Raw genomic sequence first — 54,457 nt, forward strand, 5'->3', positions numbered from 1 at the left:
GTGCTGCTGTCGCTGTGGGTGTTCAACCGCATGTTCGGTCTGGACAAACTCATCAGCGGCTCGACCGGCAAGGGCAGCAGCGCGCCCACGGCAGGGCGCACGCCGGGGGGCCGCGTCGCCGTCGTTGCCGGACTCGCCTGTGCCGCGTTCCTGATCCTGCCGATCCTCGTGGTGATTCCCATGAGCTTCGGCACGACCGACTTTCCGGTGTTTCCACCGCCTCAATACGGACTGCGCTGGTACGCGAATTTCTTCGAGGATTCGAAGTGGATCGGCGCGTTGTGGTCGAGCGTGCGGGTGGGGTTGACGGTGACGGTGCTGGCCACCGTGCTCGGCACTGCGGCGGCGCTGGGTGTCCACAAGATGACCTCCGCCCGCAAAGGCTGGCTCGACGCGCTGTTCGTCATCCCGATGTCGGTGCCCGCCATCATCACGGCCGTCGCCCTGTTTTATTTGACAGCGCCTCTGGGCTGGGTCGCCAACTCGGTCGCGGTCATCATCGGCCACACGGTGCTGGCGTCCCCCTATGTCTACATCACCGTGCGCGCTGCATTGCGCAGCTTCGATTCCAGCCTCGAGTTGGCCGCACTCAGCCTCGGCGCGTCGTGGCCCGCGATGTTCCGGCTGGTCATGATGCCCGCCCTCTTGCCCAGCCTCATCGGCGGTGCCGTCTTCGCTTTCGTCACCTCGTTCGACGACGTGGTGATGGCGCTCTTCCTCACCACCATCCGCAACAGGACCCTGCCCAAGCTGATGTACGAGGGCCTGGCCCACGACTTCGACCCGACCGTGATTTCCGCCTCCTGCGTGTTGATCGCAGCCACCGCCCTCATCCTGATTGCCAACCTGCTTCTCGGCAGGAAGAAAGGAGATTGACATGCCATCCAACCACCAGACATCGGGGCACTCGCCTCTCGGACTCTCCATCCGCCCCGAACGCCAGGGCAAGGACGTCGCGCTCAGCGGCATCCGCAAGGTCTACAAGGATGTCGCCGCCCTGCCGGAGGTCAGCCTGGCCGTGGAGCGCGGCGAGTTCTGCACGCTGCTCGGTGCTTCCGGCTCGGGCAAGACGACCCTGCTGAAGATCATCGCCGGCTTCGAGGCGCCGGACGCCGGCAGCGTGCGCATTGCCGGCCGTGACGTGACCCGTATGCCCATCGCCGAGCGCAACATCGGCATGGTGTTCCAGAACTATGCGTTGTTTCCGCACATGTCTGTGTTCGACAACGTCTCCTTCGCGCTGCGCATGCGCCGCCTGAACCCGCACGACATCCGCCGCCGCGTCGCAGAGGCACTGGAGCTGGTCAGCATGGGCCCGCTCAGCGACCGCCTGCCTCGCGAACTCTCGGGCGGCCAGCAGCAGCGCGCGGCCCTGGCTCGCGCCCTGGTCTTCACGCCTGACATCCTGCTGATGGACGAGCCCCTCGGCGCGCTCGACAAGAACCTGCGCCAGGCGATTCAGTTGCAACTGAAGAAGCTCCACCACGACCTGGGGCTGACCGTCGTCTTCGTGACACACGACCAGGACGAGGCGATGAACCTGTCCGACCGGATCGTGATCATGGACCAGGGGCGCATCGTTCAGACCGGCGCGCCCGAAACGCTCTACCGCGCCCCGGACTCGGCTTTCGTTGCGGGTTTCCTTGGCGAGTGCAATTTCATCGACCAGACCAGCCGCACGCTCGCCGTGCGACCGGAAAACGTCCGCCTGGGCGCACAGCTCGGTGCCGATGACATCCGGCACGAAGGACGGGTCCTGACCTCGACTTTCTGCGGCCTTCACTGGAAGGTGTTCATCGAGTCCCTCGGCCGAACCGTGGTCGCCTATGCGCCCGCCGGCGTCACCGGCGCGGACCGTACGCCGGGCCAGTCCGTGGCGTGGGGATTTCGGGCCACGGATGCGATGGAGTTCGCCGCTGCGTGAGCGGCCGCAGCGCCTCCACCAGTTCCTCATTTCAACTCTTTCAGCTGAAACCAACATGATCTCGCTCACCAAGACAAGCCCGACGGTCGGTGCCTCCTCGGCGTCGGACGCAGAGTCGGATCTCGAAGCGCTTGAACCCAGCCTTACCGCCGCCGTCTCCGACACCGCCGACGGCGTCGATCTGGCGGGGGACGCCTACCGCATCTTGCTGGAGATGATTCAGCTCGGCCGTCTGCCGATGGACAAGCCGCTGCAGGAACGCACCCTGGCCGCGACCCTCGGCATCTCGCGGACACCGCTGCGCGAGGCGATGAGCCGGCTGATCGGCGGGGGCTTCGCCATCCGCACACCTCGAGGTCAATTGATGGTGCGCGAACCCACCCTGCGCCAATACCTCCAGATTCTCCAGATACGCGTGTTGCTCGAGGGTGAAACCGCGGCCGCCGCGGCCACACGGCTCGACGTTCAGCAAGCAAAGCAGATCCTGGCACAAGTCCAGGCGCTCCTGGTCGCGCGAAACACCTCCAAGGAAGAGAACCACCGCATCGACAACCTGGTGCACGACACGATCGCCATGGCGAGCGGCAACCCGCTGATGGCCCAGACGGTTCACGATCTGCGCATCAAGGCGCGGTGTTTCGACCAGAACGCCGCCCCCGAGCGTTTTGCCCCGAGTTGCCAGGAGCACATGGCCATCCTGCAGGCCATCATCGATCGCGACCCCGACCAGGCCCGTGCCGCGATGCAACAGCACCTGGAAAACGCCCGAACAGGCCACGTGGCCCGCCACACCAGCATCTAGCCCGTCCGCAGCCTTGGCAAGCGCCTCTTCGGCAAGCCTGATCCTTCATCGCATATTCATGACATCCGACTCCCGCATTCACGCACGCTCTTCCGGTGTGTTCATCATTTCCGCCACGCCTTTCAGCGACGACGGCGCGCTCGACCTCCAAAGCACCGACACCCTCGTCGATTTCTACCTGGGCCACGGCGTCTCCGGCATGACGATCCTCGGCATGATGGGCGAGGCCCCGAAGCTGACCGAGGAAGAGTCGCTGGCCTTCACCCGTCGCGTACTACAGCGCGTAGCGGGCCGGGTTCCGGTGGTCGTCGGCGTGAGCCACGCATCGAACCAGCACGTGGATCGCCTGGCCAAATCGGCCATGGACCTCGGCGCTGCCGGCGTGATGCTGGCCCCCGCACCCAACCTGAAGATCGATGACCAGGTTCATGGCTACTACGCCACCGTCGCGCGCATGCTTGGCGGCGACGTGCCGATCTGCCTGCAGGATTTCCCGCAGTCCACCGGCGTCTACACCTCGGTGGACGTCGTCAACCGGCTGGTCGACGAGTTTCCGCAAGTGGTGATGTTCAAGCACGAAGACCTGCCCGGCCTGCGCAAGCTGACGCAGATACGTTCGCAGGCAGAGTCCGCAGGCCGCCGCCGCATCAGTATCCTGGTCGGCAATGGCGGGCTGTTCTTGCCCCAGGAATTGCTGCGCGGCGCGGACGGTGCCATGACCGGATTCGCCTATCCCGAAATGCTCGTGCAGGTCTGCGCGCTGTTCGCGCAGGGCCGGCAGGAAGCGGCCGAGGATCTGTTCGACGCCTACCTTCCCTTGCTGCGGCACGAGTTTCAGTACGGCATCGGCCTCGCGCTGCGCAAGGAGACGCTGCGCCTGCGCGGCGCCATCCGCAGTGCGGCGGTCCGTAAACCCGGTCCGGTGCTCGATGCCACCGACCATGCCGAGCTGCGCAGACTGATCGGGCGCCTGCAGCGGCGGCTCGGCACATCCGCACCCCCGGTGCAAAGCGGCGTCGACACCGCGCTGGCAGCTTGAAAGGAAGACGCAGAATGGAACTCACACTCTGCGTTTCAGGCGCCACCGTGGTCGACGGCAGCGGCCAACCGGGCTTCGTGATGGACGTGGGCATTGCCGGCGGTCGCATCGTCGCGATGGGCGATCTGTCGGACACGCCGGCACGCGAGCGCCTTGCGGCCGCCGGGCGGGTACTGGCGCCCGGCTTCATCGATGTACACACCCACGATGACCGCGCGCTGCTGACACCCGGCGCGATGACGGCCAAGCTCTCGCAGGGCGTGACGACGGTGGTGACCGGCAACTGCGGCCTGAGCCTGGCGCCCAGCCGCATCCGCGGCGTCATTCCGCCGCCGCTCGATCTGATCGCAAACCACGAATGGCTCAGGTTTCCGGCATTCGCCAACTATCTGCGAGCGCTCGAGTCGGAAGGCACGGCCGTCAACGCGGTCTGCCTCGTGGGCCACCTGACGCTGCGAGCCAACGTGATGGACGACTTGGAGCGTGCCGCCACACCCGCCGAATGCACGGCGATGCAAACGCTGTTGGCCGATGCCTTGGACGCCGGAGCGTTCGGCCTGTCCACCGGCACCTTCTACCCACCAGCCCGACACGCCAGCACCGACGAGATCGTTGCTGTGGGCGAGCCACTGCGCGCCCACGGCGCGCTGTACGCGACCCACATGCGCAACGAGGCCGAGAAGGTCATCGATGCGCTGGACGAGACCTTCGAGATCGGCCGCCGCCTGGGCGTTCGGGTCCTGATCTCGCACCACAAGCTGGCGGGTGTCGCCAACCACGGTCGTTCCATCGAGACCTTGAAGCGCATCGGCGCCGCGATGGAGCATCAACCGGTGTCGCTGGACTGTTATCCATACAACGCTTCGTCCACCGTGCTGCGGCCGGAATTCGTGGCGCGCGCCTCGTCCGTGCTCGTCAGCTGGTCCGATCCCCATCCCGAGCATGCAGGACGCACGCTGGCCGACATCGCTCGCGATCTGGGTTGCAGTGACGAGGAGGCCGCCGCCCGACTGATGCCGGCCGGCGCAATCTACTTCATGATGGATGAGACCGATGTGCGTCGCATCCTGGCGTTCCCCAAGACGCTGATCGGCTCCGACGGCATGCCGCACGACGAGCACCCACACCCGCGCCTCTGGGGCACCTTTCCCCGGGTGCTCGGCCACTATGCGCGTGAAGAACATCTGTTCAGCCTGGAGACGGCCGTCGCCAAGATGAGCGGCCTGACCGCCGAGGAACTGGGCTTGCCGGGCCGCGGCCGCATTGCCGTCGGTCACGCAGCCGACCTGGTTCTGCTCGACCCGCTCACCGTCGGCGATCGCGCCACGTTCGAACAGCCGCGCGAGCTGTCGTCGGGCATCGATCGCGTCTGGGTCAACGGGCGACTCGCCTTTGCCGACGGGTCGGTGCAAGACGAAAAGGCCGGCCAGGTCGTCCGGCGCACACCGATCGCGATGACACAGGAGACATGTCTGCAGTAGGCGCACGATCGCCCTTGGCGGCTCATACGGTTCTGGTGCAAAGATTGGTTCTGGTGCAAATCAAGCGTCTCCGTACGCCGTCACGCCGACCGAAGGCGGCTTTGCAGTGCGAGAGCAGTCAATCACCTCTGGTCTGCGAATCACCGACCCGGCCAGGAAAGAGTCCTTCAGGACCGGCTCCTTCCCGGCGAACCCCGCCCGAGGGAGGACTGCGCGGCGAATCGCGTGTGCGCCGGTACGTGCATGCTCGGATCACCGGGCAAGATTTGCGGACGCGTGGCCCGACTTGATTCACGTCGCGCTTCGATCATTGACGCTCCTTCAACGAACATTGAAAGAGGCAATCATGCAAAGCGCCCCCTCCGCGACCCAGTACTCGAAGGTCATCGCGAATTCCAAACGCGTCCGCTGGGACATCGACAACGACGTCATCCGTCGCCGGCGATTCGATCTCGAGAAGACGTTCCTGCCGGCCGGCCTGTCACTGGTGAACGAGCTGGATTTCATGACGTCCGATGACCGGCGCCTGCTGAGCCAGGTGCAGGGTCGAAGCTACGCCTACATCTTCGGCCTGGTGGAGCGTTTCATCGGCGCCAAGGTGCTCGAGATCAGCCGGCAGCACGCGCTCGGCGACCAGGTGGCCCTGGAGGCCCTGGTCCGCATGGCCGACGAGGAGCTGAAGCACCAGGAGCTGTTCCGGCGCATGGAAACGATGATGGCCGCCGACATGCCTGCAGGATACGTGGCAACGGCCGAACCCAACGCCGTCGCGACAGCCGTGCTGAGCAAGAGCACCTGGTCGGTCCTTGCGCTGACACTGGACATCGAGCTCTTCACGTTGGCCCACTATCGCGCCAGCATCGAGCCGCAGGACGACCTGTGCGAGTTGTGGAAGGACGTCTTCCTGGCCCACTGGAAAGAGGAGTCGCAGCACGCGGTGCTGGACGAGCTCGAGTTCCTTCGCGAGGACGCGCGCCTGAACGCCGCCGACCGCGACGCGGCCGTCGGCGACCTGATCGACTTGGTCGTGGCGGTCGACGGCATTCTCCTGGCTCAGGCGCGCGCCGATGCGACCTACTTCGAGTCGATCGCGGGCAAGCGCTACGCCGATGCGCAACGCACCGCCATCGGCGAGGGGATCCTGAAGGCGTATCGCTGGCAGTACATCGTGTCGGGCGTGACGGAGCCGCGCTTCCAGAAGGTCCTCTTCCGCGTTCTCGATGACAGGCAGGCTGCCCGGGTGACGGATGCGCTGCAGCCGCTGCTCTATGCGGTGCCCGCCCGATCGCCCGCGGTGCCCCGCCAGTAGGGCATCGCCATGCCCACCAGGACATGCAAGTGGAGGCCGAGAACATGCTGCCCGAGCCGATGCTGCTGGGTTTCGCCGCCTGGACCCTGGTCCTCCTGCTCGCCACCGTGGGCGCCTACCGATTGAGCCGGGTCCTTCGTGGTCGGGCGGGAATGAGCGAATTCAGGGCCGACCATGTCGAGGGGCAGGACTGGTACCTGCGCTCGATGCGCGCACATGCGAACTGCGTCGAGAACCTGCCGGTTTTCGCCGTGCTGGTCTATGCATTGCGCACCTTCGGCATCGCCGATCCGACGGTGGATCCCCTGTGCGTCGTCATCCTGGCGGCGCGGATCCCCCAGTCGCTGGTCCACGTCTGCTTCGCCCGGACGGATCGAGTCGTGTCGGTGCGCTTCGCGTTCTTTCTTGTTCAGTTCCTCAGCTTCTGCGTGCTGATCGCACTGATCGTTTTCCGTCGTTGACCTCAGTCGGACTCTGGAGGCTGTTCTCGCGGCGCCAGGATGCCGGGGGCATGCCGAACTCGCGCTTGAAGGCGCGGCTGAAAGCGGCATCGGTTTCGTAGCCGACTTCCAGCGCGATATGCATCATGCTCAAGGCGTTGCGCCGCAGCAGGTTCGACGCGAGCGCCATGCGCCACTTGCCGAGATATTGGATAGGGGGCTGTCCGACATAGTGGGTAAATTTCTCGGCGAGAACCGAGCGCGATGTTCCGGCCTCGCGCGCAAGGCTTTCGAGCGTCCATGGATACGCCGGCTTCTCGTGCATGAGGGCGAGGCATTTGCCGACGACGCGATCACGCAAGCCCGCGAACCAACCGGTCTGGCCCTCGGACATCTGGGAGATGTACCGGCGCAATGTCTCGACCACCAGCACCTCGGACAACTTGGCCAGCACGCCTTCGCCACCGGGTTGCGTGGAAGTGGCCTCCGCCACCGCATAAACGAAGGAACGCTCCACCCAGTCGGTCTTTTCGTCCCTCCTGAGGCTGACCGTCAGCACTCTGGGCAGCGTTGCCAGGACCGGCCGACACAGGATGGGATCGCATGACAGATAGCCACAGATGAAGCGGGTTGGCTCGCCGCCGCCGCCCAGCTGCAGTTCATCGGGCCTCTCGCGCAACAGCGCTCGCACATCGAGCAGCGGCCCGGGCTCGTCCATCCCGGACGAGGCCATCGTGTGGGCATCGCCATGCGGAAACAGGATGATGTCGCCGGCTTGCAGGTGAAGCGGCGGCATGCCGTCGAGTTTCACGGTGCACGAACCGTCCACGAAGAGATGGTAGAAGAGCAGACGCTGGGATCCCGCGTTGACCTGCTTGGCCACCGCCTCCGCTTCCGGGGAAGCAAAACACCATGGTGCGGTGAATCTGGCGTTGAAGAAGATCGCGCTGTTGAACTGCAGGATCTTCAAGACCTCGGACAAGGCATCCATATCGACTTCGCCTCCGCAGGAGCGTCGCCATTTGACCACTTTCACCCGCGCTTCGCGGAGTCCAATTTCAACGAGCTCGGCATCGCGGCCCCGAGGTAGTTGGCGCCGACCGGCATGAAGACCACCAGCGCCCACAGAAAAACCGCGGCCTTGACGAGCTGCGCCCTATGCATGGACCGGATCGGCGGCACGCGACAAGTGCGAAAGAGGACGCAGGAACACGACCCCGGCCGCGGTCATCATCGGAAAGGCGATCGCGCTCAGCACCGCGTATTCGTTGCGCCGCGCCGGGCCGGCGGGAACCCAAGGCGCATCGCCGAGCGAGGGATGGCACACCAGCACGTCGCCCGTGCGGCAACAGTCGATCCACTGCCGCAGCCGCCCGCGGTAGACGTCCGAAGTGCCCGTGAAATCGTAGATGCCGAGCAAGGCGCGGCTGGTCGGGATGCCTCGGCGCGCCGCGAGCTCGAGCAGCCTCGCGCCGCCGAGCGCGAAGACGATGTCGGCCTTGGTCTTCGCAAGCCGTCGCGGTGCGGGCGGCGCTGTGCTGCGGACCCATGGCGCCTCCGTGCCGTAGCGCCTCGCGATCTCCTCGGTCAGCACATCGCTCACCACCGGCAGTTGATGGACATGCCGATGCCCGTCCACGAAGGCAGGCCGTCGGCCGAGCCCGTCTTCGAAGCGCGCCAGCTGGTCCCTGATCTCGGCGCGCACGGCCGAAGGGCGAAGCAGGCGCAGATGGCTTCGCACAATCAATCCGCCCAGCCCAGGCTCGGACTGCCGGCCTTCTGGCGGGGGGCTCAGATCGAGATGGAGTCCGACCTCGGTGCAGGACGGCTCGATGCCGCGCAGGCCGCGCAGGCCCACGGCCCATGCATCGCGGCGAACCATGCAGGAGATGGCGGAAATCTTATGTCGCCCCGCCAGTTCAAGCACGGCCGAGTTGATGCCCTCGGTCATGCCGAAATCGTCGGCGCAGATGCAAAGGTATCGAGGCGCATGTTCGGTCATTGCGGCGCCGCGGCTCCGGGTTCGTCGAGACAACGGCGGTCGCGCGTTGCGCTTCCGGCGAATCGCCACACGGCCGCCTCCTTGCTCACGGCGACCAGGCGAGCCTGCGCCAGCCATGGGTGCGCCAGCGTGGCGTTGGATGGTCCGATCAGCCAGGTGGCGCGCGGCACGCACAGCGCATCGTGAAGACGGAAAGTGTCGACCAGCAGCGTCGATCCGCGTTCGGGCTCGAAGCGGGCGGCATCGTGGAGCTCCTTGTGCCAATCGTCGCGCCGCTCGACGACGGCCGGCGTCCAGTCGGTAGCGACCATGACGGGTTGTCGCAGTGCCCAATTGAAGGGCAGTTCGTAGTAGTAGGCATCGAGCATCAGCACCTGGTCGCCCGGCGCCACGGCAACACCTGCGGGAAGGCGCAGGCGATGGCCGGGCTGCACGACATACACACCCACGAAGGCGATGGATGCCAGGCAAAGAAGGCCGGACAGCGCGGCCGTCCAGCCCAAGGGCCGCGACAGCGGGCCCGGGCCCTTCATCGCGGCCGGCACGGCTCGCGCGATCAGGTACGCCAGCGGCGGCAAAGCGGGCAGCACGTACCCGATCAGCTTGGAACGCGGGATGGAAAAGAAGAGAACGATGCAGAGGCCCCAGATCAGCATGAGCCAGTCGACGTCGGACAGCGGCGCCCTGCCCTCCCGCGCACCGCGGCGCGCCAGCGCCAGCCAACCGATCCACGGCAGCGTCAGCCCTGCGATCACCGGCAGGTAGAACCAGAACGGGTGCTCGTTGTTGAAGCCCGAGGCGGCGAAGCGCCTGAAATGCTGCGTCACGACGAAGTAGTCGAAGAAGGCTGGATAGCGCATCTGCATCACCACGAACCAGGGGCCGGCGATCGCCAGCAACAGCACCCACCCGGGCGGCCAGGCCATCTGCCAGACGGCGCGGGTACGGCGCGTTGCCACGCACCAGGCGAGGAAGATTGCGCCGGGCAGCACCAGGCCGATCAGGCCCTTCGCGAGCACGCCAAGCGCCGCGAAGACGAAGGCGCCCGCCAGCGCCCCGCGCCATGCCTCGCCCTGCGCCTTGGACAAGCTCGCATGTGCCGCCAGCAGCACGGTCGCGCTGATGCAGCCGGCCACCAGCATGTCGAGGTTGGCGAACTGCGCTGCGACATAGAAGAAGGGCGTCGTGACCAGCACCAGCACGGAAAGCTTCGCGCTCGCCGCATCCGCCCAGCGGCGCAGGAACAGCAGCAGGCCGAGCGCCGCGACGGCCGCTCCGAGGATCGAAGGCAGCCGTGCCGGCCATTCGGAGGGGCCCAGCACCGCCATCGCCGCGGCGCTGATCCAGTAGAAGAGCGGCGGCTTGTGAAAGAAGGGTAAGCCGTCGAGCCGCGGCACCAGCCAGTCGCCGCTGCGCAGCATCTCGAAAGCCACGCCGGCGTAGCGCGCTTCGTCGGGCGCCATCAACGGCCGGAACCCGGCCGTGACCGCCAACCACAGGACGAAGGCCGCGAGGCCGGCAGCGGCGTGCAGAATGGCCTTGGAGTCACGGGACAGCCTCATGACTGCTGCCCGTCCAGGCCGTGGCCCAGATCCTTCTTCACCACGTAGAGCGGCCGTCCCTTCACTTCCTCGAAGATGCGCGCGACGTATTCGCCGACGATGCCGGTCGAGATCATCTGGATGCCGATGAAGAACATCAGGCTCACCACGATCGTCGTCCAGCCCGAGACGGCATTGCCTATCAGCAGGTGTTCGACGACCAGGTAGATGCCGTAGGCGAAAGCCGGTACGGCCAGCATGAGACCGACCACGCTGACCACCCGCAGGGGCCAGGTGGTGAACGAGGTCAACCCGTCGACGGCAAGATTGAACAGGCGCATCGCGTTGAAGCTGCTCTCTCCCTGCCCCCGCGGGCCGGGCGTGTAGGACAACGCGACCGCATTGAAACCGACCCAGGCATACAGGCCTTTCATGAAGCGGGTGCGCTCCGGCAGGCTCAGCAAGGCGTCCACCACCTTGCGGTCCATCAGGCGGAAGTCTCCGGCGTCCCTGGGCAGTTCGAAGCGATGGGACGAATTCACCAGCTTGTAGAACAGGCTTGCGCCCCAGCGCTTGAGCCTGTGCTCGTCGCTGCGCTCCTGCCGCACCGTGTAGACCACGTCGGCGCCGCCCTGCCACCGGGCCAGCATGTCTGCAATCAGCGACGGCGAATGCTGCAAGTCGCCATCGAGCACGACGACGGCGTCGCCGCAGGCCGCCTCCAGCCCGGCGGTGAGCGCGGCTTCCTTGCCGAAGTTGCGCGACAGGCTGATGCACCGGAAGCCCGAGAGCTGGCACCAACCCTCGGCCACCGCGACCGTGCCGTCGGTGCTGCCATCGTCGACCACGATGATTTCCCAGGCCAGATGCGTGGCCCACAAGGCCTCTTCGAGCCTCGCAAGCAGTTCGTTGAGATTGTCTGCCTCGTTGAAACAGGGGATTACGCAGGAGATGCTGCGACCCGTCGGCACACGCACCCGGCGCTCGCCGCGCGCGGTGCTCTCGTCTTGCTGGGGACGCTCGATGTCGAGAATGTCCCCCGTCGTCTGCACGGGACCGTTCATGGCGCGTCTCCTCTCAGGCGAGCGGCTGGTCGGCCTTGGAGGCCGGCGCCCGCGCGTGCAGATCGTCGCGCGCGATCCTCGGCGCGACATGGCGCCGCCAGAGCCGCTGGACCCCGACGAAGACGCCCGTCATCACGACGGCCAGCAAGAGCCCGGCCACGATGTCGGCCGGGAAATGAACCCCGACGTAGACACGCGCCCAGCCGGTGATCGCGGCCAGGGCCGCCATGCCGATGCCCAGGTCACGAAGCCGGGGACGCAGCAGAAACATCAGCGCGACCGTGAACATCACCGCAGCGTGGGCGCTCGGCAGCGACCCGCGTGCGCCATGGGGGATGTAGGCCGGGCTCAATCCCAGCATGAAAGGACGCGGCAGATTCAGCGACGCAGCGATGGCATGCGCGATCACCGCGGTGGCCGCCGCAAAGGCCAGCGTCGCCATCACGTAGCCGCGTTCCGACGGCCGCCGCCAGGCGGCCCATCCCATGAGGGCCATGCCGGCCCAGGCCGCGCCGAGCGCGATGGCCGACGCCACGGGCAGAAGCCACGGGCTGGGCTCGTAGCCCGCCGCAATCCATTGAAGCAGGGCAAGATTCAGCGCCTTCATACGAGCATGAAGCCGCGAAGGCGCGTGGTCGGCATGGCGCCACTCTAGGTGGCGCTTGTGAAGGCAAGCTGAACGCTATCTTCAGCTTTGTGTTCCCGCACCGCAGACCTGATGCGCGCGGGTGTTATTGAGAGCAAGCTCGCTGAGCTAGGGCGCGATGCGCAACGTGCTGAGCGCACTGGTAAGTGAGTGCGTCACGGGCGATCGCCCGTGCCCGGATCATTCGCACCTTGGCGGCGGACTGATCGCAAGGCGAGCAGGCGATCGGCTGGTAGCGAGGCGTGATCGCCCGTCACGCTCGTGTCATCTTCAGCAATTGCGATGAGGACAAGGCCTGCCAAAAAGATTGGCGCCGCGCCCAATCTCGCAGCTCGCGCAGCACTCGGGATGATGCGTGATCGTGGTTGAAAGTGCGGGCGATCTACAAATCAGATTGGCGCATGCCAGTGTGGCAATCAAAGAGACGCCCGCCAACCCGGAACGCTTGATGGCGTGCCGGTCAACTATGGCGAAGGGCCCTGGCACCTCAATACGCCGGAGAACCGATGGGCCCTTGAGCAGGTCATGGCGGCCGGCAACGAGACCTACGGCGACGGCACGCACTGGGTAGAGGAGCGCGAGACCTGACGCCCCCGCGCTCCCTCCCCCAGCCCGCCTGGAGCAGGCTTTTCGTTGCCCGCTCGCTGGAAATCCAGACGGTCACCGGCATCGAGGAACCGCCCAGCATGTGCGGGGCGCCGAAGCACCCTCTATGAATCGCCACGCTTGCTGATGCCTTTGAAGTGCGGGGCCGTCACGGCCTTCGTGCTCCAGCTGCGGCGGTGGTTCGAGCCGGGCTTCAAACCGTGATGTGGGTCGGCATCGCAAGAGGATCGGCGATCCCGTGCGATCACTCCGCGCGGATGTCGTTGGCCTTCACGATGTCGCCCCACAGTCTGTAGTAGTCGCGGGTCAGCGCCGCCAGCTGCTCCGGTGTGCCGCCGCCGGGTTCGTCGCCGCGCTCGACGATGCCCTTCTGGATGCTCGGGTCCTTCAGCGCGGCGTTCATCGCGCCGTTGGTCTTCTTCACGATGTCGGCGCTGAGACCGGGCGGGCCGTACAGGCCGATGAAGGAGATCACCTCGAAGTCCTTGAGCCCGCTTTCGATGGCCGTGGGCACTTCGGGAAAGGCCGGCACGCGCTTGGTGCCGGTCACCATCAGCGGCCGCAGTTGGCCTGACTTGATGAAAGGCGCGATCACCGAGGCGGCGTCGAACATCGCTCCCACGCGGCCGGCGATCAGGTCGGTCATGGCCGGGCCGCTGCCCTTGTAGGGCACGTGGTTCATCCTGGGCTTGCCGATGCGCTCGCGGAACAGTTCCATCGTCGCGTGCGTCAGGCTGCCGGGGCCGGCCGAGGCGTAGTCGATGCCGTTCTTTTCCTTGTCCTGCACCTTGGCCCACTCGACGAACTCCTTGAGGTTCTTCGCCGGCACGCTGTTGGGCACGGCCAGGATGAGCGAGGACTGCAGCAACAGGCCAATCGGCGTGAGCTTGAGAGGGTCTGCCATCGCCGTGTTGCGATAGGTGTGCGGGTTGAGCGTGATGTTGCCGTTGCCCACCAACAGGCGGTAACCATCGGGCGGCGCCTTCATCACGTTGTCGGTGCCGATGTTGCCGCCGGCGCCGGCCTTGTTGTCGATCACGACGCCCGGACCCAGCACGGCCTGCATGCCGGCCGTGACCATGCGGCCGGCGAAGTCGGTCTGGCCGCCGGGCGGGTAGCCCACGACCAGCGTGACCGGTTTGTGGGGCCAGGCGCTCTGGGCGAAGCTCAGCGGGCTGGCGATGGCCGCCGCGGCGGCCAGGCCGTGCTGCAGAACGGTGCGGCGCGTGGCGGCCGCATTGGATGTGTGACGCATGGGTTGTCTCCTCGTCGGGTGGATGGATGGAATCGGTAGGTTTCTTGTTGCTCAGTGCGGCGCCGCCAGATGGGCCGACAGGTCAGACAAACTGGCAATGCGCTGCACGGCGGGCGGCAGGTCTGGCGGCTGCTCGCCGAGCGCGAACACGCGCATGCCGGCGGCCAGGCCGGCGGCGATGCCGGAGGCGCTGTCTTCCACCACGGCGCAATCGGCCGGCGCGAAGCCCATCTGCTGCGCGGCATGCACGAACAGATCCGGCGCCGGCTTCCAGGCGCCGACCTCGTAGGCGCTGTAGACCGCGCCCTCGAACCAGGGCAGCAGGCCGGTGAGGCCCAACACCAGCTCGATCTTGTGGCGCGGGCCGTTGGAGGCCACGCAGAACGGCAGCATCAGACCGCGCACCAGTTCCATCGCACCGGCAATGGGCTGCAGGTGCGCGCGAAACAGATCGGCCATGCGCGCGCGCACGCGAGTCTCGAAGTCGGCGGGCAGCGGCGCGCTGCAGCGCTCGGCCACGACGGCGATCTGGCGCGACATCGGCGCGCCGCGTTGCGCGTCCAGCACAGCGCGTGTCGTAGACAGCAAGCCATACAACGCGCCCTCGGCCAGCATGGCCTCGACCAGCCAGGGCTCGCTGTCGACCAGCGTGCCGTCGCAGTCGAAGATCAGCGCGCGGATCGCGGAACTCATCGCTGTGGATTCTGGTTCAGGTCGTAGAGGATGGCGGCGCTTGTGAGACCGCCATCGACCACCAGGTCGTGCCCGTTCACGAAGCGCGCGTCGTCGCTGGCCAGGAACGCGATGGCATCGGCCACCTCGTCGGCCTGGCCGTAGCGGGCCATGGGCGTGGCCTGCACGATGGCCTGGCGGATCACCGGGCCGTGCAGCGTGGCGGTCTGCGCGGTCTCGATCGGGCCGGGCGAGACCGAGTTGACCGTGATGCCGTAGGGCGCCAGGTCGATCGCACAGGACTTGGCCAGCGCCAGCACGCCGCCCTTGGACGCGCAATAGGCCACGCGACCGGACCAGACCTGCTGGCCCGAGATCGAGGCGATCATGACGATGCGGCCCTGGCGCCGCTCGACCATGCGGCGCGCCACGGCCTGGGTGCACAGAAAGGTGCCGGTCAGGTTGATGGCCAGCACGCGGCTCCAGGCCTCGGGCGGGTTGTCCAGCACCGTGCCCTGGAAGCTCACGCCGGCGCTGTTGACCAGCACGTCGATGGCGCCATGCGCCTGCCAGGCCGCGGCCACGACCGCCTCGACCTGGGCGGCGTCGGTCACGTCCAGTTGGTGGTGGCTGACGCGGCCCGGCGGCTGCGCCAGTTCGTCGGCGACGCGGCGCAGCTCCTCGGCGTTGACGTCGGCCAGCGCCACGTTGGCGCCCTCGCGCAGCAGGCGGCGGGCGCTGGCCAGGCCCAGCCCGCTGGCGCCGCCGGTGATGAATGCGGTCTTGCCGCTGAACCGGCCCGCCGGGCCGGGAAGGGAATCGCTCATGTCTCGCTCCAGTGCACAGGGTCACAGGGTTCAGGCCGGCACGATGCCCAAGGCAACGCCGGCCAGGTCATTCAATCCATCAGCAGGCCGCCGTTCATGTCCAGGATCTCGCCCGTGATGAAGCCGGACAGCGGCGACGCCAGGAAGCGCACGGCATGCGCGAACTCCTCGGGCTCGCACCAGCGGCCCACGGGGATCTGGCGCAGCAGCTCGGCCTGCTGCTGCGCAGACAGCTGCTGCGTCACCATCGGCGTGCGCACATAGGCGGGCGCGATCGCGTTGCAGGTCACGCCGTGGCCGGCCAGCTCGCGCGCCAGCGAGAAGGTCAGCGCTCCCATGGCACCCTTGGAAACCGAATAGGCCGTGCCGGCCGTCAGCCCACCGGTCTTGGCGGCCAGCGAGCCGGTGTTGACGATGCGCCCCCAGCGGCGCGCCTTCATGGCGGGCACCACCGCCTGGGCCCAGAAGAACGCGCCGTCGAGGTTGACGGCCAGCACCTGGCGCCATTCCTCGACCGCCGTGGCCTCTATCTTCTGGTTGGTCAGCACGCCGGCGTTGTTGACGAGGATGTCGACTTCGCCGAAGCGCTCGCGCACGGCCGCATGCGTGGCGGAGACTGCAGCCGGGTCGGCGATGTCGCAGGCGAAGCCCGCCACGCGCGCGCCGAGTGCGGCTTCCAGTTCGCGCAGCGGCGCCTCGGCGCGGTCGATCATGGCCACCCGGCAGCCGTCGTCGAGCAGGGCCTGCACGGTCGCGCGGCCCATGGTGCCGGCCGCGCCGGTGACCACGGCGACCTTGTCCTGCAGCGGGGAAGAAGATGTCGATTGCATGAAGAATGGTTCCTGGGCTCAGATCTTGAGGTTGAGCTTATTGATCAGCGCGCGGTACATGGCGTTGTCCTGCGCCATCACGGCGCGGAACTCCGGCTGGTCCAGATAGCCTTCCCGGAGGTTGAGCTTGTGCATGGTTTCCTTCAGCGCCGGCTCCTGCATGGCCTTGGCGAACGCCTGGCGCAGCACGGCGATGACCTCCGGCGGCGTGTTCCTGGGCGCCGCCAGGCCGCGCCAGCCCGTGACCTGAACGTCGATGCCGCGCTCCTTCAGCGTCGGCACCTGCTCCCAGCCCGAGCCGATGCGCTGCATGCCCATCACAGCCAGCGGCCGCACCTTGCCGTCGGCCACGAAGGCCGCCATGTCCGGCGGCGTCAGCGACAGCGCCTCCACGTGGCCGCCCGTCAGGTCCAGCAGCGCCGGGCCGGCGCCGCGGTAGGGCACGTGGGTGAAGGGCACGCCGGTCTTGTCGGCCAGCATCACCGCAGCCAGGTGGCCGAGCGAACCGGGGCCGGCGTTGCCGACCTTCAAGCCTTCCGCGCCGGCCTTCTTGCTGGCCGCCAGCAGCTCCTCGATGCTGCGAATGGGCGAATCGTGGCGCACGGCGATGGTCGCCGGATCGGCGTTCAGCCGAGCGATCGGCGTCACGTCGTCGGAGGTGAAGCGCACCGCGCCCATGTGCGGAATGATGGTGATCTCCACCGTGATGATGCCGATCTTGTAGCCGTCGGGCCGCGCGTTCACGAGCTCCGCCCAGCCCACCCCGCCGCTGGCGCCGGCCTTGTTGATGATGACCAGGCTCTGCGGCAGGTACTTGCGCGAGGCCTCGGCCAGCGTGCGTGCCAGCGCATCGGTGCCGCCGCCCGGCGGGAAGGGCACGATGAATTCGATCGGCTTGTGCGGGTAGGTGCCCGGCTGTGCGGCGGCGGGCAGCAAGGCGCTGCCTCCGAGCGCCGCGAGGGCGCCCAGGGCGTGGCGGCGGGTGAATGGCGAAATGGTCATGAAAAGTCTCCTTGGAAAACGCGCGCCGTCAATCGAGCCGAATGTTGGCCGCCTTGATCACGCCGGACCACAGCTTCTGCTCGCTGCGTACGAAATCGGCGAACTGCTGCGGCACCATCGGCATCGGCTGGATGCCGATCTCTTCGAGCTTGGCCCGCGTCTCCGCGTGCTTCAGCGCAGCCACCAGTTCCTTGTTGAGCCGGTCGAGCACCGGCGCCGGCAGCCCGGCCGGGCCGACGAAGCCCTGCCATGCGTAGGCTTCGTAGCCCGGCACGCCGGCCTCGGCCATCGTGGGCACGTCCGGCAGGATGGCCAGGCGCTGCGGCGTGGCCACGGCCAGCACGCGGAGCTTGCCGGCCTTGATCATCGACAGGCTGGGCGGCAGGTCCACGAACATCGAATTCACCTGGCCCGCCATCAGGTCCTGCAACGCAGGGGCCGAGCCCTTGTAGGCCACGTGCAGGATGTCGGTCTTGGTCTGCTGCTTGAACAGCTCGAGCGCCACGTGCAACGGCGAGCCCGGCCCCGAAGAGGCCGAGGACACGGACCCCGGCGACTTGCGAACCAGCGCCAGGAACTCCTGCACATTCTTGGCCGGGAACGACGGGTGCACGGCCAGCACCAGCGGCATCCGCCCCAGGCCGCCGATGAAGCTGAAGTCCTTCTCGGCGTTGTAGCTGAGGCTGGCGTACATCGCCGGGTTGAAGGCCAGCGTGCCCGAGTCCACTGTGCCCACCGTGTAGCCGTCCGGCGCCGAGCGGGCGATGAAGGTGGCGCCGATGATGCTGGCCGCGCCCGGCTTGTTGTCGGCGATGACCGGCTGACCCAGTGTCTGCCCCATGCGCTGCGCGAGCTGGCGCGCGATCACGTCGGTGGTGCCGCCCGGCGCGTAGGGCACGACCCACTTCAGCGGTTGGTGCGGGTAGGCGGCCGGCTGCGCCTGCGCGGCGCCGAGGCCGGCCAGCAGCATGGCCGCCAGGAGGCGGAGGGTGGTTCGCTTGGTCATGGTGTCTCCAGGGTTGTGAATCTGTCTTCTTTTCTTGTCTGTCGCGCGCGGCAGTGACCACCGGCCGCGTTGGGCCGCGTCATTCGTCTCGCGTGAGTAGGTGGCTGGCGGCCGGCGCTAGCGCGGCGCCAGCATCCATTCGTGCGCCGGGTCGTTGCGGAAGGCCCAGTGCCGCTGCGGGCCGGCCATGGTGTTGAGGTAGTACAGGTCGTAGCCGTGCGGCGCCACGCAGGGGTGGTAGCCGCGCGGCACCAGCACGGTGTCGCGGTGTTCGACGGCCATCGTCTCGTCCAGGCTGCGATCGTCGGTGTAGACGCGCTGGAAGGCGAAGCCCTGCGCCGGGTTGAGCTGGTGGTAGTAGGTTTCTTCCAGCACCGTCTCGCCGTCGCCCGCGGTGTCGTGCTTGTGCGGCGGGTAGCTCGACGCGTGGCCGGCAGGCGTGATGACCTCCACCACCAGCAGGCCTTCGGCCGGCTCGGTCTGCGGCAGGATGTCGCACACGTGGCGGGTGTTGCTGCCCTGGCCGCGCACGCTGCGCGCCATGTGCGCGGGTTCAATCACCCGCTCCGGGTGCAGTCCCCGAGCCGGCGCGGAACTCAGCGCCACCTCGGCCGCGCCGCGCGCCGCGATGCGCACCTCGCGCCCCGGCGGCACGTAGACCGCCGTGGGCGAGCGGTCTTCGAACACCGAGTCCCGGCTGCCCAGCGCGCTGTAGCGCTGCGCGTTCACCGTCACGTCGACCTGGCCGGTGAGCACCGTGATGCACAGCTCGCGCGCGCCGGTGGCCAGCGCCTCTTCCTCGCTGGCCGCGAGGCGCAGCGCCTTGAAGCCGACATGCTTCCATCCCGCCGAAGCGGGCGTGACATCCGCAATCACGCGGCCGGTCGGTGCGGCCTTGACCAGCAAGCTCATAAGGCAACCTCTTGGTTTTTGAAGCGGCCCGAAGCGCTGCAGCGCAGGGTTGTCCACCGGGCTTGGTTGTGGACAACGCGCTGGCCCTTTGTCAGGCCACGAAGCGTGTTGTCCACAACTGCGAAGCACCCGGTGGGCAACCCGTGTTTGGTGCTGCTGTCTTGGGCAGGTGCGGCATTGACGCCGCCAAGGAGAACGATCGAAGGTATCGAGCGACTTCCGTGCCCCTGCGGTGACTGCCTGCGTCGCTTGCCTTTCAAAGGCCCCAATGAGACCAGCAGCCCGCAGGGTGCCGGAAGGCCACGACGGGCCACAGGATGTAGCGCCAGGCCTACCCAGCTGGAGCGCCAATTTATGAGCTTCCCGCCGCGCCTTCCGACACGGGCAGTCATACCGCAACTTTCTGGAGTCTGTCCATGAGTACCAATGCTTGCAGCAACGTGTTTGTCGGCCTGGACTGGGCCGTGCACACCCACGCGGTGTGTGTCATCGACATCACAGGCGGTGCGCTTGAGCGCTTCGAGATCGCCCACGACCGGGCTGGCCTTGGCGAACTGATGCAACGCCTGGCTCGCTTCGGCGCGCGTGTGCGCATCGCCATCGAGCGGCCTTCGGGCCTGATCGTGGACGCGCTGGTCGAGGCCGGCCATCACGTCTTTCCCATCCATCCCAACGCAGTCAAGGCCAGCCGTCCGCGCTACCGTAGCCACGGCGCCAAGAGTGATGCCTCCGATGCTTACCTGCTGGCCGACCTGCTGCGCACCGACGGACACCGCTGGAGGGAGTTGTCGCCGCAGTCCGATTCGATCCGCGCGCTGCGTGCGCTGGTGCGCTCGCGCGACGATCTGGTGGCCACCCGCGTGGCACTGGGCAACCAGCTGCACAGCACGCTCGAAGCCTTCTGGCCCGGCGCGGCTTGCATCTTCTGCGACATCACTTCGCCCATCGCGTTGGCGTTCCTCAAGCGCTATCCCTCGGCCGTGTCGGCCGCCCGGCTCAGCGAGGCCGCCTTGAATCGGTTCTGCCGCAGCCAGCACTACAGCGGACGCCGCAGTCCAGCCGAGTTGCTGGCACGCCTGAACGGCGCCGCAACGGGCCTGGCCGGCCCCCTCACCAATGAGGCTGCAGGGCAGCTCGTGCGCTCGATGGTGGCGGTGCTGCAGCCTCTGGTCGAGCAGATCGCCCAACTCACGCGCCGTATCGAGCGTTTCATCGAGTCGCTGCCCGACGGGCAGATCATCATGTCCTTCCCCCGCGCCGGCCGTGTCTGCGCTGCGCAGATCCTGGCCGAGTTGGGTGATGTGCGCGAGCGTTTCCCCACGCTCGATCAACTGGCCGCCGAAGCCGGCGCAGTGCCCGTGACCTACCAGTCCGGCAAGACCCGCAGCGTGGCCTTCCGATGGGCCTGCAACCACCGCCTGCGACAGGCCATCACTTGCCTGGCCGACAACTCCCGTCACGCCAACGACTGGGCCCGCACCATCTACGCCGCAGCGCGTGCCCGAGGCTGTGATCATCCGCACGCGATTCGCATCCTCGCGCGAGCTTGGCTGCGCATCATCTGGCGCGCCTGGACCGATCGCACACCCTATGACCCCGAGCGTCACCTCGGTGCCCTCAAGCTCGCTTCCAGCGGGGAAGGTTGACCCAGGATGTCTCATTGCAGTGCCTCCTCGCCCACCGGCGCGGCGACGCGGCTGGCGCGCCAGCCGTCCACCAGGCGGAGGAAGTTGGCGGCCACCAAGGCCTTGAAGCCGGTGTCGTCGATCTCGCCGCGCAGCCAGGCCTGGCTGGGGCCGCACCACACCGAGCGGCCGACCATGAAGCCCTTGACCAGCGGCACGCGCGCCTGCGCGAAGCCCGCCACCAGTTCTTCCAGCGGCTGCGACAGCCCGAGGATCACGGCGCCGCGGCAGTACGGGTCGCGCTCCCGCACCAGCGCGTCCAACTCCTCCCATTGGCGCGCCGACAGCGCGCCGACTTTCCACCACTCGGGCCGGATGCCCAGATCGTAGAAGTGGCGGATCGCGTGCACCACCGCCTCGCCCGTGTCGCCGGGCGCCAGCGTGTCGCGCGGCGGGATCACTTCCAGCAGCAGTTCATGGCCGCTGGCGCGCGTGGCCTCGGCCACCTGCAGCAGCCATTCGTCCTGCTCGGTGCACAGCGCGGCGGCATCGTCAGGGTGATAGAAGACCAAGCACTTCACCACCTGCTCGCGCGGCCAGTGCCTGAGCTGCGAGCCCAGCGAGCGCGTGCCGTCGAAACGCAGCGGGCGCGAACCCGGCTGCTCGATCGGCCGGCCCAGCCACCAGCCGCGGCCGGTGGCGGCATGCAGCGCGGCCTCGCCCAGGCCGGGGCGGCCATCGACCAGCACGCCCAGCCGGCCGCGGCAGCCGGGCTCGTCGTGCTCGATGCCGGCCACCACCTCGTTCAGCAGGTGCTTGAGGCGCGCGAGCCGCGCCGGGTCGGCGCCGGTCTCGCGCGCCATGTCTTCGAATTGCGAGCGGTGGTCGTAGGCCAGCACGTAGAGTTCCGGCCATTGCCTGCGCCGGACGCTCACGCGGTGCAGGTGGGCCAACTGCGGATCCTGGTCCGGGCGTGGGTGGCGGTGACCGGAGAACCAGTGCGCCAGTTCGGCCGGCGTCGGCATCGCCGGCGCGCAGCCGTGGCGCGAAACGACGATCGCGCCGCAAGCGTTGGCGATGGCGGCGGACTCGCGCCAGTCCTTGCCGCGCAGCAGCCCGCTCATCAGGCCGGAGGCGAAGGCGTCGCCCGCGCCCAGCACGTTCAGCACCTCGATGCGCTCGCCCAGCACGGTGAGTGCGTCGTCGATGCGCGCCGGCACCGGACCGTCGACGATGCTGCAGCCCATCGCGCCCCGCTTGACCACGAACGCGGCCTGCGTGCATTGGCGGGCGCGGCGCAGGCAGGCCATCAGGTCGCCCTCGACGCCGCCGGCGATCATCCATTCTTCCTCGGTGCCGATGATCAGTTCGAACTGGCCGAGCTGTGCCTGCAGGTGCTGGCTCACCGCCTGGCTGCCGACGTAGCGTGTCTCGCCGTCGCCCCGGCCCGTGAGGCCCCAGAGCACCGGGCGGTAGTCGATGTCCAGCACCCGCACCACGCCGTGCCGGCCGGCCAGTTCCAGCGCGCGCCGGCTGGCGGCCAGCACGGTGGGCGTGCTCAGGTGGGTGCCAGTGATCAGCAGGCTGCGGCAGCCGGCGATGAAATTCTCATTGATGGCGGCGGCGTCCAGCGCCATGTCGGCGCAGTTCTCGCGCGCGAACAGCAGCGGGAAGGTGTCCTGGTCCTTGATTCCCAGCAGCACCATGCCGGTCAGGCGCTGCGGGTCGACCTGTACCTGGCTCACGTCGCAGCCCTCGCGCCGCAGCGTGTCGAGCAGGAAGCGGCCGTTCTGCTCGTCGCCCACGCGTGAGACCATGGCCGAGGCGAGGCCCAGGCGCGCGGTGCCGAAAGCGATGTTGGCCGAGGAGCCGCCGAGGTACTTGGAGAAGCTGGTCGCGTCCTCCAGGCTGCAGCCGATCTGGTCGGCGTAAAGGTCGACCGCCAAGCGCCCGAGGCAGGCGATGTCGACCGGGCGGCCCGTGGGAAAGGAAAGGTTGCGCATGAAGCGTTGTCTCCGTGGTGGCCGGCGGCGGGCCCAGAATGCCCCGCGCGGCCGGTGTGCGTGTTTCGTTTCTCCGATGCTGGCGATCTTAGCGAAAATAGAAAAAAATTTCCATATCTATGAAAAATAGAATTTCTACTCCGCCTGCGGCGCAGCCGGTCACTGCCGCCGGCGCGCACGCCAGCGCCGAGGACTTCCTGCAGGCCGTGCGTGCCGGCTACGAAGGCCTGAGCCGCCAGCTCAAGCTGATCGCGCGCTACGTGGAGACCAGCCGCGACCGGCTGGCGCTGGACGGCGTGCAGGAAACGGCCCGCCAGTGCGGCGTGCAGCCCTCGGCTGTGGTGCGCTTTGCCAAGCACTTTGGCTTTTCTGGCTTCTCGGAGATGCAGGCGCTGTTCCGCGCCGGTGCAGCCCAGCGGCTGGCCCCCCATCGCGACTACCAGGAGCGTATCCGCTCCCTGGTGGGCGCCGGTGCCGCCCCGATCACCGCTGCGCGCATTGCGCATGAAGTGATCGGCGGCAGCATCGAGAGCATGCAGGCGCTGCAGGCCAGCCTGCCTGACGAGCGCTTCGATGCGGCGGTGGAACTGATGCTGGACGCGCCCGCCCTGTGGCTGGCGGCCTCGCGCCGCGCGTTTCCGGTCGGCGCCTATCTGGCCTACGCGCTGCAGCACACGGCCAAGCCGGTGCATTGGCTGCACGGACTCGGCCACATGCAGCAGGGCGAGTTGCGTGCGCTGACGCCGGGGGATGTGCTGATTGCCATCTCGTTCGACCCCTACGCGCAGGAGACGCTGGACGTGGTGGAGTCGGCGCTGGCGCGCGGCGCGCGGCTGCTGGCCATCACCGACAGCCAGCTCAGTCCGCTGGCCGGGCGCGCCAGCGCGGTGTTGCTGGCGCAGGACGGCGCCACCTTCGGCTTCCGTTCACTTACCAGCACGCTGTGCCTGGCGCAGTCGCTGTTCCTGGGGCTGGCCTACCGGATGGAACTGGCCTACGAGCGCAGAGGTACCTGATTGGCGACGAGCCGTTGATCTGCGTCGACGTGCGCTCGCCAATCACGACCGCGGCGCCCGACTTCGAATGGATCAACAAGGACGGTCAAACCTGGGCGTGATACTGCTGGGCGTCTCGCTCCCGAGCATTCACGGGTTCACGGTTTCCGTTGCGCCGGCAGCGTCACGGCGGAAGCCGGCGATGCCTGGGGTCGGACGAATCCGCCGCCATGGTGGGACTCACCGAGATCCTCACTCAGCTCAGGCGGCGTCACCCGAAGCTGATCGTCGAACTCAGCATCGAGGTTGAAACCGTGCTGACCGAAAGGCTGCGAAAACGGCAACTCGACATCGCGTTCCACACCAACTTCGGCGCCGGCTCCCACGTGATCGACGAGTTGATCGGGTGGGTGGGCGTACGCCGACATCCCGAAGCTATTGAAAAAGTCGCCGCGCGCTGATCAGCACCCTGATCGAAAACCACTACGGCCGCCGCATCGCCGAAGTGGAGCAGACCGTTCAGGCGATCGCGATGCCTCCGGAACTCGAGATTCCCCTCCACGCCCCGGCCGGATCACCCGCACTCAAAATCGTGCGCCGCTACCTCGACCACGCCAATGATCTGGTTGAGGCGACTATCACGGTGCATCCGGGTGATCGGCTGGTCAGCAAATCACGGCTAAAGCGGCAGCACAGTTAGATACCAGTTCGCCGCGAGGCTCCCTTCGCAGAAGCGCGGCGCATCCGATAGCCGCAATCTGACTGCAAGCCCGTCACTGCGTCAGAGACACGTCGAGCGTGCGGAATGGCCAGCGCGCCGACCGCTTCATGCCCAAGGAGATGCTGATCAATGAACGACGCCATCGCATCTGAGGACATCACGACGCGATGCGGTCGCGATTCCGGTCGACTTCGCGCCGTGAGGTCTACCCGCCGGGCGTTTCGTGCCTCTCTCCCGGTGAATGATTTCGCGCCGACTGGTGAGCAGGGGCGCAAGTTGCTGAGGGCCTACGCACCGAGCAGCCGGCGCGCAAGCACCGACTGCATGTCCCTCCGACCATCTGCGATCAGGTAGATGACGACCTGACCGCCGGTGACGCGGTAGATCACGCGGTAGATCACGCGGTAGGGCTTGAAAGAGGCTTGGCGGTACTCTTTGATGCCCAGCGCGATCAGTTCCTTAGGATAGCTGCCACGTTGTGGCAATCGCGACAAGCTCTCCACAACCTTCATCAACTGGTCCAACACGTAGTTCGCGTTGGCAACGCAATCGAACTCTGCGATGTAGTCGTATATCGATTCCAAGTCCTGCTCGGCGCCCTTGGTGAGCAGGACTTCGAGCTTCGACGGCGCACCTGCCATCAGTCGGGGGCTCGCTTAGCACGTAGACGGGCAACGACATCAACCACAGGCTTCAGCTTGCCGGCCGCCACTTCCTGATTGCCCAAGGCGAGGACTTTCAGCAACGCTAGCGTCTCTTGGGTCTCCTCAAACGAGGCCACGTCCAGCAGGACAGCCTTGGCTTCACCATTCTGGGTGATGACCAGCGGCTCACGTTGCTCGGCGAGATGTGTCAAAACCTCGGCAGCGTTGGCCTTGAGGTAGCTTATTGGTTTCACTTGAGATGAGTACCGCATGTCCTTACCTTGATCGGATAGGACCAAATATAGTCTTTATATGGACTCAAGGAAAGGTGCACGGATCGACCTCGCCGCTGCCGCCCTGGGACCGAGGATCAGAGATGGCGGGCCACAAGCACTTCACGTTGGGCATCAGGCCGCATGGCCTGATCGCGGGATGGCTATCGAACGTGATCGCCGAATTCATCAAGCGCTACCCCGACGTATACGTCATCACCAACAATACCGTCGATCAGATCGCGGAAGGTATCGATCTCCACCTGACCGGCGGACGCATCGATGACATGAACCTCATCGCTCGGCGGCTGGCGCAGTTCGACATGGTGGTCTGCGCCTCGCCCGCCTACTGGGCCAAGCGCGGCATTCCGCAGACGCCGAAAGACCTGAGCCGGTACGAGGTGCTGAGCTTCGCGGCCATGCCCACCACGCACCTGCCCCTTCGAGACCACGGGTCGGCAGTATGAGGTGGCGGTGCACAGCCGCATGGAAGCCAACGATCCGATCGCGCTGATCGAGCTGGCGCTGCGCGGTGCTGGCGTGACCTACGTGCCGGAGCCGCTGGCGCAGTCGCATCTGGAGCGCGGCGCGCTGGTTCCGGTGCTGCACGAGCACATGCGCAGCGACCACTGGGTCTACGCGGCCTATTCGCAGCCCCGCCACAATAGCGCCGCGATGCGCGCGATGCTCGATTTCCTCGAACAGTCGACGGGTTCGGCCGGCGGCCTGCCGCAGTAAACCCGCTCGGTTGCTTCAACGCCTGCAACAGCGTTTGTCGGAGACCTCCCCGAGCCGCTCGGCGCCCGTTCATCCGCAGAAACGCGTTGTCAGAGACCCGGGTTCCCGGGCGTCTTCGTCTGCGGCGACGCAGCGCACACGCTCGGCGACGTGGCCGTCGGAGACGGCGCAGCGACGTGCGGCTCTGCACACAGGTCACTGGTCCCCGGGCTCTCAGCACCTTCGCGAGACGCCCCTCATCCCGCGCTGCGCTGCATCTCCCGCGCAGTCTCCCCCACAACGCCCCTCAACGACTGCACCACCGGATGCCCCTCCAGCTCCTTCAGCGTGAAGAAGCTCACCGGCGGCAAGTTCCAGCTCAACCGATAGGGCAGCGCCGCCAAGTGTCCAGCGCGCTCCATCTCGGCCACGACGTCCCGGGCCAGGATGGCGATCGCGTTCGGCTCCGTCCTCAGCACCATCTCCATGCTGCGGATCGACGTCGTCTCCAGCATCGGCACCGGAGGCTGCACGCCGGCGCCCACGAAGATCGCGTTGTAGGTTCTGCGCATGGGCGTGTTCGGCGGCGGCAGGATCCAGTCGAGTTGCGCCAACCGCGCCCAGTCGAACGGCCCGCGCGACAGCCGCTTGACGCTCTTCGCGGCCACCACCAGGCAGGGCTCCTGCTGGTAGATCGCCTCCTGCACCAATCCCGTCGCATCCCCGTCGTACGAGCGGCCGATCGCGCAGTCGAGCTCGCGCGCGACGAGGCCGGCGACGAGTTCGTCCGTCGTGCCCTCGCGCGTCATCACCGCCATGCGTGGGGTGCGATCCAGTAAATGGGTGAGCGCGGCGGACAGCAGCTGTTGCGGCACCTGCTGCGTCAGGCCCAGACGCAGGCGGCCGCTGCGGCCGGCCTCCAGTGACGTGAGCACGCGCGTGGTGGCCTCCAGTTCCGCGAGCCAGCGCTGCGCGTAATGCAGCACGGCCTCTCCGGACGGCGTGGGCAGCAGACCCCGGCTGGTGCGTTCGAAGAGCCTGCTGCCGAAAATGTCTTCCACCTCGCGCAGCGCCTTGGTGATCGCCGGCTGGCTCAGTCGCATCTCGGCGGCCACGCGGCCGAGCGTGCGATGGCGGTTGATGGCCTGCAGCAGCGAAAGCTGCCGCAGCTTCAGGCGCGAGAGCAGCGCGTGCTGCAAGTCGGCGGCAGGGTCGCGGGCGGTCAGCAAGGCCATAACTCCAGGGTTATCGGGTGATCAGAATTTAATGCACTTTGGTGAATTTGGGCGCCTAGACTTTCTCCATGCCCGCAGCCACCGCATCGACGCTCACGGCCCTCACGGCCAACCTCCTGGACGTGCTCGCCGAGGCGCGCAGTGCCGAGGCCGCCCTGCGCCAGGTGGACCTTTGCCGACGCCTGATTGCCGGCGACAGCGTGTTCAGCATCCAGCAGAACGTGACGACCGCGCGCGACCCGGTTGACGAGATCCGGCTGCGCCGCTTCTATTCGTCCGAAGCGCAGCGCTACCCGGTGAACGGCGCCAAGCGCAAGACGCTCACGCCGTGGACCGAGTGCCTCTTCCTGCAGGGCCGCGTGTTCGTCGGCGAGGGCGAGGAGGCGCTGGCACGCCATTTCGACGACTTCGAGCAGATGCGCCCCCATGGCCTGCAAAGCGTGATCAACGTGCCGCTGCTCCAGGGCAACCTCTGCTACGCCACGTTCAACGTCTTCGGCACCCGCTCCCAGTGGCTGCCGCAGGAAGTCCTGGGTATCCGCCTGCTGGCCCTGGCCGCGGCGCGCTGGGTGCCGACCGCGCCCGGCCTGGCGTACCGCTTCAATGGCGTGTCCCTCACCGCTCCCATGGAGGCTTGACCATGCAAAGCAAAGTCCCTGTCGTGATCGTCGGCGGCGGCCCGGTGGGCCTGTCGATGGCGATCCTGCTGCAGCGCTTCCGCATCGATTTCGTGCTCCTCGAACGCAGCCCGACAACAACGGACCATCCCAAGGCGCGCGGTACCTACACGCGCACGATGGAGATCTTCCGCCAGTGGGGCATCGACGGCCTGATGAAGCGCCATGCGCTGCCGGACGGCGCCGACTTCTTCGCCTTCTGCGAATCCATGACCGGCCACGAATGGGGCCGTACCAACCCCGAGCCGAACGTGGGCCACTCGCCGTGCTGGAAGATCATCCAGTCGCAGGACACGGTGGAGATGGAACTGCTGGACCACGCGCGCAAGAGCGAGGTCGGCCGCTTCCTGTTCGGCCACGAGTTCCTGCACTACGACGAAGGCGCCAGCGGCATCGCGGTGACCGGCCGCAAACTCGACACGGGTGAGACCACTACCTGGCAGGCCCAGTACCTGATCGCCGCGGACGGGGCCGCGAGTTCGGTGCGCAGGCAGGCCGACATCGAGATGCGCGGGCCGGCCACGCTGGCCGTGATGGCCAACGAGTTCTGGCAGGCCGATCTCTCGCACGTTCGCGACGCCGCCACCTGCGCCGGCTGGCGCGTGTACGCGAAGGACTCGCCATACCCAATCACGACCGTGCTCAACACCAACGGAAAGGACCGGTGGCTGAGCCTCCTGCCGGTCGGGCGCGAGGTGGACGAGCGCATCGGCGAGCGCACCGACGACGAAGTGGTGCGGCTCGCCCGCACCGTCGCAGGTGCCCCCAACCTGGACGTGAAGGTGATCAACCGCTCTGTGTGGCGCATGAGCCGCCAGGTGGCCACGAGCTTCCGCAAGGGCCGCGTCCTGCTGGTGGGCGACTCGGCTCATCGCTTCCCGCCGAACGGCGGCTACGGCATGAACTCCGGCATCCAGGACGCGCACAACCTCGCGTGGAAGCTGGCCTTCGTGCTCACGGGGCGCGCCGGCGCGCGGCTGCTGGACAGCTACGAGCGCGAACGCCGCCCCGTCGCCGAGTCGAACGCCGACTTCAGCCTGCACAACGCGACGCGCTTCAGCCAGTGCGACGAGGCGCTGCGTTCCGGCAACCCGGACCGTATCGACTTCTGGATCCGCGACAGCGACAACCACATCCACAGCATCGGGCAATCGCTTGGCTTCTGCTACGAGGACGGGGCGGTCATCTCCGACGGCACGGGCAGGCACGTGATGCGGGCACGCTGGTACGAGCCCGGCGACCGACCGGGCGTGCGCTTTCCGCACCTGTGGCTGGACCTGGCACGGCGCCACACCACGCTCGACTGGTTCGACCGGGAGTTCGTGCTGGTCGCGGGGCCGAAGGCCGATGGATGGATGGAGGCGGCGCATGCCGTTTCGGGCAAGAACGGGCGCGTGTTGCAGGCACATCAGCTGGAGGACTCTCACGAGAAGGACGGACTGCTGCTCGGCCTGCGCGGCGCGGTGCTCGTGCGGCCGGACGGGCACGTGGCATTCCGCATGCCATGGACGCCGTCGGATCCGGCCGCCGAGCTCTCCGCCGTTCTCGCCAGGCTGCTGGATTGATGCCATGCCTGTCACCGCTCTTCACCACTACACGATCCGCTGTACCCCGGACGAGTTGCCGCCGCTGGTCGATTTCTACACGCGCGTGATGCGTCTGCAGCTCGGGGCGCGGCCGGAGATCCCCGCGCCCGGTGCATGGCTCTATGCGGAGGGTCAGCCGATCGTGCACCTGTATGCGCATCTCTCGAAGCCGGACGCGCCGATGCAGCCGGTCACCGGCCACGTGGACCACATTTCGTTCCGATCGCGCGGGCTGAAGGAGACGCGCGAACACCTCGGTGCGCTGGGTGTGCCGTTCACCGAGGCGCCGATTCCCGGGTGGGCCATCCACCAGCTGTTCCTCCACGACCCGCGCGGGCTGAAGATCGAGATGACGTTCTGGATGGACCAGGAAGAGGGAGGTGCGGCATGACGGACTTCGTGCAAGCCGGCGAGCTGCGCGTCGCCTTCGATCGCGAGGGCCAGGGCCCGGCACTGGTGCTGATGCACGGCGCGGAGGCTTCGCGCCAGATGTTCGCCGCGCTGGTGCCGCACCTGACGAAGCACTTCACCGTGATCTCGTACGACCAGCGAGACTGCGGCGACACGCAGGGACCCGAGCGCGCGGCGACGCTGACGGACCTGGCGAACGACGCGCACCAGTTCATCAGGGCGCAGGGGCTCAAGCGAACGCATGTGTTCGGGTCGTCGTTCGGCGGAAGGGTGGCGCAGGCCTTGGCGCTGCTGTATCCGCGGTCGATCGATCGACTCGTGCTGGCCAGCACCTGGCCACTGCCGCGGCCGTACGAGGAGCTGTGCCCGGACGCGCGCCGCCTGGCCGAGTTGCGGCACGGCCTGCCTGGGACGGCACAGGAGCTGGCGACGTGGTTCTTTCCTGAAGACTTCCTGCGCCAGCGCTCGGACCTGCGGCACGTGTTCGCGAATGCACGGCCGGAATCGGCGCGGTCGGCACGGCGGGCCGCGACCGCGGCGACGACGCTGGAAAACGGGGTGGCGGACATCGTGGCGCCGACGCTGGTGCTGGCCGGAGAGCTGGACCGCGTGGTGCCGCCGACGGTGACGCTGGCGATGGCGGGGCGCATCCGCGGGGCCGATGCCGTGCTGCTGCCGGCCATCGGGCATGTGGCGGCGATGCAGGCGCCGGAAGTTCTCGCCCACCACATCGTTCGCTTCCTGAATCCTGCAGGAGTCAAAGCATGAACACGACCTTCCCACAGGCTGCGCCCGCGAAATCCGCGGGAGCAAGAGCCGACTACATCCGCATCGAAGGGCTGTCCAAGACCTTCGGCGGCGGCGCTGACGGCGTGCTCGCGCTCCAGCAGATCGACTGCAGCATCCAGCAGGGCAGCTTCGTCACCATCGTCGGCCCCAGCGGCTGCGGCAAGAGCACGCTGCTGCGCATCCTGGCAGGGCTGCTCGACTACGAAGTCGGCCGCGTGGCGCTCGACGGCCAGCCGATCCATGGCACCCGGCGTGACGTGGGCGTCGTGTTCCAGAGCTCCATCCTGCTGCCCTGGCGAAGCGTGCTCGAGAACGTGATGCTTCCGGCCGAAGTGCTCGGGCTGGACAGGAAGCAGGCGCGCGAGCGCGCCATGCAGCTGCTGCACATGGTCCGCCTCGAAGGCTTCGAGCACAAGCTGCCGCGCCAGTTGAGCGGCGGCATGCAGCAGCGCGCCTCGATCGCGCGGGCGCTGCTGCACGACCCCAAGATCCTGTTGATGGACGAGCCGTTCGGCGCCTTGGACGCGATGACGCGCGAGCGCATGAACCTCGAGCTGCAACGCATTTGGATGGAAAGCGGCAAGACGGTGGTGCTGATCACGCACTCCATCCCCGAGGCCGTGTTCCTCGGCGACAAGGTGTTCGTGATGTCGCCTCGCCCGGGCACGCTGGAGCGCGTGCTGCCCATCGACCTGCCGCGGCCGCGAACGATGGAAGCGATGTCGCACCCGGCGTTCGCGTGCGCGGCCGCTTCGATCCGCGAGCGCTTCTCGCATGCCGCTTCGTTCGACTGAAAAGGTGCTTGCCATGACGACCGCCATGTTGACCTCCAGTTCCGCCGCGCAGCCCGACGACACCAACGCCAGACCGATGAAGGCGCAGCGCCACCGCCGCGCCAACCCGCTGGCGTCCACCCGCGTGCAATCCATCCTGCTGCTGATCACGCTGCTCGGTTCGTGGGAAGCGGCCGTGCGGCTGTTCAAGGTGCCCAGGCACCTGGTCCCGCCGGTCAGCGACATCGCGGCCGCGCTCTGGCGCGGCCTCGCCACCGGGCCGATGGCGAAGGACGGCTTCTGGTACCACGGCGGCGTCACCCTCTCCGAGATCCTGCTGGGCTTCTTCATCGGCGGCGGCGTCGGCCTGGCGATCGGCATCCTGGTCTCGCAGATGCCGAAGCTGGAGGCGCTGCTGGAACCCTATGTGGCCGCGCTGCAGAGCGTGCCCAAGGTGGCGGTGGCCCCGATCATCGTGGTCTGGCTCGGCTTCGGGATCAGCTCCAAGGTGATGATCATCTGCCTGCTCACCTTCTTCCCCGTGCTGGTGACCAGCATCGCGGGCTTCAAGGCGGTGGACCCGGACCGCATCGACCTGCTGCGCTCGTTGTCCGCCACGCGCTGGCAAATCTTTCGCAAGGCCAAGTTCCCGAGCGCCCTGCCCTACATCTTCGCCGGCTTGAACATGGCCGCCGCTTTCAGCGTGGTGGGCGCCGTGGTGGGGGAGTTCGTCGGCGCCCAGGCAGGCCTGGGCGTGCTGATCCTGCAGATGGAGGCGCAGGCCGACACCGGCGGCAGCTTCGCGGTGTGCGTCGTGCTCTCTGTGATCGGCATCCTGCTGACCGGACTGCTGCGCCGCGTGCAGCGGCGCGTGCTGCACTGGATGCCCGCCGACACCTCGCAACGCACCGTGAACGTCTGAATCCGCCCTTGTGCGGCGGGCGCTTCCAGCCGCACGACTGCTTTCTTCCAACGCGGCCGGCGCAGTGCCGGCAAGGAGTGGACCATGTTGACGCGACGTGATTTCGGGCTGGGCCTGGGTGCCCTCGGACTCGCCGGCGGGCTGCCGGCCCTGGCGCAGAAGCTGCGCGTGATGAAGGTGGCGAACACCGCGGCGGTCAACGACCCGCAGCAGTGCTTCGTGACCTCGGGCCAGCACCCGAAGCTGAACTTCTACAAGCCCAGCGGCGTGGACGTGGAGTACGTCAACATGTCGAGCATGACGCAGGCGCTGCAAAGCCTGCGCGCCGGCCACGTGGATTTCGGGCCTGCGGTGCCCGGGATCCTCCTGCCGGCGATGGCGAAGGACTCTTCGTTGGACCTGGTGAGCGTGTACAAATGGTTGCCGCGCAATGCCAACGTGATCGTGGTGAAGCCGGGCAGCCCGATCAAGTCGGCGGCTGACCTGGCGGGCAAGCGTATCGGCGTGCGCAGCCAGGGCGACAGCGGGATCGTCGTCACCAAGACCATGCTCGCCGAGCTGGGGCTGAAGGACGACAAGTGCGAATACATCGCCATCGGCGACGGCGCGCCCGCCGGCGCGGCGATCGACAACGATCGCGTCGATGCGATGGTGAGCTTCGACACCGCGGCAGCGCGCATCGAGCTGGTGGGCACCAAGCTGCGCTATGTGCCGATCACGCCGAAATTCGCCCAGGTGGGCTCCGGCTGGATCTGCGTGCCGCGCAAGCTGCTAAAGGAGGAGCGCAAGGGGCTGGTGGCGCTGTTCCGCGGCATCGCCAAGTCCACGGTCTTTGCGCACCATAACCTCGACGCCGGCATCGACCTGCATTGGGCCGTGTACCCCGAGAGCCGCCCCAAGGGCCGCAGCGAGGAAGAGGCGCGCAAGGAGCTGGCGTTCATTTTGAAGGACCGCAAGAACAGCTGGATGCGTCGCCCGGACGACCCGGACCAGCGCATCGGCGCGTCGTCGCTGGCCGAGTGGAAGGCCAATATCGAGATGGCCGCCGAGAGCAGCAAGAACCCCAAGCTGGCCGAGGAACTGGGCGATCCCAACCGCTTGTTCACCAACGAACTGATCGACGAGATCAATGCGTTCGACAAACAGGCGGTGGTGGAGATGGCGAAGGCCTTCAAGTCGTAGGCCGACACCACGCCGCTGCGTCATGCACTTCGACTTCCACAATCCCTACCCCAGCACGCGCCTGCCCGTCTTCGCGCGCAATGTTGTCTCGACCTCGCACCCGCTCGCCGCGCAGGCGGGCTGCGGATGCTGTGGAAGGGTGGCAACGCGGTCGACGCGGCGGTGGCTGCAACGTCTGGGTAGATTCTCTGCAGCATGTCGAGCTCGCGACCAGCCAGATGGGCATCCCTGATCTTCCTGTCAATGACTTCGAACGCCAAGAGAAACGGAAGAGCAAGAAGAGCGATCAGGGCATATAGCTGCCCTACCAGGATGGCCGCCATCGCCACGACCGGTCCGGACAGAAGGATCAAGACCACCTTTCCAACGAGCACGAGCTTCCTCAGGCAAGCCAGTTTGAGCGGACCACTATCCAGATGGGAATAGCGCGCGGCCAGACTCCAACGTAGGATGGCTCATCACACGGGCAAACCCTCAATACCCAATATTGGCGTGACATCCCTTCGCCGTCGCAATTCATGCGGAGAAGATCCACCACCCATTCAGCGAAACCAACGCTGATTCGGCCTACGGTTCCGCGGCTCCAGCGTCACCCCGCACGATCCCGGCCATCCACTCCCCAATGAACGCCCTCCCTTCTTCCTCAAGCACGACGATTGCTGCGGCCTGGTCGTGCTGCTGGCCCGCCAAGGCGATGCGGCACTGATGGGTTTGGCCTTGGTACAGGTCCGCATGGCCAGCGACGAAGCCGTCCGCCCCAAGCTTGGTCAAATAAACTCGGACGGACCATCCCTCGTGATCGAAGCGCTTCACTTCGAACTCACCATCGGCGTCCACAGCAACTCCCGGGGATTGCGAACGCCGCCGACCGGCCGCGAATGGTCAGATTAAGCCCTTTGACCTACAACGCCGTCAACAGGGGTAGCGGGTTCAGCCCCAACGGCAGCCCCTTGGCTTCGTGGCATTCAGGTGCGGTCGTCCCGCCAAGGGTTGAAGCCGCGTCGATGTGTTCATCCCGGGCAGCCGCAGATCGTCGCCGGCGGCGCTCTTCTGCACCGTTAGGATCGACGCATGACCGACTCTCAAGATCTATTCGCCCGCTCGCCGTCTCTGCTTCGCATGCCGTCCTGGCTCGGCCCGGGGGCGCATGAGGAACGTGAACTCCCGCTTGAGCCTGGCGAGTACGAGATCACGCCCGGGGAACGCTGGACCGTCAGCGCTCTGAAAACTGGAGAGACGGTGTATTCGGGCATCGGGCCGGTCGAGGTCCTCCGCGCCGTTCCTCAGTCCCGATAGCCCAATGCGCCGCTGAGTGTGGGCGGCGTGCCACACATAAGAGCTTTGAGCTGCAATGTGCGAAATTGCGCAGCGCGTTCTGCTGCGCAGATCCCACAATTTCTGCTCATGAACAGTCCTCGCTTGCCCCTCTGGTATCGCCACGCCTGGTGGTTGCCGGGCACAGTCACTGCGCTGGCGGTCGTCCTGGTGGCCGCTCTGGTGGCCGCGACGCAGAGGCCAGCCGAACATGGCGTCATGCTGTTCGTAGCGATCTTGTGTGCGCTCCCGTGGTCCCTGGCTCTTCTTCTCCTTGATTTCGGGCAAGGATTCGCGGATCGCGCCGCAGTGATCGTTTCCTTGGGCCTGACTGCGAACACGGCGCTGATCTGGGGCTCAACCGCCCTCCTCCTCGCTCGTTTCCGTTATCGGCAGGGCCTCGAGCTCATCAAAGCCTAGCCCCATCGACAGGACGAGGTCGACGCCTCAAGCACCCAGCCCACGCGGCTTTCGGCCTCGTTGCCCTTCTCGCCGACGGGCACGGTCATGTCCGCTTCATGCCGGGCGCTTCTCGACCCAGTGCGTCTCATGCCCAAAGAACATGTTTCCCGTTGGCGCGGCGTGATCGAGCTTGTCTCTGTTGTGCGGCATCTGCGGCATCTAAGTGGTCACGTTTCATCAGGAGATACCTTGTCGGACCAGCACAGCCTGATCTCGTACAACACGCGCAATGTCTTGTGCGACACGATGCTCCTCGGTGCAGAAGATGATGAAGAGGGGGAACGCCCAGTTACGAACTGGGGACAGTGACATCAGCCATCGTCTTACAAAAAGACGCACGTAAATATAGGAGAAGAGCGATGCGCTGCTCACCGCCTCGCTCGTGTTCGGCTTACCTGGACGCAGCGCCGACCATCCTGGTGCCGCCCGCCGCGTGACGCCAGTTCAACCCCATCCTTTTCGCAGAGAAAGATCTCCCACCATGTTCCGTACCCTGCTCAAGTCCAAGATCCACCGCGCCACCGTCACCGATTGCGAGCTTCACTACGAGGGCTCCTGCGCCATCGACGAAGACCTGCTGGAGGCGGCCAACCTGGCGGAGAACGAGCAGATCCATGTCTGGAACATCAACAACGGCGAGCGCTTCGTGACTTACGCGATCCGCGGCCAGCGCGGCAGCGGCATCATCTCGCTCAACGGCTCGGCCGCGCGCCGCGCCTCGCTGGGCGACCTGGTCATCATCGCCGCCTTCGGCCTGGTGCCCGAGGAGCAGGTGCGTGGCCACCGGCCCAAGCTGGTGTTCGTGGACGAAGCCAATTTCATCAAGGAAGAGCGCGCCCACATCCCGGTGCAGGCCGCCGACGGCGAAGCGTTCGCGGCCTGAGCGCGGATTCCGCGGCGTCCGGCCGCTCCCGCTTCCGCGACGCCATCCCCCTGCACGAGCTGTGTGGGCTAGAGGGCAAGGCTTCGAATACCGCGTTGCGGCTGGATACCGCTCGCCAATAAGGCTCAGGAGCCGGCAGCGGCGGTGTCGATGAACCTCAGCAGATCATGGAGCCCCGGCCCGAACTCCTGCGTGTCGACTCCCGCAAGGAGGACCAGATCACCAGGTGCCAGATCCATGTCGCCCCCACGAATCGTCCTCACAGGGAGCTTTCCATCCAGTGCGTCGGACTCCCCGGCACACAACACGACGATCGCGCATTCGTGGGGCGCGTTTCGGCCCATGGCCAGGTCGCCACGTCGAAATGGCCGCCGCTCACCCTCCCTGCGGAAACGAAGTCTGGGTAGCGCCATCTTGGTTGGGGAGGGATGGGTTGGGGTCATGTACGTTCTTTGGGGTCAAGTGCAGCCGAAGTCTCGGCTGCATTCAAGCGAATGGGAATGCGCCAAAGGTCGCGCTCCAGACGGTCCGCAAGTTCGGAGTCGCAGCTACCAGAACTTCCAGAACGGCCGCCTTTCGAGCTTGCGCTCAAGCGGCATCTGCGACGAGGTTTCACGCATGCGCCGTCGCACCTCCACTTCGAACTCGTGCGCGGGCCCATGAGCGTAGCGATCCCCTCGGAGGGCAAGTAGCCGTAGTCGGCGTGCTCGCTCAATCAGCGCGTCATCACTGAGGACACCAGGCTCGGTCATGGCTCAATTCTGCCGATGTTGAACCGGGGCGCCCGCCTCGAGGTGCTACTTCCCGAGGAGAACTTCACACCGACCGGGAGACTCAAGGTCGGACTATTCCGTTCTACAACACCCTTGACAGGCCCAGCCAGGATGCGCGACAGGTCCAGGATGCGCACGCCCGCGAGGGCCGCCGGCTCGAAGCCGTTCACGACAGCTTCCCGACGCCGGCGGACACGAAGTTGCTCGCCCCCCTGCCGCTAACCCCTCGCTGATGGTTGCATCCGGTCTGGCCTACCGATCCCATCTGGCTGAAATGTCAGGGACCCCAACCCCACCGCATCCGACGGCGTTCATGAAAAGTCCCAGCGTAGCGCTTGTTGACCAACTCCGCGGCTTCGTTCGAAGTCTGGACAGCGTCTTGCTGCTGATCGATTCGTTCGCGCAACCAGCGAATCGAGGAAAGTTGATCGGAGATGTCGCGCAGGGCATTGACCAATGTTTGGTTGTAGTCTTCCACCGCGATGTCGTAGGCGGCGTTCTGCGAAGCAAGGTTGGCGCGCAGTCGTCCACCTTCAAAGATGGGCAGACTGATGGCTGGTCCCACACCCAGGATGCGGCTGCCGCCCTCCGTGAACACATCGAATCCGAGACTTTGGAGGCCCACGAAGGCAGACAGGTTGACGTTCGGATAGAAGCGCGCTTTTGCACCTTCGATCTCGTGGCTTGCTGCCTCCACGCGCCAGCGCTGGGCGACGACGTCAGGGCGGCGGCCTAGAAGCTCTGCTGGCAGGACACTGGGAATGGTCACTGTGTCGGGGCGCTTGAGCTGGGGTTTGGCCGATCACGCGTCCTCGGTCCGGCCCTTTGCCGAGCAATGCCGCAAGCTTGTTCCGGCTCAGTTCCATGGATTCGCCCAATGCGGCGATCCTGGCGCGAGTGGCGGGAATGGATGCCTGTGCCTGCTTGATGTCGATCTTGGAGTCCAGCTCGGCCTCGAAGCGCCGGTGCGTGAGTGAGAGAATCTCCTCCTGTTGCTTGAGCATCTTTTGTTCAATCGCAAGCTGTTCGTAGCCTTGCTCCAGCTCGATGTAGGCTTGAACGATGGCCGAGGACAGCATGAGCTGAGTCGCGTAGCGATCGACTTCCATTGCCTTCAGACGACCCAATGCCGCTTCGACGGCAGATCGGTTCTTGCCCCAAAAGTCCAGCTCATAGCCAACGTTGAGCGTGCCCTGGTTGACCGTCTGCCACGTGCCGGCGACCGGCTGCGGCGTGGTGCCGTTTTCACTGAACCTCTGGCGCGTACTGCTCAGATTGGCGTCAAACATGGGGCATCAGTTGTGCCTGGGCCAGACCTTGCAGCGCTTCAGCCTGGTGAACACGTGCAGCGGCACCGCGCAGACCTGGGCTATCGGCCAGAGCTTCTTCAACCAGTAGGTTCAACTGGTCATCACCGAATGGTTTCCACCACTTTTCCTGTGGCCAGCGGGCGTCGGAGACCACGATGCCGCCCAACCCGTCCTTCGCCGCCAGGCCTGCGGGATCGCCAAGGGCGGACGACGGTTTTGATATTCCGGAATGAACATCCGGCCAGCACCAAGGCGCCGACCAGGGCAAGCACCGCCAGGTGCAGACCATGCGATGGGCGGTGCATGTCGCGCTTGGGCGACGATGTTGCTGTTCTCATGAATACCATTCGTGTCTGTTCGAGTAACAAGAGAGAGGCCGCTTGGACCTCTCGTTGCCGCGCAGCCGTCTCGCCAGCACATGAACGGCGGCTTCAGTGGTTCACCGGAATGTGAAGACCGCCGTGCTGGTTTGCACTGGCTCACGAAGGTCTGCTGACGATGCAAAACCGGGGGCGCCTCTCGCACGCACCAGGAAGCCGTATCGGCTGGCCGCAGGCGAAGGCCCGCAGCACCTGCACGATGCAGCTGCCTTCAGGCGTGGTTCAAGCGATGCCGGCACCCAGGGCCGGGAACACATCGCTGAACAACAAGCCGATCAGCTGTTGCCCGGCGGGCGTGGACCAGTCCTGTGCGATCTCTGCCATGAGCGTATTGGTGGCGGTGAGCACGACGCCCGCATCGTGCATACGTTGGCGGGAAAACTCTTCGGAAAGATCGCTGGGCGATCCCGACGCATCCATCACCGCCTGCACGGCAAAGCCTTCGAGCGCAGCGTCAATGGACGGGAAGATCAGGCAAACATCGGTGGTCACGCCCGCCATGATCAGGTTCTTGCGCTTCGTGGCGAGCACCGCGTCGCGGAACTCGGGATAGGCCCAGGCGTTGACCACGCCGGGGCGCTTGACCCGTGCCGCGTGCGCTTCGGGAAGGATCTCGGCGATCTTCGGGAGAATCGGGCCTTGGGCGTGATCTTCCTGACTGGACGTGATCACGACCGGCATGCCGAGGATCTTCGCCATCTTGGCCAGCGCAATCGACTGCTTGGCTGCAAGTTCGCGGTCGATGTTCTTGATCAGTTGCATGGTGCCGACCTGATGGTCGATCAGCAGCACGGCGGCGTTGTCGGCAGTGAATCGTTCAACCTTCATGATGGATCTCCTGGGAAGTAAATGGGGCACATGCCCCGGGGTGTGGCGGCCTGTTACAGCTGTCCCAAGTCGCCGCGGTGGTAAGCGGCGGTTGCCGCGGTCAGACTCTTCTGGCTCGCAAAGGCCATAGGGCCGTTCGAAAGTACGGGTTGGTGCAACGGTTCGCCGATGAACACGGCGACCTTGGCCCCGCCAGGCTTGGCGACGAGCTTGTGCGTCATCGCTTCGCGCACGACAGGAAGGATCGGGACAACGAGGTTGTCGAGGCTGAAGCTTTCGCCATTGAGCTCCGCGCTGCCGAAGATCGGCATGGCGAAGGCTCGCTGTCCCGCGGCCAATGGCAGCTCCAGTTCAGCGCCCGCCTCCAGCGAGATGTCCAGCAAGGTGACATCGGTCGGAGGCGTCAGCGGGGAGTGCGCGCCGCCAAAGTTGCCCAAGGGAACGCGGACCCGTGCGCCGGGGCGCTGGACCACCGGAACGTCCTGCGGCGCCAGGCTCAGCGCAAACGGCGCCGCGTCCTGCCGTTCCCGGGGGAGATTGACGAAGATCTGCAGCAAGTGCACGGTACTTCCAAACACCGCTGGGTTCTCTTCGTGAACCACACCGCGCCCGGCCGCAGTCCAATGCAGGCCGCCCGGCTGGATCAGCGTCCTGTTCCCTTGCGAGTCGCGATTGGCAATGCCAGTCTCAGAGTCGAGGAACAGATAGGTCACCGCGGAGAACCCGGCGTGCGGGTGCGGCGGGAACGTGGGCGCACTCATCCAGGCATGGTCGATGCCCATGAAGGGATCGAATTGCGCCGGATTGGAGCCATGCAGGCCATAGGCCCGGAAATGGCTTCCCCGGTTGGCGCGATGCATGCGGGCGGTCGTGGTCATGACAGCCTGCCTCAAGCGACTTCGGCCATGGCCAACGCCGGATAGTCGATGTATCCCTTGGCGGTAGGCGGCGCGAAGAAGGTGTTGCGGTCGGGCGCGTTGAGAGCGGCGCCCTGATGAAAGCGCTCCGGCAGGTCGGGGTTCGCGAGGAAAGCGCTTCCGAACACGGTCGCGTCGGCCTTGCCCTCGGACAGCACACTCTCGGCGCTGTCCTGGGTGAGACCACCACCGATCAGGTAGGCGCCTTCAAAGCGCGGACGAAGCAGAGCGTGGTAGTCGAACTTCGCACCGAATAGAGCGACATGCAGATAAGCCAGGCCCCAGCCACGCAATTGGTCGATCAGATAGGCGTAGGTCTCCTGGGGCGCAGCATCCGTGATGCTGTTGTAGTTCATCTCCGGCGAAATCTTGATGCCGACGCGGTCGGCACCAGCCTCTGCAGCCATCGCATCCAGCGCGTCGAGCACGAAGCGGGCGCGACCCTCGACCGAACCGCCGTACAGGTCTTGACGCTGGTTGCTGCCCGATGAGAGGAACTGTTCTGGCAAGTACCCGGAGGCCGCATGCAGTTCCACACCGTCGAAGCCCGCGGCGATGGCACGGCGGGTGGCTTGGGCGTAGTCGTCAATGACGCCGGCTATCTCGGTCAGGCTGAGCTCGCGGGGCGTGACGAAGTCGACCTGGCCGGCAGGGGTCCACGCCTGGCCCTCGGGCTTGATGGCCGAGGGTGCCACGGGCGTTTCGCCATCGAGCAACGACGGATGGGAGACCCGACCGCAATGCATCAGCTGCATGAAGATGCGGCCTCCGCGGGCGTGCACGGCCTCGGTCACCTTCTTCCAGGCGGCGACTTGGGCCTCGGTTTCGATTCCGGGTGTGTGCACATAGCCCTTGCCCATGGCCGACGGGAACACGCCTTCGGTGACGATGAGACCGGCGCTGGCGCGCTGCGCGTAGTACGTGACCGTCAAGTCACTGGGAACGCCATCGCCATCGGCGCGCGATCGGGTCATTGGCGCCATAACGAGACGGTTCGGCGCAATGTAGCGGCCGATGCGAACGGGGGTGAGCAGTTGGCTCATGGTGAATTCCTTCTGGGGTGTGTGGGACGCGATGGACGAATCTTCAATTAATCTACTGAAGAGATAAAGACGGTAGACTGGCAAACATTGATCCAACAATGGCGCAATCTGGATGGAACTGCTGAACGACATGGCCTTGTTTGTCGAGGTCGCCCACACGCTGAGCTTTCGTCGTGCGGCCGATGCAACGGGGGTGCCGAACTCGACCCTGTCCCGGCGAATCAGCGCCTTGGAGAAGGCCATTGGCCTGCGTCTTTTGCATCGCACGACACGCAAGGTCGAGCTGACCGAGGCCGGGCAGCTCTACTACGAGCGCTGCCGGCGCATCGTCGACGAGGCGCGGATCGCACACGAGCAGCTCGGCGAGATGCTGGCGCAGCCGAGCGGCCTGTTGCGCGCGTCGCTGCCGGTGGACTTCGCCACGATCTACATGGCGCCGCTGATCGCGGAGTTTGCTCGCCGCTACCCTGGCATCACCTTCGATTTCGACCTCACCCCCCGGCGAGTGGACCTGGTCACCGAACCCTTCGATGTGGCCATCCGCATGGGCGAATCAGCGAACTCGAACCTGATCGCCCGTCTGCTTGCGCGCCTGCCGGTGCAGGCCTATGCCTCGCCGCGCTACCTCGAACTCTCGGGCGAGCCAACGCAGCCCGCCGACCTGGCGCAGCACGAGTGCCTGGGCTTTCCCAAGGCAGGCAAGTGGACACTGCATCGTGAAGCAGAAACCGTCGAGGTCGAAGTCGGGGGGCGGTTTCATGTCAACAGCGTCGGCATGTTCCGGCGCTTGGCGACGCTGGATCTGGGCGTGATATTGCTGCCTCAGGAGATCGCCGCCGAGGACCTGGCAACTGGTCGGCTGCGCCGGATACTGCCTGACTGGGAGGGTAAATCGATACCGGTCTATGCCCTGACCGAAACTCGCTTGCTGCCGGCGAAGACGCAGCGCTTTATTGAGTTTTTTCAGGAGCGTTTGGGGCAGCAAGCTCGCCCGACCGAATCCAAGCAGAAGAAGAGCCAATAGTCGCGGGTCGTCGCCGCCTACGCCTCGGTCTCGAACGGCACCCTCAGGGAGTCGAACAGGGTGATGAACACGCTGCGCAGCCACTCGCTGCCGGGGTCGCGATGGAATCTTTGATGCCACGTCATCGAGACATCGAAAGCCGGGAACTGTACCGGCGGCTCCACGAGCTGCAGCTGCATATGGGGAGCGACCACCGCCCCCAGGTTGCTGGGCACCACGCCAATCATGTCGGTGCTCGCGACGATGGGCCCCACGCACAGGAAGCTGTGGACTCTCAGTGCCACCCTTGCCTTGACGCGGCTCCCTGACAGCACCTTCTCCACGGCGGCGGCGTGCTGCATTCCTTCGGGGCCCGCCACCACATGCGCCAGTTCCCGTAGCTGGTCGCGGCGCAGCTTGCCCCTGACGCCGGGGTGATCCTTGCGGGCCACGTACACGAACCGTTCGCGAAACAGGCGGCGCTGGTGCATCTGCTTGCCCAGGTCGCCGAGATAGCCCACCGCAAGATCGACCTGGCCCGACCCCAACCCGTCGAACAGCTCGCCCTGGCTCGGCGAAACGACCTCGATGATGACCTGCGGGGCCACCTCGGCCAGGTGCCGCATCAGGCGTGGAAGAAACAGTCGCTCGCCGATGTCGCTCATGGAGACCCTGAACGTGCGTGCCTCCTCGGCTTGACTGAAGGTAGGCCGGTGGACGGTGGAGCGGAGGATCTCGAGCGCCGAGCTCACGGGAGACACCAGCGAGTCGGCAAAGGGCGTCGGCACGACGCCGCGCTGTTGCCGGACGAACAACGCATCCCCATACATCTCCCGAAGCCGCCCAAGACCCCGGCTGACCGCCGGCTGGCTCAGGCCGAGCTGTGACCCGGCCGCGGTCAGGTTTCGCGTGCGATAGACCGTCTCGAAGAGTTCGAGCAGGTTGAGATCGACCTGCCGCGACAGGAGACGGGAGGGGTGGCCTGCCTTGATATGTGTCGATGACATATCACGAATTCTATTTTTTCATTTCCGGAATGTCATCGATTTTTCTAAAGTGCCGGCAGCCCCAGAAAAAGGAAACATGCCGTGATCAACCTGCTCGATATTCGTTACGTGCGCCTCGGAACCCGGCAGCGTGACCAGGCGGACCTCTTTGCGCGCGAGATGCTCGGCTTGGAGCGCGCAAGGCAGGAGGCGGGCGCCTCGTACTTCCGCAGCGACAGTCGCGACCACACGCTGGTGTACTTCGACGGCGACCCGGCGGACCACACGGTGGGCTTCGAGCTGCGCACTGCCGATGAACTGGACGCGGCCGCTGCGGAACTCAGCAACGCCGGCGTCGAGGTTCGCCGCGGTTGCGCGGACGAATGCGAACAACGCCACGTGCGCAGCTTCATCCACTTCAAAGATCCCACCGGCAACAAGATCGATCTCGTGCTCGGCCCCCACCATAGCGGGCGCCGATACTTTCCGTCGCGTGATGCCGGCATCACGGGCTTCAGCCATGTCGGGCTGTGCACGACCGACGCCCAGCGAGACGAGCGCTTCTGGACCCAGGTGCTCGGCGCGCGCGTGAGCGACCGCATCGGCGATGCGCCACTGCTGCGGATCGACGAGGTGCATCACAAGGTGGCCATGTTCCCGACGACCCGTTCGGGCGTGCAGCACGTCAACCACCAGGTCGAAAGCGTGGACGACATCATGCGCGCCTGGTACATGCTCCAGAAGAAGGGGGTCAAGATCGCCTTCGGACCGGGTCGCCACCCGACCTCCGGCGCGCGCTTCCTCTACTTCTTCGGGCCGGACGGAATGATCTTCGAGTACTCCACCGGCGTGCGCTTGATCACCGCGGAAGAGGAGCTGACCTACCAGCCGCGGCAGTTTCCTCGCGGAAACGAATCGTTCTGCATGTGGGGGGCCGTGCCCGACATCCCCGAGTTTCGCGAGCCCGCCTGAGGGGCACCACCTTGAACGCCGCTCCAGCCGTTCAGCGCGAACTGCGCATTGCTGCCCGCGCGTTGGCGCGTCATGGCCTGGCACACGCCTATGGCCACTGCAGCGTCCGCCTCGACGAGGGCAACTTCCTGGTCTGTGCCTCGCGGCCGATGGGCCTGATTGGCCCTGGCGAGCCGGGCACCGTCGTGCCTGTGACCGGGGCGTTGCCGGCAGGCGTGCTGGGCGAGGTTCGTTTGCACCAGCAGATCTATCAACGCCACGCCCACGTTCACGCCGTGACCCGCACGATGCCGCCCTTGCTCATGGCGCTTGGCACCGCGCGGCGCACGCCCCGGACTCGCCATGGGATGGGCGCCTACTTTGGTGCCGGTGCGGCCTTGTGGGACGACCCGCAACTCGTGCGGGACGACGAACGGGCCGCAGCGGTGATCGACGCGATGGGAAGCGCCAACGCGATCGTGATGCGCGGCAATGGCGTGCTGGTCGCGAGCGACTCGCTCGCCAAGGCGGTGGTGCTGACCTGGTATCTCGAGGATGCAGCGCGGATCGAGCTTGCCGTGTTGGCGGCCGGCTTGCAGGACGAATCGGTCGTGCTCGATGCGCCAGAGCGTGAACGGCGGGCCACCGATGCCGGCGGCATTTTCGAACGAATGTGGGAGTACCTGAGCGCAGGAGACCCAGAGATCAACTTCCAGGAGGCACAACCGTGATTCTCAATTTCATCAACGGCGAATACCGCGAGGGGCGCGGCGGCCGGACCTTCGACGACATCAACCCCGTCGACGGCTCGCTCATCGACAAGGTCAGCGAGGCCGGGCGCGAGGACGTGGACGACGCGGTGCGCGCAGCGCGCGAGGCGCTCCATGGCCCTTGGGGCTCCCTCAAGCTCGCACAACGCTGCGACCTGCTGTATGCGCTTGCCGCAGAGATCGATCGCCGTGCGGAGGACTTCCTTGCCGCTGAAGTGGCAGACACCGGCAAGCCGCGCTCGCTGGCATCGCATCTCGACATCCCGCGCGGCGCGGCGAACTTCCGCGTGTTTGCGGATGTGGTGCGCAATGTGCCGACGGAGAGCTTTGCCAGCCATGCGCCGGATGGCAAGCCCGCGTTGAACTATGCATCGAGGCGGCCAAAGGGCGTCGTGGCCGTGGTGTGCCCGTGGAACCTGCCGCTGCTGCTGATGACGTGGAAGGTCGGGCCCGCGCTGGCGTGTGGCAACACCGTCGTCGTCAAGCCCTCGGAGGAAACGCCGGCCACGGCGGCGCTGTTGGGTGAAGTCATGAACGCCGTGGGCATCCCCAGGGGGGTCTACAACGTGGTGCATGGGTTCGGCCCGGACTCTGCCGGCGAATATCTCACCACGCATCCGGACATCGATGCGGTCACGTTCACGGGCGAGACGCGCACGGGTGCCGCCATCATGCGGGCGGCTGCAGAAGGCATCAAGCCCGTGTCGATGGAACTCGGTGGCAAGAACGCCGCGGTGGTGTTCGAGGATGCGGACCTGGACGTGACCATCGCCGGGCTGACCCGCTCGGTCTTCGAGAACTCGGGCCAGGTCTGCCTCGGCACCGAGCGGGTGTACGTGCAGCGCCCGGTTTTCGACGCCGTCGTGCAGCGGCTGGCTGCCGCGGCGGCGCGCCTGAAGCCGGGCCGGCCCGACGATCCCGAAGCCAATTTCGGGCCCCTTGTCTCGGCCGAGCACCAGGCCAAGGTCCTCGGCTACTACGCCTTGGCGAGGGATGAGGGCGCTTCGGTCGTCCATGGCGGCGGGGTGCCGAAGGTGCCGCCTGCGTTCAAGGGTGGCGCCTGGATCGAGCCGACGGTGTGGACGGGCTTGCCGCACGGCTCGCGTGTGGCCAGCGAAGAGATCTTCGGCCCGTGCTGCTGCGTCATCCCGTTCGATCGTGAATCCGAGGCACTTCAGATGGCGAACGACACGCGGTACGGCCTGGCCGCTTCGGTCTACACGCAGGACGTCGACCGGGCACATCGCTTCGCCAACGCCTTGAAGGTGGGCGTCGTGTGGGTCAACACATGGTTCCTGCGCGACCTGCGCACGGCCTTCGGTGGCTCCGGTGCTTCCGGCATCGGCCGCGAGGGAGGCGTTCACTCGCTCGAGTTCTATACCGAGCTGAGCAATGTTTGCATCAAGTTCAACGGAGCGCCGCAATGACAACGCATGACATCGAAGTGGCAGCAGATTCGCTGTGGAGCGCCGCCTCCGGCGGCAAGGCGATCGCGCCTTTGCGGGAGACCTTCCCCGGGTTCGGCCCGCAAGAGGCCTACGCCGTCCAGGAGATCAACACGCAGCGCAAGCTGCAAGGTGGCGGACGGCTCGTCGGCCGGAAGATCGGCCTCACGGCGAAGGCGGTGCAGAAGCAGCTCGGCGTGGACCAGCCCGACTACGGCATGCTGTTCGCCGACATGGCGATCGCGGATGGCGAGCCGGTGCGCTGGTCCAGGTTGATGCAGCCCAAGGTCGAGGCAGAAGTTGCGCTGGTCATGGAGCACGACTTGCTCGAACCCGGTATCTCGATGGCGCAGATGCTGCGCGGCGTTGCGTTCGCGCTGCCCGCGATAGAGATCGTGGGGAGCCGCATTGCCGAATGGAACATCCGGTTCGTCGACACGGTGGCAGACAACGCCTCCAGTGGTTTGTTCGTGCTCGGCAATACCCCGGTTCCTCTGGACGACCTGGACCTGCGCCTGGCTGGCATGGTCATGGAGCGCAAAGGCGAGCAGGTCAGCCTGGGCGCGGGCGCTGCGTGCCTTGGGCATCCGCTCAATGCGGCCCTGTGGCTGGCCAACAAGATGGCCGAACTGGGCCGCGGCCTGAAGGCCGGCGACGTGGTGCTCACCGGCGCACTGGGGCCGATGGTTCCCGTCAACCCCGGGGATGTGTTCGAAGCCCGCATCCAGGGCCTCGGGTCGGTGCGCGCAGTGTTCGAGGAGCAACAGCAATGAGCCAGCAACGAATCGCAGCTTTGGCGCAGCGGGTAGACGATGCCGCACGCCATGCAAAACCCATCTCGCAGTTCGGGCAGGAGGAAGAGCTCAGCGTCGAGGACGCCTATGAGATTCAGCGCGCTTCAATTGCACAGCGGCTCGCACGCGGCGAGCGGCGCACCGGCATGAAGATGGGCTTCACCAGCCGCGCGAAGATGGTCCAGATGGGCGTGCACGACATGATCTGGGGACGCCTGACCGATGCAATGGCTGAAGAGGATGGTGGCCAGGTGGCACTGAGCCGGTTCGTCCATCCACGCGTCGAGCCCGAATTGGCCTTCCTGCTCGGCAAGCCGCTGCCTGCGGGCGCCAGCCTCGCGCAGGCGCTTGATGCCGTGGTCGCGATTGCACCGGCGCTCGAGATCATCGACTCCCGCTTCGAGAACTTCCGCTTCTCGCTGGAGGACGTCATTGCCGACAACGCGTCGTCGTCGGGATACGTGATCGGTCCCTGGTGCGACCCGCGACAGGACTTCAGCAACCTGGGCCTCATCCTGTCGATCGACGGTGCGCCGCGCCAGGTCGGGAGCACCGCGGGGATTCTTGGCAATCCACTGCGCTCCCTCGTTGCCGCCGCGCGTCTGAGCGCAGGAGCGGACGAGCCGCTGGAGCCGGGGTGGCTGGTGATGGCCGGCGGCGCCACCGCTGCCGAAGCCCTCAAGCCCGGCCAGCATATTGCGCTCGAGATGCAAGGTCTCGGCCGCGTCGAATTCAACACCACCGAATGAGGCGAACATGCCATTGATCCAGGTCACCCTGATAGAGGGCCGCAGTGTAGAGGCGAAGACCGCCCTCATCCGCGGGCTCACCGATGCTGCTGTCGAAGCCACCGCAGCCCCGCGCGAATCCATTCGCGTGATCCTGCAGGAAGTGCCGGCCGCGCATTGGGGCGTCGGCGGCGTTCCCAAGGGCGTTGCCGCCAAGGAGGCACACCGTGGCTGATCGCAAGCTGAAGGCTGCCATCATCGGCAGCGGCAACATCGGCACGGATCTGATGATCAAGATCCTGCGCCACGGCCGCCACATCGAAATGGGTGCCATGGTCGGCATCGACACCGCCTCCGATGGCCTGGCGCGTGCCGCGCGCCTGGGCGTGGCCACCACCCACGAGGGCGTGGAAGGCCTCTCGCGCCTGCCGGTGTTCGCGGACATCGACATCGTCTTCGACGCGACCTCGGCCGGTGCGCACGTCAGGAACGATGCCTTCCTGCGTGAACTCAAGTCGGAGATTCGCCTGGTGGACCTCACGCCCGCGGCGATCGGCCCGTACTGCGTTCCTGTGGTGAACGGCCAAGCGCACCTGGACGCGCCAAACGTCAACATGGTCACCTGCGGCGGCCAGGCCACCATTCCGATGGTGGCGGCCGTCTCGCGCGTGGCCAAGGTTCACTACGGCGAGATCGTCGCCAGCATTTCCAGCAAGAGCGCCGGCCCCGGCACACGAGCCAACATCGACGAGTTCACCGAGACCACGTCGAAGGCCATCGAGGTGGTAGGCGGCGCGGCCAGGGGCAAGGCCATCATCGTGATGAACCCGGCCGAGCCGCCGCTGATGATGCGCGACACGGTCTACACGCTCAGCGAGTTCGCCGACGAGGACCTGATCGCCGAGTCGGTCGAGCGCATGGCCGCCGACGTGCAGGCTTACGTGCCGGGGTACCGCCTCAAGCAGAAAGTGCAGTTCGACCGCATCGAGGCCGACCACCCGATCCGCATCCCCGGCGTTGGCGTGCGCATGCACGGCCTGAAGACCTCCATCTTCCTGGAGGTGGAAGGCGCTGCGCACTACCTGCCGGCCTACGCGGGCAACCTCGACATCATGACCAGCGCGGCCCTGCGCACCGCCGAATCGATGGCGGAGCGGATGCTCGCCGCGGTGGTCGCCTGAAGGAGACCGCAATGAGCCACGACGTTAGCAAGAAGATCTACATCTCCGACGTGACGCTGCGCGACGGCAGCCATGCCATTCGCCACCAGTACAGCGTGGAGCAAGCCAGGCAGATCGCCAAGGCGCTCGACGAGGCCAAGGTCGACTCCATCGAGGTTGCCCATGGCGACGGCCTGCAAGGCGGCAGTTTCAACTACGGCTTCGGCGCTTACACCGACCTCGAGTGGATCGAAGCGGTGGCCAGCGTGACCAAGCACGCCAAGATCGCAACGCTGCTGCTGCCAGGCATCGGCACCGTGCACGATCTCAAGGCGGCCTATGACGCGGGCGCGCGCATCGTTCGCGTGGCCACGCATTGCACCGAGGCCGACATCTCGAAGCAGCACATCGAGTACGCGCGCCACCTCGGCATGGAGGCCGTGGGTTTCCTGATGATGAGCCACATGACCACGCCGCAGGCGCTGGCGCAGCAGGCCAAGATGATGGAGAGCTACGGGGCGACCTGCTGCTACGTGGTGGACTCTGGCGGCGCGCTGAACATGAACGATGTGCGCGACCGGTTCCGCGCGTTCAAGGATGTGCTGAAACCCGAGACACAGACGGGCATGCACGCGCACCACAACCTGAGCCTGGGCGTGGCCAACAGCATCGTCGCGGTGGAAGAGGGCTGCGACCGCGTGGATGCCAGCCTGGCGGGCATGGGCGCCGGCGCGGGCAATGCGCCCCTGGAGGTGTTCATTGCCGCAGCCGCGCGCCTGGGGTGGAACCACGGCACGGACCTGTACAAGCTGATGGACGCGGCCGACGACATCGTGCGCCCGCTGCAGGACCGACCGGTGCGTGTGGACCGCGAGACCCTGGCGCTGGGCTATGCCGGCGTGTACTCGAGCTTCCTGCGGCATTCGGAAGTTGCCGCCAAGAAGTACGGCCTGAAGACCGTCGACATCCTGGTCGAACTGGGACGGCGTCGCATGGTGGGCGGTCAGGAAGACATGATCGTCGACGTGGCGCTCGACCTGCTGAAGGGTATGGAGCACGAGCGCATCCACCAGCAGCCCAGCATGAGTGAGGCTGGTTGAGGCTTCGACCGTTCGCGCATTGCCGCAGCTGCTGGCAATTTTTCAAAGAAATAACAAGGAGACTTCCATGGATCGAATGAACCTTCGCCGATCGCTTCTCGCACTCGCACTCGCAGTGTCGATGGTCGCAGTGATACCCGAGGCGCAGGCGCAGTCCGCTGCCGCGAAGTGGCCGAGTCAGCCGGTGCGCTTCGTGGTCCCATTCCCCGCCGGTTCTGCGCCCGACGTGCTGATCCGCTTCGTCGGCGCCAAGCTCACCCAGAAGTGGGGCCAATCGGTGGTGGTCGACAACAAGCCGGGCGGCAGCGGGGTGATCGGCATGAACACACTCCTGACCGGGCCGACCGATGGCACCACCTTCGGCTTCGTCCAGGGCTCGGCCATCTCTGTCGCGCCCAGCACCATCAAGGGCGTGAGCTACGACTTCAACCGCGACTTCGTGCCGGTCACCCTGGCGGCCGTGGCGCCCTTCGTGCTCGCCGTTCCGGGCGACTCGCCCTACAAGACGCTCGGCGAGTTCATTGCTGCCGCAAAGGCCAAGCCACAGGGCATCGAGGTGGCCGACAACGGCCGCGGCACCGCGCCGCACCTTGCTTCGGCGCTGCTGGGCCTGCAGTCGGGCGCGCAGTTCCTTGAAGTGCACTACCCGGGCGGCGCCCAGGCCATGCAGGCCACGCTCGGTGGCCAGACCAAGATGATGGTCGAGACCTACAACGTTGTCGCAGGCAACGTTCAGGCCGGCAAGTTGCGGATTCTGGCGTCGCTGAGCGACCGCGTCGAACCCGGCCTCGAGCAGCTGCCCTTGGCCACTTCGACGGTGCCGGGCGCCGTGGCGTTCGGCTGGTTCGCGGTGATCGCGAAGAAGGGCGTGGATCCCGCCATCCTCGCCAAGCTCAACAAGGGCATGGGCGAAGCGCTGCTGCTGCCCGATGTGGTCGCCAAGTCGCGCGAGCTGGGGACCTATCCGCGGCCCGGCACGCCCGACCAGCTTGCCAAGTACATCGAAGACGATCGCAGGACCTGGCAAGGCGTGCTCGACAAACTCAACATCAAGCCGGAATAGCAGCGTCGCGCCGGCTTGGCTGCAAGCTGCCTTGTTTCAGTGAGACTCGCCAAGCGCGAGGCTTCGAATCGCAATCCGCCAGAATCGGGTCTACGCGCGCTGCCCGAAACCTGGAGACACGTCGATGAACGAGATTGCCGCCGGTTCGCGCCATCTGCCCGGCTTCGATGCTGCGCGTTGGTCCGCGGTCGAATCTTCGCTGGTGGATGAGCCGTGGCAGGCGGCTCCTCACCAGGTTCACCGCTCGAGCGACGGCCGCACGTGGCGCGGCCTCTTCGTTTGGCACCAGATCGGACCCGCGGGAGACCTGTACGTCCCGCCGCTCAGCAGTCACAGCATCCTGCTGCGGCGCTCGACCTCGACAGCGCTGCTGCAGCGACACGGGTCGCAAGTCGGGTACCGGCCCGTGGCGGCCTGGCGACGCGCTGCTGGTGCCGGCCGGACGGCCCAGCTTCTGGCGCAGCCCGGCGACACGAGACAACATCCACATCAACCTCAAAACTGCCCAATACTTGATCAATCCGATTAAGGATGGCCATCTTGCACGACCTTCGCTCTTTGCGCCGCTCGTGGCGGCCAGCAACGCTATGAATACGCCCACCGCGGCGAGCCGGCTGCGCCAGTTCGACGACCTGCCCGGCCCACACGGTGTGCCGGTGTTCGGCAACCTGCTTCAGATCGACTCCACTCGGCTGCACCTGCAACTTGAGCAGTGGTGCGAGGAGCACGGGCCGATCTTCAAACTGCGCCTGGGCCCTCGCCGCGCGGTGGTGGTGGGAGACCATGAACTGATCGCCACAGCCCTGCGTGACCGCCCCGACGGCTTTCGCCGTACCACCAAGCTCGAACAGGTTTGGACGGAACTCGGTCTTATGGGTGGTGTGTTTGGTGCCAACGGCGACACTTGGCGGCGCCAGCGACGCATGGTGATGGCCGCCTTCGATCCCGGTCACGTGAAGCGCTATCACCCCGCCCTGCAGCGCGTTGGACTGCGCCTGGCCCAACGCTGGCAGCAGGCCGCGCGTCATGGCACCACCATTGATCTGCAGGCCGATCTGATGCGCTTCACAGTGGACGCGATTGCCGGTTTGGCGTTCGGCGCCGAGGTCAACACGCTGCAAAGCGACGAAGATGTGATTCAGAAACACCTGAACCGCATCTTTCCGGCCGTGTTCAAGCGCATCTTCGCGCCACTTCCGCTGTGGCGCTGGTTCCCGTCGTTCGAAGATCGCGCTCTGGTGCGCAGCGTGGCCGAGGTGAATGCGGCGGTCGACGGCTTCATTGCGCAAGGGCGCAGGCGACTACAGGCGAACCCGGCCCTGCGCGAGCACCCATCCAACCTGCTGGAGGCCATGCTGGTTGCCGCTGACGAACCCGACAGTGGGATGGACGACAAGCAAGTGGCAGGCAACGTGCTCACCATGCTACTGGCCGGAGAAGACACCACCGCAAACACGCTGGCTTGGATGATCCACTTGCTATGGCAAAACCCGCAGGCTCTGGCCGAGGCCACCGCGGAGGTGCGCCGCGTGTGCGCCGATGGCGAGCCGCCCACCGTCGACCAGATTGGTCAACTGGACTATGTGGAAGCCTGCGCCCACGAAACCATGCGCCTGAAGCCCGTGGCTCCGCAGAACGCCATGCAAGCCCTGCGCGACACCACGCTGGGTGACGTGCACATCCCGGCTGGCATGGTGGTGATCGCGGTCATGCGGCGCGACGCGGTGAGTGAATTCCACATTCGCGATGCCGGCCGCTTCAACCCCGAACGCTGGTTGGCCGACGGCCACCCCGGGCAGAACGCCAGCGCCGCCAAGCGTATCTCCATGCCCTTCGGTGCTGGCCCGCGCATCTGCCCCGGGCGCTACCTGGCCTTGGTTGAAATGAAGATGGCGATGGCGGTTCTGTTGAGTCGCTTCGACATCCAAAACGTAAGCACAGCCGACGGCAAGGAGCCGCGCGAACGGCTGCAGCTGGCCATGGCGCCGGTGGGATTGAGGATGAATGTGCGCGAGCACGGCATTAACGCTGAGGCCTGAAAAATCGCGCTCGCCTCCTCGTCAGGGCGTTGGCCAGTCGGCAGCGCGGCGTTACCTTGGCGATGCGTAGGCATCGTGTGCGTCGGCCCCGCGCAGTCTCGGCGGTAGTCGCTGCAAGTCTGATGTGCAAGCGGAAGCTGACCTTCGAGCCTGGACCGCGAACTGGAACGTCGGCCCACTTGCGGACCTTCATCCCGCTGACTCGAATGTCCCCTTGCGATGCAGGCGGTCATTCGATAGTTCCAGCTTCAGTTCAGACTCCGGCTTAAAGGCCAACCGTCATCCGCGCAAACGCATCGAATCCGAAACCCTGTCCGTCGGATGCACAGGAAACCATCCAAGGTGCGGGCGTGTGAGCGCCCTCGCCTCCAATGCTCCGGGTTCGACCGCAAGGGCACGGCACGAGAGGGTGCTTCCGAGCTTTATGCGGCCCTTTGTCGGCCGCCCCATGGAGACGCAAGTCGGTGTCGTCGATGCGCGGGACCAACGGGCCGCGGCCCGCTCGGACCTCCCGGGGCGGCGTTCGCACGTTGCACAAACCAACGTGGCGCGCCGCACGTATTTTGAACCGCGACTGTTCAGCGCAGCGTGGCCTCGC

The 54,457-nt window shown here is 66.3% G+C and carries 60 protein-coding genes (1 of these 60 running past the window's edge); 36 read left to right on the top strand and 24 right to left on the bottom strand.

The features are described 5' to 3' along the window. The 7 genes from ACSQ89_RS35045 to ACSQ89_RS35075 form a co-directional block, all read left to right on the top strand. Window positions 1-876 carry the 3' portion of an ABC transporter permease subunit gene (locus tag ACSQ89_RS35045; protein WP_436294925.1) on the top strand. It extends 831 nt beyond the left edge of the window, so the window shows 876 of its 1,707 coding nt (coding positions 832-1,707); its start codon lies off the left edge, out of view; its stop codon occupies window positions 874-876. Window position 877: 1 nt separating this feature from the next. Next, complete coding sequence (locus ACSQ89_RS35050) at window positions 878-1,924, top strand: ABC transporter ATP-binding protein (RefSeq protein WP_436294926.1); 1,047 nt, start codon at window positions 878-880, stop codon at window positions 1,922-1,924. Window positions 1,925-1,979: 55 nt separating this feature from the next. Next, window positions 1,980-2,726: a GntR family transcriptional regulator gene (locus ACSQ89_RS35055; RefSeq protein WP_093110496.1), complete on the top strand. Its 747-nt coding sequence runs from the start codon at window positions 1,980-1,982 to the stop codon at window positions 2,724-2,726. Window positions 2,727-2,784: 58 nt separating this feature from the next. Next, entirely contained in the window at window positions 2,785-3,765 is a 981-nt protein-coding gene (locus tag ACSQ89_RS35060; protein ID WP_436294927.1) for a dihydrodipicolinate synthase family protein, read from the top strand. A 14-nt stretch (window positions 3,766-3,779) separates the two neighbouring features. Next, window positions 3,780-5,246, top strand: coding sequence for an N-acyl-D-amino-acid deacylase family protein (locus ACSQ89_RS35065; RefSeq protein WP_436294928.1), 1,467 nt, complete (start codon window positions 3,780-3,782; stop codon window positions 5,244-5,246). Between the two features lie 346 nt (window positions 5,247-5,592). Beyond that, window positions 5,593-6,555, top strand: coding sequence for a hypothetical protein (locus ACSQ89_RS35070; protein WP_093110499.1), 963 nt, complete (start codon window positions 5,593-5,595; stop codon window positions 6,553-6,555). A 29-nt stretch (window positions 6,556-6,584) separates the two neighbouring features. Then, window positions 6,585-7,016: an MAPEG family protein gene (locus tag ACSQ89_RS35075; protein ID WP_436294929.1), complete on the top strand. Its 432-nt coding sequence runs from the start codon at window positions 6,585-6,587 to the stop codon at window positions 7,014-7,016. On the opposite strand, the gene ACSQ89_RS35080 is transcribed toward ACSQ89_RS35075, so the two are convergent. The 5 genes from ACSQ89_RS35080 to ACSQ89_RS35100 all read right to left on the bottom strand — a co-directional run bounded on the left by ACSQ89_RS35080 (window position 6,973) and on the right by ACSQ89_RS35100 (window position 12,209). Then, a complete protein-coding gene (locus ACSQ89_RS35080; protein ID WP_093110500.1) occupies window positions 6,973-7,986 on the bottom strand; it encodes an AraC family transcriptional regulator in 1,014 nt (337 codons plus the stop codon). The genes ACSQ89_RS35075 and ACSQ89_RS35080 overlap by 44 nt on opposite strands. 165 nt (window positions 7,987-8,151) lie before the next feature. Then, entirely contained in the window at window positions 8,152-8,997 is an 846-nt protein-coding gene (locus ACSQ89_RS35085) for a ChbG/HpnK family deacetylase (protein ID WP_436294930.1), read from the bottom strand. Further along, on the bottom strand, window positions 8,994-10,559 hold the full coding sequence (locus ACSQ89_RS35090) for a glycosyltransferase family 39 protein (protein WP_436294931.1): 1,566 nt from the start codon (window positions 10,557-10,559) through the stop codon (window positions 8,994-8,996). The genes ACSQ89_RS35085 and ACSQ89_RS35090 overlap by 4 nt, the downstream gene beginning before the upstream one ends. After that, on the bottom strand, window positions 10,556-11,602 hold the full coding sequence (locus ACSQ89_RS35095; RefSeq protein ID WP_436294932.1) for a glycosyltransferase family 2 protein: 1,047 nt from the start codon (window positions 11,600-11,602) through the stop codon (window positions 10,556-10,558). The genes ACSQ89_RS35090 and ACSQ89_RS35095 overlap by 4 nt, the downstream gene beginning before the upstream one ends. A 13-nt stretch (window positions 11,603-11,615) precedes the next feature. Beyond that, window positions 11,616-12,209 (bottom strand): phosphatase PAP2 family protein, encoded by a 594-nt coding sequence (locus ACSQ89_RS35100; protein ID WP_436294933.1) that lies wholly within the window; start codon window positions 12,207-12,209, stop codon window positions 11,616-11,618. A 492-nt stretch (window positions 12,210-12,701) separates the two neighbouring features. Between ACSQ89_RS35100 and ACSQ89_RS35105 the strand changes: the two genes are divergently transcribed. Then, window positions 12,702-12,836, top strand: coding sequence for a hypothetical protein (locus tag ACSQ89_RS35105; protein ID WP_436294934.1), 135 nt, complete (start codon window positions 12,702-12,704; stop codon window positions 12,834-12,836). 262 nt (window positions 12,837-13,098) lie between these two features. Here the strand turns inward: ACSQ89_RS35105 and ACSQ89_RS35110 are convergent, their stop codons facing one another. The 7 genes from ACSQ89_RS35110 to iolB form a co-directional block, all read right to left on the bottom strand. Further along, window positions 13,099-14,109, bottom strand: coding sequence for a Bug family tripartite tricarboxylate transporter substrate binding protein (locus ACSQ89_RS35110; RefSeq protein ID WP_436294935.1), 1,011 nt, complete (start codon window positions 14,107-14,109; stop codon window positions 13,099-13,101). Between the two features lie 51 nt (window positions 14,110-14,160). Then, window positions 14,161-14,802, bottom strand: coding sequence for an HAD family hydrolase (locus ACSQ89_RS35115; protein WP_436294936.1), 642 nt, complete (start codon window positions 14,800-14,802; stop codon window positions 14,161-14,163). Further along, window positions 14,799-15,608 (bottom strand): SDR family NAD(P)-dependent oxidoreductase, encoded by an 810-nt coding sequence (locus tag ACSQ89_RS35120; RefSeq protein ID WP_436294937.1) that lies wholly within the window; start codon window positions 15,606-15,608, stop codon window positions 14,799-14,801. Before ACSQ89_RS35120 ends, ACSQ89_RS35115 begins: the two co-directional genes overlap by 4 nt. Window positions 15,609-15,679: 71 nt before the next feature. Further along, window positions 15,680-16,438 (bottom strand): SDR family NAD(P)-dependent oxidoreductase, encoded by a 759-nt coding sequence (locus tag ACSQ89_RS35125; protein ID WP_436294938.1) that lies wholly within the window; start codon window positions 16,436-16,438, stop codon window positions 15,680-15,682. An 18-nt stretch (window positions 16,439-16,456) separates the two neighbouring features. Next, on the bottom strand, window positions 16,457-17,440 hold the full coding sequence (locus tag ACSQ89_RS35130) for a tripartite tricarboxylate transporter substrate binding protein (protein WP_436294939.1): 984 nt from the start codon (window positions 17,438-17,440) through the stop codon (window positions 16,457-16,459). 28 nt (window positions 17,441-17,468) lie between these two features. Further along, a complete protein-coding gene (locus tag ACSQ89_RS35135; RefSeq protein WP_436294940.1) occupies window positions 17,469-18,446 on the bottom strand; it encodes a Bug family tripartite tricarboxylate transporter substrate binding protein in 978 nt (325 codons plus the stop codon). A gap of 117 nt (window positions 18,447-18,563) precedes the next feature. Next, window positions 18,564-19,358, bottom strand: a complete 795-nt coding sequence (gene iolB / locus ACSQ89_RS35140; RefSeq protein ID WP_436296928.1) for a 5-deoxy-glucuronate isomerase — start codon at window positions 19,356-19,358, stop codon at window positions 18,564-18,566. Window positions 19,359-19,774: 416 nt separating this feature from the next. Here iolB and ACSQ89_RS35145 point away from each other — a divergent pair, with 416 nt between their 5' ends. Beyond that, on the top strand, window positions 19,775-21,004 hold the full coding sequence (locus ACSQ89_RS35145; protein WP_436296012.1) for an IS110 family transposase: 1,230 nt from the start codon (window positions 19,775-19,777) through the stop codon (window positions 21,002-21,004). 11 nt (window positions 21,005-21,015) lie between these two features. On the opposite strand, the gene ACSQ89_RS35150 is transcribed toward ACSQ89_RS35145, so the two are convergent. Beyond that, entirely contained in the window at window positions 21,016-22,986 is a 1,971-nt protein-coding gene (locus ACSQ89_RS35150) for a bifunctional 5-dehydro-2-deoxygluconokinase/5-dehydro-2-deoxyphosphogluconate aldolase (protein ID WP_436296929.1), read from the bottom strand. 119 nt (window positions 22,987-23,105) lie between these two features. Between ACSQ89_RS35150 and ACSQ89_RS35155 the strand changes: the two genes are divergently transcribed. The 3 genes from ACSQ89_RS35155 (at window position 23,106) to ACSQ89_RS35165 (ending at window position 24,681) form a co-directional block, all read left to right on the top strand. Beyond that, the gene (locus ACSQ89_RS35155) at window positions 23,106-24,002 is read left to right on the top strand and encodes a MurR/RpiR family transcriptional regulator (RefSeq protein ID WP_436295911.1); all 897 of its coding nucleotides are present in this window, start codon (window positions 23,106-23,108) and stop codon (window positions 24,000-24,002) included. Between the two features lie 209 nt (window positions 24,003-24,211). Continuing rightward, entirely contained in the window at window positions 24,212-24,442 is a 231-nt protein-coding gene (locus tag ACSQ89_RS35160; RefSeq protein WP_436295912.1) for a hypothetical protein, read from the top strand. 11 nt (window positions 24,443-24,453) lie between these two features. Continuing rightward, window positions 24,454-24,681, top strand: a complete 228-nt coding sequence (locus ACSQ89_RS35165) for a UTRA domain-containing protein (RefSeq protein WP_436295928.1) — start codon at window positions 24,454-24,456, stop codon at window positions 24,679-24,681. 308 nt (window positions 24,682-24,989) lie between these two features. Here ACSQ89_RS35165 and ACSQ89_RS35170 read toward each other — a convergent pair whose 3' ends face one another. Continuing rightward, window positions 24,990-25,343 carry a type II toxin-antitoxin system RelE/ParE family toxin gene (locus tag ACSQ89_RS35170; RefSeq protein ID WP_436295913.1) on the bottom strand — a complete coding sequence of 118 codons (354 nt, stop codon included), beginning with the start codon at window positions 25,341-25,343 and terminating at the stop codon, window positions 24,990-24,992. Beyond that, the gene (locus ACSQ89_RS35175; RefSeq protein ID WP_436295914.1) at window positions 25,343-25,618 is read right to left on the bottom strand and encodes a type II toxin-antitoxin system Phd/YefM family antitoxin; all 276 of its coding nucleotides are present in this window, start codon (window positions 25,616-25,618) and stop codon (window positions 25,343-25,345) included. The genes ACSQ89_RS35170 and ACSQ89_RS35175 overlap by 1 nt, the downstream gene beginning before the upstream one ends. 104 nt (window positions 25,619-25,722) lie before the next feature. Here ACSQ89_RS35175 and ACSQ89_RS35180 point away from each other — a divergent pair, with 104 nt between their 5' ends. Together ACSQ89_RS35180 and ACSQ89_RS35185 are read left to right on the top strand one after the other, a co-directional pair. Continuing rightward, window positions 25,723-26,085 carry a LysR substrate-binding domain-containing protein gene (locus tag ACSQ89_RS35180; protein ID WP_436295915.1) on the top strand — a complete coding sequence of 121 codons (363 nt, stop codon included), beginning with the start codon at window positions 25,723-25,725 and terminating at the stop codon, window positions 26,083-26,085. Window positions 26,086-26,104: 19 nt separating this feature from the next. Beyond that, entirely contained in the window at window positions 26,105-26,356 is a 252-nt protein-coding gene (locus ACSQ89_RS35185) for a LysR substrate-binding domain-containing protein (RefSeq protein ID WP_436295916.1), read from the top strand. Between the two features lie 236 nt (window positions 26,357-26,592). Here the strand turns inward: ACSQ89_RS35185 and ACSQ89_RS35190 are convergent, their stop codons facing one another. Next, the gene (locus ACSQ89_RS35190) at window positions 26,593-27,564 is read right to left on the bottom strand and encodes a LysR family transcriptional regulator (protein ID WP_436295917.1); all 972 of its coding nucleotides are present in this window, start codon (window positions 27,562-27,564) and stop codon (window positions 26,593-26,595) included. 74 nt (window positions 27,565-27,638) lie between these two features. On the opposite strand from ACSQ89_RS35190, the gene ACSQ89_RS35195 reads away from it, so the two are divergent. The 7 genes from ACSQ89_RS35195 (at window position 27,639) to ACSQ89_RS35225 (ending at window position 33,910) form a co-directional block, all read left to right on the top strand. Continuing rightward, the gene (locus ACSQ89_RS35195; RefSeq protein ID WP_436295918.1) at window positions 27,639-28,208 is read left to right on the top strand and encodes a GAF domain-containing protein; all 570 of its coding nucleotides are present in this window, start codon (window positions 27,639-27,641) and stop codon (window positions 28,206-28,208) included. Window positions 28,209-28,210: 2 nt separating this feature from the next. Then, the gene (locus ACSQ89_RS35200; protein ID WP_436295919.1) at window positions 28,211-29,812 is read left to right on the top strand and encodes an FAD-dependent monooxygenase; all 1,602 of its coding nucleotides are present in this window, start codon (window positions 28,211-28,213) and stop codon (window positions 29,810-29,812) included. A gap of 4 nt (window positions 29,813-29,816) precedes the next feature. After that, the gene (locus ACSQ89_RS35205; RefSeq protein WP_436295920.1) at window positions 29,817-30,224 is read left to right on the top strand and encodes a VOC family protein; all 408 of its coding nucleotides are present in this window, start codon (window positions 29,817-29,819) and stop codon (window positions 30,222-30,224) included. Further along, window positions 30,221-31,012 carry an alpha/beta fold hydrolase gene (locus ACSQ89_RS35210; RefSeq protein ID WP_436295921.1) on the top strand — a complete coding sequence of 264 codons (792 nt, stop codon included), beginning with the start codon at window positions 30,221-30,223 and terminating at the stop codon, window positions 31,010-31,012. Before ACSQ89_RS35205 ends, ACSQ89_RS35210 begins: the two co-directional genes overlap by 4 nt. Further along, window positions 31,009-31,827, top strand: coding sequence for an ABC transporter ATP-binding protein (locus ACSQ89_RS35215; protein ID WP_436295922.1), 819 nt, complete (start codon window positions 31,009-31,011; stop codon window positions 31,825-31,827). The genes ACSQ89_RS35210 and ACSQ89_RS35215 overlap by 4 nt, the downstream gene beginning before the upstream one ends. A gap of 13 nt (window positions 31,828-31,840) precedes the next feature. Then, window positions 31,841-32,728 (top strand): ABC transporter permease, encoded by an 888-nt coding sequence (locus ACSQ89_RS35220; protein ID WP_436295923.1) that lies wholly within the window; start codon window positions 31,841-31,843, stop codon window positions 32,726-32,728. A gap of 84 nt (window positions 32,729-32,812) precedes the next feature. Continuing rightward, window positions 32,813-33,910, top strand: coding sequence for an ABC transporter substrate-binding protein (locus tag ACSQ89_RS35225; RefSeq protein WP_436295924.1), 1,098 nt, complete (start codon window positions 32,813-32,815; stop codon window positions 33,908-33,910). Between the two features lie 567 nt (window positions 33,911-34,477). On the opposite strand, the gene ACSQ89_RS35230 is transcribed toward ACSQ89_RS35225, so the two are convergent. Further along, window positions 34,478-34,747, bottom strand: coding sequence for a hypothetical protein (locus tag ACSQ89_RS35230; RefSeq protein WP_436295925.1), 270 nt, complete (start codon window positions 34,745-34,747; stop codon window positions 34,478-34,480). Window positions 34,748-35,314: 567 nt separating this feature from the next. Between ACSQ89_RS35230 and ACSQ89_RS35235 the strand changes: the two genes are divergently transcribed. The 3 genes from ACSQ89_RS35235 to panD all read left to right on the top strand — a co-directional run bounded on the left by ACSQ89_RS35235 (window position 35,315) and on the right by panD (window position 36,569). Then, the gene (locus tag ACSQ89_RS35235) at window positions 35,315-35,644 is read left to right on the top strand and encodes a hypothetical protein (RefSeq protein WP_436295926.1); all 330 of its coding nucleotides are present in this window, start codon (window positions 35,315-35,317) and stop codon (window positions 35,642-35,644) included. A 129-nt stretch (window positions 35,645-35,773) separates the two neighbouring features. Next, entirely contained in the window at window positions 35,774-35,995 is a 222-nt protein-coding gene (locus tag ACSQ89_RS35240) for a hypothetical protein (protein ID WP_436295927.1), read from the top strand. 172 nt (window positions 35,996-36,167) lie between these two features. Then, window positions 36,168-36,569: an aspartate 1-decarboxylase gene (gene panD, locus ACSQ89_RS35245; protein ID WP_436296930.1), complete on the top strand. Its 402-nt coding sequence runs from the start codon at window positions 36,168-36,170 to the stop codon at window positions 36,567-36,569. Window positions 36,570-37,619: 1,050 nt separating this feature from the next. On the opposite strand, the gene ACSQ89_RS35250 is transcribed toward panD, so the two are convergent. From ACSQ89_RS35250 to ACSQ89_RS35275, 6 genes are all read right to left on the bottom strand, one after another. Beyond that, entirely contained in the window at window positions 37,620-38,111 is a 492-nt protein-coding gene (locus tag ACSQ89_RS35250; RefSeq protein WP_436296008.1) for a TolC family protein, read from the bottom strand. Continuing rightward, window positions 38,062-38,631, bottom strand: a complete 570-nt coding sequence (locus tag ACSQ89_RS35255; RefSeq protein WP_436296009.1) for a TolC family protein — start codon at window positions 38,629-38,631, stop codon at window positions 38,062-38,064. The genes ACSQ89_RS35250 and ACSQ89_RS35255 overlap by 50 nt, the downstream gene beginning before the upstream one ends. Next, on the bottom strand, window positions 38,624-38,818 hold the full coding sequence (locus ACSQ89_RS35260; RefSeq protein ID WP_436296931.1) for a hypothetical protein: 195 nt from the start codon (window positions 38,816-38,818) through the stop codon (window positions 38,624-38,626). Before ACSQ89_RS35260 ends, ACSQ89_RS35255 begins: the two co-directional genes overlap by 8 nt. Before the next feature lie 436 nt (window positions 38,819-39,254). Continuing rightward, on the bottom strand, window positions 39,255-39,860 hold the full coding sequence (locus ACSQ89_RS35265) for an isochorismatase family protein (protein ID WP_436295539.1): 606 nt from the start codon (window positions 39,858-39,860) through the stop codon (window positions 39,255-39,257). Between the two features lie 53 nt (window positions 39,861-39,913). After that, window positions 39,914-40,738 carry a pirin family protein gene (locus tag ACSQ89_RS35270; RefSeq protein ID WP_436295540.1) on the bottom strand — a complete coding sequence of 275 codons (825 nt, stop codon included), beginning with the start codon at window positions 40,736-40,738 and terminating at the stop codon, window positions 39,914-39,916. An 11-nt stretch (window positions 40,739-40,749) separates the two neighbouring features. Continuing rightward, window positions 40,750-41,820 (bottom strand): alkene reductase, encoded by a 1,071-nt coding sequence (locus tag ACSQ89_RS35275; RefSeq protein WP_436295541.1) that lies wholly within the window; start codon window positions 41,818-41,820, stop codon window positions 40,750-40,752. Window positions 41,821-41,932: 112 nt separating this feature from the next. Here ACSQ89_RS35275 and ACSQ89_RS35280 point away from each other — a divergent pair, with 112 nt between their 5' ends. Next, a complete protein-coding gene (locus tag ACSQ89_RS35280) occupies window positions 41,933-42,844 on the top strand; it encodes a LysR family transcriptional regulator (protein ID WP_093111119.1) in 912 nt (303 codons plus the stop codon). 17 nt (window positions 42,845-42,861) lie between these two features. On the opposite strand, the gene ACSQ89_RS35285 is transcribed toward ACSQ89_RS35280, so the two are convergent. Next, window positions 42,862-43,830 (bottom strand): LysR family transcriptional regulator, encoded by a 969-nt coding sequence (locus tag ACSQ89_RS35285; RefSeq protein WP_436295542.1) that lies wholly within the window; start codon window positions 43,828-43,830, stop codon window positions 42,862-42,864. Window positions 43,831-43,911: 81 nt separating this feature from the next. Here ACSQ89_RS35285 and ACSQ89_RS35290 point away from each other — a divergent pair, with 81 nt between their 5' ends. The 11 genes from ACSQ89_RS35290 (at window position 43,912) to ACSQ89_RS35340 (ending at window position 53,859) form a co-directional block, all read left to right on the top strand. Beyond that, entirely contained in the window at window positions 43,912-44,781 is an 870-nt protein-coding gene (locus ACSQ89_RS35290; RefSeq protein WP_436295543.1) for a VOC family protein, read from the top strand. 11 nt (window positions 44,782-44,792) lie between these two features. Then, window positions 44,793-45,491 carry a class II aldolase/adducin family protein gene (locus tag ACSQ89_RS35295; RefSeq protein WP_436295544.1) on the top strand — a complete coding sequence of 233 codons (699 nt, stop codon included), beginning with the start codon at window positions 44,793-44,795 and terminating at the stop codon, window positions 45,489-45,491. Then, entirely contained in the window at window positions 45,488-46,957 is a 1,470-nt protein-coding gene (locus tag ACSQ89_RS35300) for a 2-hydroxymuconic semialdehyde dehydrogenase (RefSeq protein ID WP_436295545.1), read from the top strand. Before ACSQ89_RS35295 ends, ACSQ89_RS35300 begins: the two co-directional genes overlap by 4 nt. Continuing rightward, a complete protein-coding gene (locus ACSQ89_RS35305; protein ID WP_436295546.1) occupies window positions 46,954-47,748 on the top strand; it encodes a 2-keto-4-pentenoate hydratase in 795 nt (264 codons plus the stop codon). The genes ACSQ89_RS35300 and ACSQ89_RS35305 overlap by 4 nt, the downstream gene beginning before the upstream one ends. Beyond that, window positions 47,745-48,518, top strand: a complete 774-nt coding sequence (locus ACSQ89_RS35310) for a 2-keto-4-pentenoate hydratase (RefSeq protein ID WP_436295548.1) — start codon at window positions 47,745-47,747, stop codon at window positions 48,516-48,518. Before ACSQ89_RS35305 ends, ACSQ89_RS35310 begins: the two co-directional genes overlap by 4 nt. 7 nt (window positions 48,519-48,525) lie before the next feature. Further along, complete coding sequence (locus tag ACSQ89_RS35315) at window positions 48,526-48,732, top strand: 2-hydroxymuconate tautomerase (protein WP_436295549.1); 207 nt, start codon at window positions 48,526-48,528, stop codon at window positions 48,730-48,732. Then, entirely contained in the window at window positions 48,725-49,678 is a 954-nt protein-coding gene (locus ACSQ89_RS35320) for an acetaldehyde dehydrogenase (acetylating) (protein WP_436295550.1), read from the top strand. Before ACSQ89_RS35315 ends, ACSQ89_RS35320 begins: the two co-directional genes overlap by 8 nt. Window positions 49,679-49,689: 11 nt before the next feature. Beyond that, entirely contained in the window at window positions 49,690-50,757 is a 1,068-nt protein-coding gene (dmpG, locus tag ACSQ89_RS35325; protein WP_436295551.1) for a 4-hydroxy-2-oxovalerate aldolase, read from the top strand. A gap of 67 nt (window positions 50,758-50,824) precedes the next feature. Further along, window positions 50,825-51,820, top strand: a complete 996-nt coding sequence (locus ACSQ89_RS35330) for a Bug family tripartite tricarboxylate transporter substrate binding protein (RefSeq protein ID WP_436296932.1) — start codon at window positions 50,825-50,827, stop codon at window positions 51,818-51,820. Between the two features lie 124 nt (window positions 51,821-51,944). Then, window positions 51,945-52,349, top strand: coding sequence for a hypothetical protein (locus ACSQ89_RS35335; protein WP_436295553.1), 405 nt, complete (start codon window positions 51,945-51,947; stop codon window positions 52,347-52,349). Next, on the top strand, window positions 52,333-53,859 hold the full coding sequence (locus tag ACSQ89_RS35340; protein WP_436296933.1) for a cytochrome P450: 1,527 nt from the start codon (window positions 52,333-52,335) through the stop codon (window positions 53,857-53,859). Before ACSQ89_RS35335 ends, ACSQ89_RS35340 begins: the two co-directional genes overlap by 17 nt. Window positions 53,860-54,457: the final 598 nt, after the last annotated feature.

Source organism: Variovorax sp. LjRoot175, from assembly GCF_964253805.1.
In the GTDB taxonomy this organism is placed as follows: domain Bacteria; phylum Pseudomonadota; class Gammaproteobacteria; order Burkholderiales; family Burkholderiaceae_C; genus Variovorax.

Bases quoted from the DNA above. Each gene is read 5' to 3' on its own strand.
- ACSQ89_RS35050 (WP_436294926.1), top strand. From the start codon at position 878: ATGCCATCCAACCACCAGACATCGGGGCACTCGCCTCTCGGACTCTCC.
- ACSQ89_RS35055 (WP_093110496.1), top strand. From the start codon at position 1,980: ATGATCTCGCTCACCAAGACAAGCCCGACGGTCGGTGCCTCCTCGGCG.
- ACSQ89_RS35060 (WP_436294927.1), top strand. From the start codon at position 2,785: ATGACATCCGACTCCCGCATTCACGCACGCTCTTCCGGTGTGTTCATC.
- ACSQ89_RS35065 (WP_436294928.1), top strand. From the start codon at position 3,780: ATGGAACTCACACTCTGCGTTTCAGGCGCCACCGTGGTCGACGGCAGC.
- ACSQ89_RS35070 (WP_093110499.1), top strand. From the start codon at position 5,593: ATGCAAAGCGCCCCCTCCGCGACCCAGTACTCGAAGGTCATCGCGAAT.
- ACSQ89_RS35080 (WP_093110500.1), bottom strand. From the start codon at position 7,986: ATGGATGCCTTGTCCGAGGTCTTGAAGATCCTGCAGTTCAACAGCGCG.
- ACSQ89_RS35085 (WP_436294930.1), bottom strand. From the start codon at position 8,997: ATGACCGAACATGCGCCTCGATACCTTTGCATCTGCGCCGACGATTTC.
- ACSQ89_RS35090 (WP_436294931.1), bottom strand. From the start codon at position 10,559: ATGAGGCTGTCCCGTGACTCCAAGGCCATTCTGCACGCCGCTGCCGGC.
- ACSQ89_RS35095 (WP_436294932.1), bottom strand. From the start codon at position 11,602: ATGAACGGTCCCGTGCAGACGACGGGGGACATTCTCGACATCGAGCGT.
- ACSQ89_RS35100 (WP_436294933.1), bottom strand. From the start codon at position 12,209: ATGAAGGCGCTGAATCTTGCCCTGCTTCAATGGATTGCGGCGGGCTAC.
- ACSQ89_RS35110 (WP_436294935.1), bottom strand. From the start codon at position 14,109: ATGCGTCACACATCCAATGCGGCCGCCACGCGCCGCACCGTTCTGCAG.
- ACSQ89_RS35115 (WP_436294936.1), bottom strand. From the start codon at position 14,802: ATGAGTTCCGCGATCCGCGCGCTGATCTTCGACTGCGACGGCACGCTG.
- ACSQ89_RS35120 (WP_436294937.1), bottom strand. From the start codon at position 15,608: ATGAGCGATTCCCTTCCCGGCCCGGCGGGCCGGTTCAGCGGCAAGACC.
- ACSQ89_RS35125 (WP_436294938.1), bottom strand. From the start codon at position 16,438: ATGCAATCGACATCTTCTTCCCCGCTGCAGGACAAGGTCGCCGTGGTC.
- ACSQ89_RS35130 (WP_436294939.1), bottom strand. From the start codon at position 17,440: ATGACCATTTCGCCATTCACCCGCCGCCACGCCCTGGGCGCCCTCGCG.
- ACSQ89_RS35135 (WP_436294940.1), bottom strand. From the start codon at position 18,446: ATGACCAAGCGAACCACCCTCCGCCTCCTGGCGGCCATGCTGCTGGCC.
- iolB (WP_436296928.1), bottom strand. From the start codon at position 19,358: ATGAGCTTGCTGGTCAAGGCCGCACCGACCGGCCGCGTGATTGCGGAT.
- ACSQ89_RS35145 (WP_436296012.1), top strand. From the start codon at position 19,775: ATGAGTACCAATGCTTGCAGCAACGTGTTTGTCGGCCTGGACTGGGCC.
- ACSQ89_RS35150 (WP_436296929.1), bottom strand. From the start codon at position 22,986: ATGCGCAACCTTTCCTTTCCCACGGGCCGCCCGGTCGACATCGCCTGC.
- ACSQ89_RS35155 (WP_436295911.1), top strand. From the start codon at position 23,106: ATGAAAAATAGAATTTCTACTCCGCCTGCGGCGCAGCCGGTCACTGCC.
- ACSQ89_RS35160 (WP_436295912.1), top strand. From the start codon at position 24,212: ATGGTGGGACTCACCGAGATCCTCACTCAGCTCAGGCGGCGTCACCCG.
- ACSQ89_RS35170 (WP_436295913.1), bottom strand. From the start codon at position 25,343: ATGGCAGGTGCGCCGTCGAAGCTCGAAGTCCTGCTCACCAAGGGCGCC.
- ACSQ89_RS35175 (WP_436295914.1), bottom strand. From the start codon at position 25,618: ATGCGGTACTCATCTCAAGTGAAACCAATAAGCTACCTCAAGGCCAAC.
- ACSQ89_RS35180 (WP_436295915.1), top strand. From the start codon at position 25,723: ATGGCGGGCCACAAGCACTTCACGTTGGGCATCAGGCCGCATGGCCTG.
- ACSQ89_RS35185 (WP_436295916.1), top strand. From the start codon at position 26,105: ATGGAAGCCAACGATCCGATCGCGCTGATCGAGCTGGCGCTGCGCGGT.
- ACSQ89_RS35195 (WP_436295918.1), top strand. From the start codon at position 27,639: ATGCCCGCAGCCACCGCATCGACGCTCACGGCCCTCACGGCCAACCTC.
- ACSQ89_RS35200 (WP_436295919.1), top strand. From the start codon at position 28,211: ATGCAAAGCAAAGTCCCTGTCGTGATCGTCGGCGGCGGCCCGGTGGGC.
- ACSQ89_RS35205 (WP_436295920.1), top strand. From the start codon at position 29,817: ATGCCTGTCACCGCTCTTCACCACTACACGATCCGCTGTACCCCGGAC.
- ACSQ89_RS35210 (WP_436295921.1), top strand. From the start codon at position 30,221: ATGACGGACTTCGTGCAAGCCGGCGAGCTGCGCGTCGCCTTCGATCGC.
- ACSQ89_RS35215 (WP_436295922.1), top strand. From the start codon at position 31,009: ATGAACACGACCTTCCCACAGGCTGCGCCCGCGAAATCCGCGGGAGCA.
- ACSQ89_RS35220 (WP_436295923.1), top strand. From the start codon at position 31,841: ATGACGACCGCCATGTTGACCTCCAGTTCCGCCGCGCAGCCCGACGAC.
- ACSQ89_RS35225 (WP_436295924.1), top strand. From the start codon at position 32,813: ATGTTGACGCGACGTGATTTCGGGCTGGGCCTGGGTGCCCTCGGACTC.
- ACSQ89_RS35235 (WP_436295926.1), top strand. From the start codon at position 35,315: ATGAACAGTCCTCGCTTGCCCCTCTGGTATCGCCACGCCTGGTGGTTG.
- ACSQ89_RS35240 (WP_436295927.1), top strand. From the start codon at position 35,774: ATGCCCAAAGAACATGTTTCCCGTTGGCGCGGCGTGATCGAGCTTGTC.
- panD (WP_436296930.1), top strand. From the start codon at position 36,168: ATGTTCCGTACCCTGCTCAAGTCCAAGATCCACCGCGCCACCGTCACC.
- ACSQ89_RS35255 (WP_436296009.1), bottom strand. From the start codon at position 38,631: ATGTTTGACGCCAATCTGAGCAGTACGCGCCAGAGGTTCAGTGAAAAC.
- ACSQ89_RS35265 (WP_436295539.1), bottom strand. From the start codon at position 39,860: ATGAAGGTTGAACGATTCACTGCCGACAACGCCGCCGTGCTGCTGATC.
- ACSQ89_RS35270 (WP_436295540.1), bottom strand. From the start codon at position 40,738: ATGACCACGACCGCCCGCATGCATCGCGCCAACCGGGGAAGCCATTTC.
- ACSQ89_RS35275 (WP_436295541.1), bottom strand. From the start codon at position 41,820: ATGAGCCAACTGCTCACCCCCGTTCGCATCGGCCGCTACATTGCGCCG.
- ACSQ89_RS35280 (WP_093111119.1), top strand. From the start codon at position 41,933: ATGGAACTGCTGAACGACATGGCCTTGTTTGTCGAGGTCGCCCACACG.
- ACSQ89_RS35285 (WP_436295542.1), bottom strand. From the start codon at position 43,830: ATGTCATCGACACATATCAAGGCAGGCCACCCCTCCCGTCTCCTGTCG.
- ACSQ89_RS35305 (WP_436295546.1), top strand. From the start codon at position 46,954: ATGACAACGCATGACATCGAAGTGGCAGCAGATTCGCTGTGGAGCGCC.
- ACSQ89_RS35310 (WP_436295548.1), top strand. From the start codon at position 47,745: ATGAGCCAGCAACGAATCGCAGCTTTGGCGCAGCGGGTAGACGATGCC.
- ACSQ89_RS35315 (WP_436295549.1), top strand. From the start codon at position 48,526: ATGCCATTGATCCAGGTCACCCTGATAGAGGGCCGCAGTGTAGAGGCG.
- dmpG (WP_436295551.1), top strand. From the start codon at position 49,690: ATGAGCCACGACGTTAGCAAGAAGATCTACATCTCCGACGTGACGCTG.
- ACSQ89_RS35330 (WP_436296932.1), top strand. From the start codon at position 50,825: ATGGATCGAATGAACCTTCGCCGATCGCTTCTCGCACTCGCACTCGCA.
- ACSQ89_RS35335 (WP_436295553.1), top strand. From the start codon at position 51,945: ATGAACGAGATTGCCGCCGGTTCGCGCCATCTGCCCGGCTTCGATGCT.